Annotated in this window: 46 protein-coding genes and 2 pseudogenes (2 of these 48 cut by a window edge); 28 read left to right on the top strand and 20 right to left on the bottom strand. The window is 70.4% G+C overall.

The features are described from left to right. Positions 1-690, bottom strand: partial view of a TIGR03564 family F420-dependent LLM class oxidoreductase gene (locus MYF83_RS02255; RefSeq protein ID WP_248958445.1) — the 5' portion only. It extends 237 nt beyond the left edge of the window; the window shows 690 of its 927 coding nt (coding positions 1-690); its start codon is at positions 688-690; its stop codon lies beyond the left edge, outside the window. Between the two features lie 350 nt (positions 691-1,040). Here MYF83_RS02255 and catA point away from each other — a divergent pair. Continuing rightward, positions 1,041-1,694: pseudogene (catA, locus tag MYF83_RS02260) on the top strand (type A chloramphenicol O-acetyltransferase). Between the two features lie 491 nt (positions 1,695-2,185). Next, a pseudogene (locus MYF83_RS44120) lies at positions 2,186-2,365 on the top strand (hypothetical protein); the annotation flags it as partial. A 28-nt stretch (positions 2,366-2,393) separates the two neighbouring features. On the opposite strand, the gene MYF83_RS02265 reads toward MYF83_RS44120, so the two are convergent. Next, positions 2,394-3,359 (bottom strand): helix-turn-helix domain-containing protein, encoded by a 966-nt coding sequence (locus MYF83_RS02265; protein WP_248958446.1) that lies wholly within the window; start codon positions 3,357-3,359, stop codon positions 2,394-2,396. A 91-nt stretch (positions 3,360-3,450) separates the two neighbouring features. Here MYF83_RS02265 and MYF83_RS02270 point away from each other — a divergent pair, with 91 nt between their 5' ends. After that, positions 3,451-4,443 (top strand): saccharopine dehydrogenase NADP-binding domain-containing protein, encoded by a 993-nt coding sequence (locus tag MYF83_RS02270; protein ID WP_248958447.1) that lies wholly within the window; start codon positions 3,451-3,453, stop codon positions 4,441-4,443. Positions 4,444-4,924: 481 nt separating this feature from the next. Further along, positions 4,925-5,587, top strand: coding sequence for a recombinase family protein (locus MYF83_RS02275; RefSeq protein ID WP_248958448.1), 663 nt, complete (start codon positions 4,925-4,927; stop codon positions 5,585-5,587). 22 nt (positions 5,588-5,609) lie between these two features. Here the strand turns inward: MYF83_RS02275 and MYF83_RS02280 are convergent, their stop codons facing one another. The 5 genes from MYF83_RS02280 to MYF83_RS02300 form a co-directional block, all read right to left on the bottom strand. Further along, a complete protein-coding gene (locus MYF83_RS02280) occupies positions 5,610-6,881 on the bottom strand; it encodes a Tn3 family transposase (protein WP_248958700.1) in 1,272 nt (423 codons plus the stop codon). Beyond that, positions 6,763-7,725 (bottom strand): hypothetical protein, encoded by a 963-nt coding sequence (locus MYF83_RS02285; protein WP_248958449.1) that lies wholly within the window; start codon positions 7,723-7,725, stop codon positions 6,763-6,765. Before MYF83_RS02285 ends, MYF83_RS02280 begins: the two co-directional genes overlap by 119 nt. Then, positions 7,674-8,327, bottom strand: a complete 654-nt coding sequence (locus MYF83_RS02290; protein ID WP_248958450.1) for a DUF4158 domain-containing protein — start codon at positions 8,325-8,327, stop codon at positions 7,674-7,676. The genes MYF83_RS02285 and MYF83_RS02290 overlap by 52 nt, the downstream gene beginning before the upstream one ends. Before the next feature lie 492 nt (positions 8,328-8,819). Beyond that, positions 8,820-11,093, bottom strand: coding sequence for a polysaccharide lyase 8 family protein (locus MYF83_RS02295; protein ID WP_248958451.1), 2,274 nt, complete (start codon positions 11,091-11,093; stop codon positions 8,820-8,822). A 40-nt stretch (positions 11,094-11,133) separates the two neighbouring features. Continuing rightward, positions 11,134-11,574, bottom strand: a complete 441-nt coding sequence (locus tag MYF83_RS02300; protein ID WP_248958718.1) for a hypothetical protein — start codon at positions 11,572-11,574, stop codon at positions 11,134-11,136. A 263-nt stretch (positions 11,575-11,837) separates the two neighbouring features. Between MYF83_RS02300 and pdxR the strand changes: the two genes are divergently transcribed. The 6 genes from pdxR (at position 11,838) to MYF83_RS02330 (ending at position 18,417) form a co-directional block, all read left to right on the top strand. Then, positions 11,838-13,364, top strand: a complete 1,527-nt coding sequence (gene pdxR, locus MYF83_RS02305; RefSeq protein WP_248958452.1) for a MocR-like pyridoxine biosynthesis transcription factor PdxR — start codon at positions 11,838-11,840, stop codon at positions 13,362-13,364. 91 nt (positions 13,365-13,455) lie between these two features. Beyond that, positions 13,456-14,079: a TetR family transcriptional regulator gene (locus MYF83_RS02310; RefSeq protein WP_248958453.1), complete on the top strand. Its 624-nt coding sequence runs from the start codon at positions 13,456-13,458 to the stop codon at positions 14,077-14,079. Further along, positions 14,076-14,288, top strand: coding sequence for a ferredoxin (locus MYF83_RS02315; protein WP_248958454.1), 213 nt, complete (start codon positions 14,076-14,078; stop codon positions 14,286-14,288). Before MYF83_RS02310 ends, MYF83_RS02315 begins: the two co-directional genes overlap by 4 nt. Then, positions 14,278-15,555: a cytochrome P450 gene (locus tag MYF83_RS02320; RefSeq protein ID WP_248958455.1), complete on the top strand. Its 1,278-nt coding sequence runs from the start codon at positions 14,278-14,280 to the stop codon at positions 15,553-15,555. The genes MYF83_RS02315 and MYF83_RS02320 overlap by 11 nt, the downstream gene beginning before the upstream one ends. Positions 15,556-15,751: 196 nt before the next feature. Continuing rightward, positions 15,752-16,291, top strand: coding sequence for an EXLDI protein (locus tag MYF83_RS02325; RefSeq protein WP_248958456.1), 540 nt, complete (start codon positions 15,752-15,754; stop codon positions 16,289-16,291). 1,061 nt (positions 16,292-17,352) lie between these two features. Beyond that, the gene (locus MYF83_RS02330; RefSeq protein WP_248958701.1) at positions 17,353-18,417 is read left to right on the top strand and encodes a tyrosine-type recombinase/integrase; all 1,065 of its coding nucleotides are present in this window, start codon (positions 17,353-17,355) and stop codon (positions 18,415-18,417) included. Here the strand turns inward: MYF83_RS02330 and MYF83_RS02335 are convergent. Further along, complete coding sequence (locus tag MYF83_RS02335; protein WP_248958457.1) at positions 18,407-18,805, bottom strand: RidA family protein; 399 nt, start codon at positions 18,803-18,805, stop codon at positions 18,407-18,409. The two genes, MYF83_RS02330 and MYF83_RS02335, sit on opposite strands and share 11 nt — an antisense overlap. Positions 18,806-18,968: 163 nt before the next feature. Between MYF83_RS02335 and MYF83_RS02340 the strand changes: the two genes are divergently transcribed. Next, a complete protein-coding gene (locus tag MYF83_RS02340) occupies positions 18,969-19,985 on the top strand; it encodes a tyrosine-type recombinase/integrase (RefSeq protein WP_248958458.1) in 1,017 nt (338 codons plus the stop codon). A 237-nt stretch (positions 19,986-20,222) separates the two neighbouring features. After that, positions 20,223-20,828, top strand: coding sequence for a LysE family translocator (locus MYF83_RS02345; RefSeq protein ID WP_248958459.1), 606 nt, complete (start codon positions 20,223-20,225; stop codon positions 20,826-20,828). 423 nt (positions 20,829-21,251) lie between these two features. Here the strand turns inward: MYF83_RS02345 and MYF83_RS02350 are convergent, their stop codons facing one another. Next, complete coding sequence (locus tag MYF83_RS02350; protein ID WP_248958460.1) at positions 21,252-25,103, bottom strand: nSTAND1 domain-containing NTPase; 3,852 nt, start codon at positions 25,101-25,103, stop codon at positions 21,252-21,254. Positions 25,104-25,143: 40 nt separating this feature from the next. Between MYF83_RS02350 and MYF83_RS02355 the strand changes: the two genes are divergently transcribed. After that, complete coding sequence (locus MYF83_RS02355) at positions 25,144-29,337, top strand: NACHT and WD repeat domain-containing protein (RefSeq protein ID WP_248958461.1); 4,194 nt, start codon at positions 25,144-25,146, stop codon at positions 29,335-29,337. A 164-nt stretch (positions 29,338-29,501) separates the two neighbouring features. Here MYF83_RS02355 and MYF83_RS02360 read toward each other — a convergent pair whose 3' ends face one another. After that, positions 29,502-30,329: a tyrosine-type recombinase/integrase gene (locus tag MYF83_RS02360; RefSeq protein WP_248958462.1), complete on the bottom strand. Its 828-nt coding sequence runs from the start codon at positions 30,327-30,329 to the stop codon at positions 29,502-29,504. A gap of 75 nt (positions 30,330-30,404) precedes the next feature. Here MYF83_RS02360 and MYF83_RS02365 point away from each other — a divergent pair, with 75 nt between their 5' ends. Both MYF83_RS02365 and MYF83_RS02370 read left to right on the top strand, forming a co-directional pair. Continuing rightward, on the top strand, positions 30,405-30,581 hold the full coding sequence (locus tag MYF83_RS02365) for a hypothetical protein (RefSeq protein WP_248958463.1): 177 nt from the start codon (positions 30,405-30,407) through the stop codon (positions 30,579-30,581). Between the two features lie 317 nt (positions 30,582-30,898). Beyond that, positions 30,899-31,906, top strand: a complete 1,008-nt coding sequence (locus MYF83_RS02370; RefSeq protein ID WP_248958464.1) for an RNA polymerase subunit sigma-70 — start codon at positions 30,899-30,901, stop codon at positions 31,904-31,906. Positions 31,907-32,252: 346 nt separating this feature from the next. On the opposite strand, the gene MYF83_RS02375 is transcribed toward MYF83_RS02370, so the two are convergent. After that, the gene (locus MYF83_RS02375) at positions 32,253-32,816 is read right to left on the bottom strand and encodes a dihydrofolate reductase family protein (RefSeq protein ID WP_248958465.1); all 564 of its coding nucleotides are present in this window, start codon (positions 32,814-32,816) and stop codon (positions 32,253-32,255) included. 1,272 nt (positions 32,817-34,088) lie between these two features. Between MYF83_RS02375 and MYF83_RS02380 the strand changes: the two genes are divergently transcribed. Next, positions 34,089-34,331 (top strand): hypothetical protein, encoded by a 243-nt coding sequence (locus MYF83_RS02380; RefSeq protein WP_248958466.1) that lies wholly within the window; start codon positions 34,089-34,091, stop codon positions 34,329-34,331. Between the two features lie 71 nt (positions 34,332-34,402). On the opposite strand, the gene MYF83_RS02385 is transcribed toward MYF83_RS02380, so the two are convergent. Beyond that, entirely contained in the window at positions 34,403-34,684 is a 282-nt protein-coding gene (locus MYF83_RS02385) for a helix-turn-helix domain-containing protein (RefSeq protein ID WP_248958467.1), read from the bottom strand. A 55-nt stretch (positions 34,685-34,739) separates the two neighbouring features. Between MYF83_RS02385 and map the strand changes: the two genes are divergently transcribed. Next, positions 34,740-35,507: a type I methionyl aminopeptidase gene (gene map / locus MYF83_RS02390; RefSeq protein ID WP_248958468.1), complete on the top strand. Its 768-nt coding sequence runs from the start codon at positions 34,740-34,742 to the stop codon at positions 35,505-35,507. Positions 35,508-35,658: 151 nt separating this feature from the next. Beyond that, positions 35,659-36,636: an aldo/keto reductase gene (locus MYF83_RS02395; RefSeq protein ID WP_248958469.1), complete on the top strand. Its 978-nt coding sequence runs from the start codon at positions 35,659-35,661 to the stop codon at positions 36,634-36,636. A gap of 57 nt (positions 36,637-36,693) precedes the next feature. Here the strand turns inward: MYF83_RS02395 and MYF83_RS02400 are convergent, their stop codons facing one another. Together MYF83_RS02400 and MYF83_RS02405 are read right to left on the bottom strand one after the other, a co-directional pair. Beyond that, the gene (locus MYF83_RS02400) at positions 36,694-37,737 is read right to left on the bottom strand and encodes a DUF4037 domain-containing protein (protein WP_248958470.1); all 1,044 of its coding nucleotides are present in this window, start codon (positions 37,735-37,737) and stop codon (positions 36,694-36,696) included. A gap of 166 nt (positions 37,738-37,903) precedes the next feature. Then, positions 37,904-38,782 (bottom strand): alpha/beta fold hydrolase, encoded by an 879-nt coding sequence (locus tag MYF83_RS02405; RefSeq protein WP_248958471.1) that lies wholly within the window; start codon positions 38,780-38,782, stop codon positions 37,904-37,906. 114 nt (positions 38,783-38,896) lie between these two features. On the opposite strand from MYF83_RS02405, the gene MYF83_RS02410 reads away from it, so the two are divergent. Together MYF83_RS02410 and MYF83_RS02415 are read left to right on the top strand one after the other, a co-directional pair. After that, complete coding sequence (locus MYF83_RS02410; RefSeq protein ID WP_248958472.1) at positions 38,897-40,984, top strand: AfsR/SARP family transcriptional regulator; 2,088 nt, start codon at positions 38,897-38,899, stop codon at positions 40,982-40,984. Positions 40,985-41,965: 981 nt separating this feature from the next. Then, a complete protein-coding gene (locus MYF83_RS02415; protein ID WP_248958473.1) occupies positions 41,966-45,079 on the top strand; it encodes a Tn3 family transposase in 3,114 nt (1,037 codons plus the stop codon). Positions 45,080-45,310: 231 nt separating this feature from the next. Here MYF83_RS02415 and MYF83_RS02420 read toward each other — a convergent pair whose 3' ends face one another. From MYF83_RS02420 to MYF83_RS02430, 3 genes are all read right to left on the bottom strand, one after another. Next, complete coding sequence (locus MYF83_RS02420) at positions 45,311-47,134, bottom strand: FtsX-like permease family protein (protein ID WP_248958474.1); 1,824 nt, start codon at positions 47,132-47,134, stop codon at positions 45,311-45,313. 5 nt (positions 47,135-47,139) lie between these two features. After that, positions 47,140-47,886, bottom strand: a complete 747-nt coding sequence (locus MYF83_RS02425) for an ABC transporter ATP-binding protein (protein ID WP_372500082.1) — start codon at positions 47,884-47,886, stop codon at positions 47,140-47,142. Positions 47,887-48,074: 188 nt separating this feature from the next. Beyond that, the gene (locus tag MYF83_RS02430) at positions 48,075-49,265 is read right to left on the bottom strand and encodes a S41 family peptidase (protein ID WP_248958475.1); all 1,191 of its coding nucleotides are present in this window, start codon (positions 49,263-49,265) and stop codon (positions 48,075-48,077) included. Between MYF83_RS02430 and MYF83_RS02435 the strand changes: the two genes are divergently transcribed. The 6 genes from MYF83_RS02435 (at position 49,258) to MYF83_RS02460 (ending at position 53,713) form a co-directional block, all read left to right on the top strand. Further along, positions 49,258-49,449, top strand: a complete 192-nt coding sequence (locus MYF83_RS02435) for a hypothetical protein (protein WP_248958476.1) — start codon at positions 49,258-49,260, stop codon at positions 49,447-49,449. The genes MYF83_RS02430 and MYF83_RS02435 overlap by 8 nt on opposite strands. A gap of 68 nt (positions 49,450-49,517) precedes the next feature. Further along, complete coding sequence (locus tag MYF83_RS02440) at positions 49,518-50,171, top strand: response regulator transcription factor (protein WP_248958477.1); 654 nt, start codon at positions 49,518-49,520, stop codon at positions 50,169-50,171. Beyond that, the gene (locus tag MYF83_RS02445) at positions 50,168-51,253 is read left to right on the top strand and encodes a HAMP domain-containing sensor histidine kinase (protein WP_248958478.1); all 1,086 of its coding nucleotides are present in this window, start codon (positions 50,168-50,170) and stop codon (positions 51,251-51,253) included. Before MYF83_RS02440 ends, MYF83_RS02445 begins: the two co-directional genes overlap by 4 nt. A gap of 133 nt (positions 51,254-51,386) precedes the next feature. Then, positions 51,387-52,343: a tyrosine-type recombinase/integrase gene (locus MYF83_RS02450; RefSeq protein ID WP_248958479.1), complete on the top strand. Its 957-nt coding sequence runs from the start codon at positions 51,387-51,389 to the stop codon at positions 52,341-52,343. A 123-nt stretch (positions 52,344-52,466) separates the two neighbouring features. Next, a complete protein-coding gene (locus MYF83_RS02455; protein ID WP_248958703.1) occupies positions 52,467-52,964 on the top strand; it encodes an RNA polymerase sigma factor in 498 nt (165 codons plus the stop codon). Further along, positions 52,961-53,713 carry a hypothetical protein gene (locus tag MYF83_RS02460; RefSeq protein WP_248958480.1) on the top strand — a complete coding sequence of 251 codons (753 nt, stop codon included), beginning with the start codon at positions 52,961-52,963 and terminating at the stop codon, positions 53,711-53,713. Before MYF83_RS02455 ends, MYF83_RS02460 begins: the two co-directional genes overlap by 4 nt. 246 nt (positions 53,714-53,959) lie before the next feature. Here MYF83_RS02460 and MYF83_RS02465 read toward each other — a convergent pair whose 3' ends face one another. Further along, positions 53,960-54,724 (bottom strand): SDR family oxidoreductase, encoded by a 765-nt coding sequence (locus tag MYF83_RS02465; protein WP_248958481.1) that lies wholly within the window; start codon positions 54,722-54,724, stop codon positions 53,960-53,962. A 111-nt stretch (positions 54,725-54,835) separates the two neighbouring features. Between MYF83_RS02465 and MYF83_RS02470 the strand changes: the two genes are divergently transcribed. Beyond that, positions 54,836-55,684 carry a helix-turn-helix transcriptional regulator gene (locus MYF83_RS02470; RefSeq protein WP_248958482.1) on the top strand — a complete coding sequence of 283 codons (849 nt, stop codon included), beginning with the start codon at positions 54,836-54,838 and terminating at the stop codon, positions 55,682-55,684. Positions 55,685-55,699: 15 nt separating this feature from the next. Here MYF83_RS02470 and MYF83_RS02475 read toward each other — a convergent pair whose 3' ends face one another. Together MYF83_RS02475 and MYF83_RS02480 are read right to left on the bottom strand one after the other, a co-directional pair. Continuing rightward, entirely contained in the window at positions 55,700-56,068 is a 369-nt protein-coding gene (locus tag MYF83_RS02475) for a hypothetical protein (protein ID WP_248958483.1), read from the bottom strand. Between the two features lie 328 nt (positions 56,069-56,396). Beyond that, entirely contained in the window at positions 56,397-56,534 is a 138-nt protein-coding gene (locus tag MYF83_RS02480) for a hypothetical protein (protein WP_248958484.1), read from the bottom strand. Positions 56,535-56,697: 163 nt separating this feature from the next. On the opposite strand from MYF83_RS02480, the gene MYF83_RS02485 reads away from it, so the two are divergent. Further along, positions 56,698-57,671 carry the 5' portion of a sensor histidine kinase gene (locus MYF83_RS02485; protein WP_248958485.1) on the top strand. The gene runs 271 nt beyond the window's last position, so only the first 974 of its 1,245 coding nucleotides appear in the window; its start codon is at positions 56,698-56,700; its stop codon lies beyond the right edge, outside the window.

Below are 57,671 nucleotides of genomic sequence, written 5' to 3' on the forward strand. Positions count from 1 at the left end.
CTGGCGGGCCGCCTGTTCCCGCGCGGCCTCCACGTCGTCGGTGACGACCCCGGCGACGAGTGCGACGACGCGCGGAGCGGGCCGACCTGCCGCTTCGGCTGCTGACAGCAGCCGGGGTACCACGTGCTCCGCGAGCGCCTTCGGCCCGGCCAAAAATGGCAGTGTCCCGTCGGCCAGCTCGCCCGTGACGCGCAGCGCCTGCGGCCCCATGGCCGCCACCAGGACCGGCACGGCCGGGGCCGCGCCGGCAAGCCCGGCGGGCATCGGGCTCACCGCCGTGAGGGTCTCGCCGTGGAAGTCGACCGTCCCCTCGGCCAGCAGGGTCCGCAGCGCGGTGAGAAAGTCCCGCAGCCGGGCGATCGGCCGCTCGTGCGCGATACCGAACACCGGCTCGACGAACGCCTTGGCGCCGAGTCCCAGTCCGAGCGTGTATCGGCCGCGCGTGGCTGCCTGCGTCGTCTGCGCCTGCGCGCCGACCAGCAGCGGATGGCGTCCGAAGATAGGCACCGCGGAGGTTCCCACGTCCAGGCCCGGGACCTCCCGGCCGACGATCCCGGCCAGAGCGACGGAGTCGTAGTCGAACCGCTGTCCGAACCAGACCGAGTCGATTCCCGCCGACTTCACCGCCCGCGCCTGGTCCACAACGGCGTCGACGGCGTTCTCCGCGTCCGCCGGCGCTGATAGAGCCACACCTATGGTCATAATCCGACTAACCCGATCGGATAGCCATGAATTCCCGCACCGACGCCGCCAGTTGAGGTCTGAAGAACGGCCATCGCCCAGAGCGTGGCGAACCCCTTTTGAGTGAGAATGAGTTCTGACAGTGAATCGGCAGTCCGGGCGGGCTGTGCGGGCGGACCGTTTCCGATCTTGCTCCGGGAAAGGTCGTTTCTGACAGCAACCGGACAGCGGGGAGTGTCGCTCGCACCCAGGGCAAGCACAGATCAATTCCGGCTCTCTGGTCGAATCTGGCGGTCTCGACAACCGGTTCCGGGCCAAATGACGACAAATGGCATGATGACCGGATGGATGCTCCCACCTTGATCGACCTCGACACGTGGCCGCGCCGACAGCACTTCGAGCACTACCGTCGGCTCGTTCCGTGTACGTACTCGATGACGGTGGAGTTGGACCTCACCGCGTTCACTGCGGCACTGCGTCAGTCCCAGCGCAAGTCCTACATCGCGCAGGTCTGGGCACTCTCCACGGTCGTCAACCGTCACGATGAGTTCAAGATGTGCCTCACCGCGTCGGGCGAGCCTGCTGTCTGGCCTGTCGTGCACCCGGCCTTCACGGTATTCAACCCGGAACGCGAGACGTTCGCGTGCGTGTGGGCTCCCTACGATTCCGACTTCGGCGCGTTCCACGACGTCGCCGCCCCCCTGCTTGCGGAGCACAGTCGCGCCACCGACTTCTTCCCATAGGGGGAGCTGCCGACCAACGCGTTCGACGTGTCAAGCCTGCCATGGGCGTCCTTCACCGGGTTCAACCTCAACATCGGCAACGACTGGGACCACCTCGCGCCGATCTTCACGCTCGGCCGCTACACCGAGCGAGACGGCCGGGTCCTGCTCCCCCTGGCAGTACAGGTGCACCACGCCACCGCAGACGGGTTTCACTCGACACGGCTCGTCAACGAGGTGCAGGCTCTCTTTGCAGATCCGACCTGGCTGGAGGAGAGCCCGAAGGCCTGAGCAGAAGGCCTCGTCAGGCCTTCGCGCCGTCCTCGTCATTGAGCCCGGTCGTGACAGGGTCGCGTACAGGCGCAGGCCGCCATCGTCCAGGACCGAGGAGCGGATGCTGTAGCGGCCCAGCACGTTGAGGTTGGCGTGCTTCAGCGGGGAGAGCCGGGCGACATCCTCGTCCAGGATGTCCTGCTCGCGCTGGTCGGCGGACAGTGGCGGCGCCACCGGTCTGGGCGAGGCGTTCATGCAGGGGTCACCGTAGTCTTGGCCGAGAATTCAACGAACCCGTCCCCGACCTGCGATAACACGGCCTTTCAAGCTCGTTGAGAGTCGCGCTGGACGGCGAGCAGAGCGGGTTCTCACCGCCGAATCCGCCTGCCAGCGAAGCGTTCGGGCCGCCGAACACCCGGGATCGGGCCCGACGGCGAGGCCCGATGGAAGATCAGCTCGGCGCGCTCGGCCTGGCATTGAACGCGGTCATCTGGTGAAACAGCCTCTACACCGATGCCGCCGTCAGGCAACTGCGCGAGCAGGGCTTCCCGGTCACCCAGGAGATGTGCACGCGGCCATCACCGATCCGCTACGACCACATCAACTTCCTGGGCTGCTACGCCTTCAGCCGTGCCGATGTCACCTCGGGCTTGCGTCCCTACCACGGCGATGTCATCAAACACGCCTGATCGCACCTACCTACGGTTTCGGCGGGCTTCAAACGGCCCCGTTCGCGGCGGGGCTCGTGTTGGTTCTGGTGGAGAAGGTGCGCCGGTATGTCGCGGGTGAGGCGCCGACGATGCGGGCGAAGTGGGCCCTGAGGCTTGCGGGTGTGCCGAAGCCGCACGCGGTCGCGATCCCGGCGATCGGCTGGTCGGTCGTCTCGAGAAGGTGCTGGGCCCGGCGCACGCGTTGCCGCAGCAGCCACTGCAGTGGTGACAGGCCGAGCGTCTCGGTGAAACGCCGTTCGACGGTGCGAACGCTGACGTTGCTGCGGGCGGCGAGGTCGGCGGTGGTCAGGGGCCGGTGCAGATGTTGGACGGTCCACTCGAGCAGGAGCGGGAGCCAGCCGTCGCCGGAGGTCGGTGTGGCCGGTCGGATGTATTGGGCCTGTCCGCCGTCGCGGTGTGGTGGTGTGACGATGCGGCGGGCGACTTCAGCGGCGACGGCCGCTCCGTGGTCGAGACGGACCAGGTGCAGGCATGCGTCAATGCCGGCCACGGTGCCGGCGGAGGTGATGACGTTGCCGTCCTCGATGTAGAGCACCGTCGGGTCGACCGTCACGGCTGGGTAGCGGTGGGCGAGTTCGTCGGCGTGCAGCCAGTGCGTGGTGGCCCGGCGGCCGTCGAGGATGCCGGCGGCGGCGAGCACGAACGCTCCGGAACAGATCGACAGGATGCGGGTGCCGCGCCGGTACGCGGAGCGGACCACGTCGACCAGTTCTGGCGGCGGGGCCTCGTCCACGTCCAGGCAGGCGGGGATGACGAGGGTGTCAGCGCGCGGCAGATCACTGTTGGATGCCGTCTGGTGGAAGTGGAATCCGGGCAGCAGCGGTACGGGTCCGTCGCCGACGCCGACGATCGAGAACTCATACCAAGGGCTCACGACGTGGGAACGGTCGACGCCGAAGATCATGCACGGCACCGCCGCTTCAAAGATCGGCATGCCGGGCGTGAGTGCCATCACGACTCGATGTGCCCGCATGTCGCAAATCTAGCGCAGGCTGACGCTTGCGACACTGCCCTCCTCGTCCCTGGACCGTCATGATCAGCAGATGCCATCCCCCTCCGCGCCTACGGTTGCCGTGTACGGCGCCTACGGCCACACCGCGCAGTTCGTGGTCGCCGCACTGCGCCGGCGTGACGTCGCGCTCGTGTTGAGCGGCCGGGACGCCGGGCGCCTGCACGCACTGGCGGCCCACCATCCCGGTACGCGGGTGAGACCCGCCGCCCTGGACTCACCCGCCGATCTGGATCGGGCGTTGGACGGGGTGGTGGCCGTGGTGAATTGTGCCGGCCCGTTCGGCGATACCCCACCCGCCCTGGTCGACGCGGCACTGCGCGCGGGAGCGCACTACCTGGACGTCGCCGGCGAGACACTGGTGGCGTGGCGTATGTTCGACGGACCCGAGCCGCCGGCCGGTGTACTGGTCGCGCCCGCGCTCGGATTCTTCGGCGCGCTCGGCGATCTGCTGGCCACCGCCGCCTACGGATCGGGCCCGCCCGCCGGTGCTGTCACCGTGGCCGTCGCGCTGGACGGCTGGGTGCCGACCAGAGGATCGCGGCTGGCGGGCAAGCTACGCGCCGGTCGGCGGGTCGTGTTCACCGGCGGCCGGCTGCACCTCAGGTCCGGTGACACACCGCCGCCGACCGCGACCTGGACCTTCCCGCCTCCGTTCGGCGCCCAGGAGGCGGAGACCGAGTTCCCGACCGCCGACGTCGTGACCATCGCGCGCCACCTGCCCACTCAGGAGATTCCCACCTACCTGTACACGGCGCCGACCGCCACCGAGGACGACACGAACGCGCATCGCCGCTCCGAGCAACGGTTCGTGGTCGAGGTTGCCATCCACCGCGGTGGCCATGAACACCGGGTATCGGCGAGCGGCCGCGACATCTACGCGTTCAGCGCGGCGATGGCAGCCGAGGCGACCACCCGCGTGCTCCAAGGCAACGTAAAAGCAACAGGCCTGGTCACCGCCGGGCAGGCGTTCGCCGCGGCAGACTTCCTACGCACCCTCCCGCTGGACCACCTCAACCTGTCATAGCACCGGCCACGGCCGGCCCACATCAGTGGTGCGGGCGCCCCAGACGCCGACGACGGCCCCGAGCCATACGGTCAGAGCTGGTTCAGAGAAATCGCTTCGGTGCCCGGGGCTTGAGGAACATTGGAACCGAATCGTGCGCTAAGCCCTCTCAGAGCAGGTCAGCGCTGTACAGCTCCTCGCCGGACCCCTTGGAGAGCGACTAGTTGGGGCTTGAGCAGCAACCGCCCGGTGAGTGGCGTTAGTGAGCCGATGGGGCGCGTGTTACCGCCACTGGCCGGGTTGATGCGGGTCGCTGCCGATGGGGTGGTGTGTCGTTATTAGGTGATTTGCCGACACCCTGTCGCCCCGGCCCCGAACAGCCCGTAAAACCAGACACCGGGCGATGAAACACCGCTCCGGGCGCCTGATTGCGGCCTCGGATTGACGACAGGATTTCCCGACAGGTAGAAGAGGTTCCGACCCCTTCCTCGAGGAGCGTTCGGTGCAGATCGTCTACTCGCGCGTGTCCACCGCGACCCAGTCGCTGCTGCGCCAGCGGCACATCCTCACCGAAGCCGGCCTCCTCGTCCGGACCGAAGGCGTCGCCGAGGGGTTCCGCCCGGCCGAAGGAGTGCTGCTGTTCGAGGACCCGGCGACCACCTCCAAGATCCCCGCGCTGGAGCGGCCCGCCTTCGCCAAGGTCGCCATCGCCGCACACCCCGGCGACACCCTGACGGTCTCGGAGCTGTTCCGGCTGTGCCGCGACCTGATCGACATCCACGCCGTACGCGACTGGTGCCAAGCCCGTGGCGTCGCCTTGCGCGTGCTGTCGGGCCCGCTATCGAACTTCCACGATCTCGCGGCCAACGACGCCACGACAGCCCTGATCATCAACGTGATCACCTCCGTCGGGCAGTTCCAGCGCGACCTGCAAACCGAGCTGACCGCCGAAGGGATCGCCGCCGCCGAAGCCGAAGGCCGTTACCGCGGCCGGCCGCCCGCGCTGACCGATACCCAGATTGAGGAAGCGCGGTCGGCGTTCACCGACCAAGGCGCCTCGATCGCGGCGCTCGCGCGGGCGCACGGGGTGAGCCGGGCCGCGGTCCGGACCGCGTTGGCCGGTCTGCTGCCCAGCCAGTCGAGCCTGCCCTCCCGGTCAGGGTGACCCCCAAGGGGGGCGATATCGATCAGGCCGCCAGATCGAGGCCGAGGCGGCGGCCCATGTCGATGTCGATGATGCCGTAGAGGTTGGCGTTGGACCAGAACAACGGCGACAGGCCGCGCTTGTCGGCGTCGGTCATCTTCTTCTGCCAGACGGGATCCTTCAGGACGGACTGCACCAGCAGGGTGTTGATGAATACCAGCGCGGACTGCAGCAGGTGCAAGCTGAGCATGGAGACCTCCTGGTGCTCCTTGTCGCTGCCCGGCAGGGTGCCGGCGCTGCCGTAGAACAGGTCGGTGTTGGCCGAATTCCAGTTCTCTACGACCTGCAGGCCCTCGTGGATCTCCCGGCGCAGCCCCTCGGAGGCCACGTATTCGGCGACGAACACGCTCTTGATCGCCTTGCCGAGTTCCTCGATGGCCTTGTAGGTGGGGTGCTTAGGGCCGCCGCGAGTGAAGCGGCGCAGCACCTGCTCGGCCTCGGCCGCGCCCAACCGCAGCGCGGTGGCGTACTTGACCATCTGGTCGTACTGCTGGGCGATCCTCTTCATCCGCGGCAGCAGCTTGAACCCCAGCAGGTAGGAGAACGCGAACCCGACCAGGGACTGGCCGTGACTATCGGTGTACTGGCGGTCGATGGTCGCGTCGGTGCAGTGCCGCAACACGCCTTCCATCATCGCGGCGACCTCGGAGGCGTTGCAGGAGCGCAGCTGGGAGTAGACGCACACCGACTTGCGGTCGACCTGCCAGTAGATCATGACGCCGGGGCCGCCGTACCGGGCGTGGTACTCCGTCATCAAGTTCGACGACCACGACCCGAACTTCTTCGAATCCGACGCGCACGCCGTACCATTGCCCCACCACAGCGGGTCCCGCATCTTTAAGGTGGCGTTGACCAGGGTCGCGATCGCCGCTCGCAGGTTGTCGCGGTTGACGAACAAGTGCCTCGTGGCGCGCAGCGCGGCCTCGCTCTCGCCATGGCGGCCGCCGTCGGCGACCCGTTTGATCCCCACGTTCGTGCCCAGCGCGTACAGCACCAGCAGCAGGCGTTTACGGACCACCTCGCGCGGGGTCGCCTCCCTGGTCGCGACCGTGCTGAAGGCGTCGGTGAAGTCGGTGACGAAGTCCGACTCCTTCAAGAAGTCCAGCAGGTCGATGATCCCCCAGCGGGCGGCGACCTCAGTGTGCAGCGCCCGCAGGTTCTCCGGGACCTTCAGCTTGCCCAGGTCGGGGATGTGCCAGCGCGGCTCGCCGCGGTGGGTCTTCACCTTCGTGCCGCCGGACTTGTTCCTGGCCACCGCCTGGCCGCAGTCCGCCATCGAGGCGCGCATCGCCTCCTTCAGCGTGGCGATGAACACCGCGCTGTCCAGAGGCTGGCGCAGGTTCTCGTAGTGGACGTCCCGGTTGTCCTCGAAGTCGGTGGGCAGGTCCTCCTCGGGGTTGCGCCAGCGGCGGGCGCCGGCGACGTAGATCTCGCGGCGGCGCAAGCGCGTCCTTCAGTGACACGATCACGCACAGCTCGTAGGAGGCCCGCTCGATAACCCCGTTCTCGTCGACCACCGCTTCCAGCCACCCGTCCGGCACCACCCCCGCGATCGGGACGTTCTCCGAGGCGGCGTAGTGGCGGGTGGTGTTGGGGATGTCGGCGTAGCGCTGCAGCAGGTCCAGGGCATCCATCACCGGCCGGTAGGCGGTGTTGTTGCACTTGAACTCGATCGCGGCCAGCAGCTTGGGCAGCATCCGCCGGTAGTAGCTCGAATACGAGCTGGTCAGCACGGTCCGCACCCGGGCCTTGTAGGCCCTGGCGTCCGCCTTCGCCTCGGCCACCAGCGCCTTCAGCGTCGCCTCCCCGCCCGGCACCGCCGGGAAGACCACCTGCCGGACCGTGCCCTCCGGGGCCCGCAGCGAGGCCTCAGCGATCGAGAACAGCTTCTCGGTCTTGCGGTGCACCTTCTTGGCCTCGGCCTCGATCGCCTGCTCGACCTTCCGCTCCGCCCGCGTGTTGATCTTCGACACCAGGCCGATGAACAGATCGACCAGCGCGTCGGTGATCTCCGTCGTCCGCGACCACGCCAGCGCGGCCATCAAGGTCAGGCGGACCGGCGGCTGATTCGCCGCGAAGTCCGACGGATGCGAGGCCATCGCCCGCGCCCGCCAGGAGGCCACCAGCCGATCCGAGTACCCCCGAATAGGTCCGCCGACAGCCCGAGTGTCTTCGCCCGCCGGAGCTTGACGATCTCCTCCAGCAGCGTCTCCAGCCCCAGCCGCCCTGGATCGGACTTCAGCTCCAGCAGGAACCCGTCCTCACCCGTTGCCAGCTCCCACAACGACCGCGCCGAGTCTGCCGACAACCCGTTCAGCACATGCAGGCAGAACTCCCGCTCGAACCGTGCCCGGCCCGCGCCTACGATCCGCTCTACCCGGCCGGGCGGCTCGATCTTTAACGTCCGGCAGCGGGCCAGCAGCGCTGACCGTAACCCCTCATCCGTGAACACCATCGGACAGATTTTGTCGGCCAGCCACTCAGCCAGCACATCCTCATCCGCCCGAGTCGACTCCCGAAACCCCAAGGCTTCTCGCACCTGCGCCCGGTGGTACTCGATCGTCGACCCTGACCACCGGTACTCCCCGAACAACTCCGGTTCGACCTTCACCTGCCTGGCCACATAGTCGACAGCGGCCTTGGGTACCTCGCCCGCATGCCGCGGGAACCGGCCCTCCTGCTCGAAGAACTTCAGCAACAAGCTGAAGCCCCAGACGAGTCGCCCCCGTCTTGTTCCCCACCAGCTCCCAGTCGTCGTCCAGCAGCGTCCACGCCGCGATCAGCTCTTCCGGCTCCCACTCCCGACGCATTCGACCCCGCCTTCCACCCGACCGTCTCCGACACGAACACGATCAAGCAGAAGCCCGGACTTACCGGCCGCATTCACCCCTCCGTGACGATCACGAACCGCAATCGTGATCACTCACACAGCTACTTTGGGGCTGAGGTCATCTTCGGGAGCGGAGGGCCGATGAGGTGCGCGCCGCGATGAACAGCCGCTACTGACAGAGACCCGGCGCCCCGGCTCGAAGGGCCGGGCGCTCCTGGCGGGATCGCTACACCGACGACGACGCCGGGCCGGGGCTCTCCGCGCCGCCCGGAATGCCCGCCGCCCGAGCGGGGGAGTGGTCACCGCAGGGCCGCGGGACCTCGGCCAGATGGCGCGATCCAACATGCTCGACCGGCCGCGGGCTCAACCGGCCCGGCCGAGGCGTACGGTGACCGTCTGGGAGCCGCCGCCCTGGTCCGACAGCCGGCCGAAGGCAAGAGTGAGCCTCGCGCCGGTCGCGGCGCCCGCCAGGAGCCGATGCCCGCCCAGCAACCCGGCCACCGGCCGGTCCCAGGTGACGGTCAGCGCGTCCAGCTCGCGCCGGGGATCCGACACCGACACCGTGGCCGTGCCGTCGCCGATCTCCCGGACCAGCACCGCGCACGGGGCGGAGGCGGCCAGCCCGCCGGCGGCCCCCTCGTCCCAGAAATTGACGGCGGTGATGCCGAGCGAGGGGACCTGGACCCCCTGCAGCCGTCCGGTGTTGGCGACCACACGCGCCCAGCCGCGGTCGGCGGCACGGGCCCGGGTCTGCTCCAGGCTCGCACCCGGCAGCAGCAGGTACACATATCCGGCCGAACCGGGATCGACACCGTGGTCGAGCCAGAGCGTGACATAGCCGCGGGTCACCGGCTCGACCCCGCCGGATCGTTCCTCACGCGAGGTGCGCAGCCGCGGACGTCCGGGCAGCACGTACCCGCCGTGCCCGCGAAGGTACGCCCAGCCCGCCGTCTCGTCCACTGTGAGCGGCGCCCTGGTCCTGCGGTTGTCCACGATCGTCTCGACCGGCACGCCGTCCCGGCAGGTGATCCCGGCGCCCAGGCAGACGATCGCGTCATCCAGGAAGAACCACGACTTGAAGGCCTCCAGCGTGCTCTCCAGGCCGTACAGGTGCTGGCCGACCGTCGCGTACATCCCGTCGCCGGCGCCGCCCACCCACCGGCCCGGGGGACAGGTGTCGCCCCACGCCTCACCGGCGCCGTCGGCCAGCCGCACAGTGGAGACGGTCGTGCCCGGCAGCCGGTAAGGATCCACGGTGTGCCAGAAGGAGTCGGAGTACTGGTCGCCGTGGCCCTGACCCCACCAGTACAGCATCCCCGAGCCGGTGTGCCAGCCACGGAGGTTCTCGCCGTTGCCGTGCTCGTAATGGCCGATCCGGTGGGACGCCATGCTGAGCCCCGCGCACCAGGCGGCCCTGCGATGGACCGCGCGGGCGCTCATCGCCTGCAACCGGTGCCCGACCGGCTCACCCGCGGCGGGGATCGCCTCATCGCCCAGGACCCGCGCCAGGCGCGCGTGAAACGCCAGATCATCGCGCTCGGCGGCCTCCAGCATGGGCACGCAGGTGTCCCGCACCGCCCACCCCTTGACCATGGCCTGCCAGCGGGCCCGCTCGCCGGGCGAGGCGACCTCCCCCAGCAGCAGCACCGAGGAGGCGATCTCCCGCCCCCGCCGGTGGTCACCGTAAGGCTTCCTGCTCACCGCCCGGCCGCGCACCAGGTCCATGCAGAACCCGTCGTGAACGAACGGGGCGAACGACGTCTCCACCATGTCGAACAGGTGCTGCCCGGAGATCTCCCACGGCGAGCCGCGCAACACCGCCAACAGCGTCGCGACCCCCGACAGCAGCGACGCCCCGTACCCGCCCTGATAGGGGACGAAGGTGTGCTGGACGAACGAGCCGTCCCGGTAGAACCCGTCCCCCTCCAGCACGTAGGGGAAGACGGGGGAGAGCGCCGAGACCGCCAGCGCCGCCTTCGCCGGATCCGACCGCAGCATCGCGCGCAGCAGCATCACCATGCACAGATCCACGCGGTTGGCCCCGGTGCTGGTGCCGCTGTAGTCCGCAAGAAGGCTCTCGGGCACGAAATGGTCCACCGCGTCCCGCAGCGCCCTGCTCCGCCGCTCGCCCAGGCGCCGGCCGATCAGCACCGCCGCGTCCAAAAGCGCCTTGGGCACGCCGATCTGCCAGGGCCACCAGTTGCCCACCTGCTCGGCGCCCGCGGCGTACACCTGCCGCCGGTAGTGGTCGATGCCGGCTGCCACGGCCTCGCCCAGCCCCGCGTCCCCGGTCAGCCCGGTCCCCGGCAGGACGTACGCCCGCGCCATCGCCCGCAACCGCGCCGGGGTGGCGGCGAACGAGGGGAACGCCAGATCCGGCCACAGCGACGCGACACCCGGCGCCATGGCGTCCCGGTGTCCGGCCGCCGCCCTGCCCAGCTCCGCCAGCCGCGTCCGGTACGGCTCGGCCGCCGCGTCGAACCCCGACCCCGCCGACACCTGCCGCCACCGGCGGCGCAGCAGGGCGAGCGAACTGCCGGGCGTGTGCGCGGCCTGCGCCGGCACCAGCGCTCCAAGGACCCCCGCCGCGGCGACCGCGCCGAGCCGCAGGAACGACCGCCTGGGGTGCCGGCTCACAGGGGAGTCATCGCCGCCGGCATCGCCTCCACCCCGGCCCTCATGACCGGTCCTGCCGATCGGGCTCTCCCGCCAGCGCCCGGGCCGCGGCCACCTGCTCCTGGTCCAGGCCCTGGTATCCGCTGCGGCGGTACTGCTCGGCCTGGTCGTCGATCCACCGGCCGTGGGTCTCCCAGGCGGCCTGCTTGCTGATGCCGAGCGCCGCGCCGATCTGCGACCAGGAGGCGCCCGCCGAGCGGGCCGAACGCACCGCGAGCTGGCGCCCGTACCCGGCCTTGCGGGCGAGCACCTCACCGAGCGCCAGCATCTCCAGCGCCTCCTCCGGGGTCAGCGGCGGCGCGGGCGGACCGGCGTCGTCCTCCGGATAGCCGGGGGAGCCGAAGGCGGGGGAGGCCAGCGCGTCGCGGGTGCGCAGAGCGTCGTAGCGGGCGGCGGCGGTCAGCAGCGTGAAGCGGGCTTCCAGCCCATCAGGAGTCACCATGCCCGCAGCATCCCGTCAGATCCGCTTGACGTCAAGGCATCCTGACGCAATCCGCCTTGGGCGCAGAACACGCACCCGCGCCGGCCCCGCGTCACACCGGGAACACGAACCGCGGCGAGGACCGGCCCAGAACCACATCGACCGGCTTCACCGGCCAGGCCAAGGCCAGCTCGCCCGCGACCGCGGCCATCAGTGACCCGACGTCCTCCCGCTTCCCGCCTCTCCCGCATCGCCCACGCCCACTCTGCTGCCACAATGGTCCGATGAGTAGGGACAAAGCCGGGCCGGCCGACAAGTCCATAACCGCGGGCTCCGACTTCCTCCAGCTCGACACCGGCGACGCCCCACCCCGCGGACGCTCCGAATGGCTCGCCACGCAACTCCGCCTCGCCATCTCCGACGGCCGCCTGCCCCTCGGCAGCCGCCTGCCCGCCACACGCACCCTCGCCACCGACCTGCAGGTCTCCCGCGGCGTCGTCACCGCCGCATACCAGCGCCTCATCGACGACGGGCACATCGCCGGACGCGGCAGAGCCGGAACCATCGTCGTCGCCACCCCCCTCACCCCGCCCACACCCCAACCCCGGCCGGCCACCCCCACAGGCAAGAACACCACCGCCGACACCACCCTGTTCACCGCCCGGCCCGGCACCGACATCTTCGACTCCCTGCGCGCCGCCCCCGCCCGCATCGACCTGTCACCCGGCGTCCCCGACCTCGCCGCCTTCCCCCGCACCGCATGGCTGCGCGCCGAACGCTCCATACTCAGCGACCTGTCAGCGGCCCACCTCGGATACGGAGACCCACGCGGCACACCCGCCCTGCGCCTGGCCGTCGCCAACTGGCTCGCCCGCAACCGCGGCATCAGAGCCGACCCCCAGCAGATCCTCATCGTCGCCGGCGTCGCCCAGGCACTCGCACTCCTCGCCCAGATCCTGCGGCACGACGGCATCCACCAGGTCGCCGTCGAAGACCCCGGATCCCTCGGAGCCCGCCAGCAACTACGCAACTGGCACCTGGACACCCCGCCCATCCCCGTCGACCCCCAAGGACTACGCGTCGACGAACTACGCGCCTCAGGCGCCCCCGCCGTCCTGCTCACCCCCGCCCACCAGTTCCCCACCGGCGTCGTCCTCGGCGGCCGGCGACGACGCGAACTCATGCGATGGGCCGCCGACGGGGGACTGGTCATCGAAGACGACTACGACGCCGAACACCGCTACGACCGCCCCCCGGTCCCCGCCCTGCGCTCGATGCTCCCCGACCGCGTCTTCTACGCCGGCAGCGTCTCCAAACTCCTCGCCCCCGCCATCAGAGTCGGATGGCTCCTGCCACCCCCCGAACACCACGACGCCCTCGTCGCCGCCAAACGCAACGCCGACCTCGGCAACGCCGTACTACCGCAACTCGTCCTCGCCCACGTCATGGCATCGGGGGAGCTGGAACGCCAGCTGCGCTTCCTGCGCAGACGCCACCGCCGCCGCCGCGACGCCATGATCGACGCCATCACCACCCACCTCCCCGGCGCCATCGTCCACGGCGCCGCCGCAGGCCTGCACCTCATGATCACCTACCAGGCCCCGGTCGCCGACACCGACCTGGCCGCCGCCGCCCTCGCGCGCGGCGTCAAAGTCCAGCCGCTGTCCTGGCACACCCAGCACCCCGACCGGCCCGGACTCGTCCTCGGCTACGCCGCCAGCACCCCCACCGACATCACCGAAGGCATCGCCACCATCGCCGCCCTCCTGCGCCCCCACACCGGCACCCCCGCCCGCCACCGCACCACCTGACCGACTCCAGGCTTCAACGCCCCGCCGGCTCCGCCGCAGGAGGCACACCTGTGCTCTTGACGCATCAAATGAACAATCATTTAATTCACCCATGGGACGCATCGCGGGCGTCACCGCCGCCGAAACACGCGAACGGCTGCTGCGAGCGGCCGCCAAGGTCTTCGCCGAACGCGGATACGACGGCACCCGCGTAGCCGACATCGCCGCGGCCGCAGGAGTGAGCAACGGCGCGCTATATGCGCACTTCGACTCAAAGGCCGAACTGCTCGTGGCCGCGCTACGAGCACACGGACGCCAGCTGCTGGCCAACCTCTTCGCCGCCGACCCCGACCGGTCGATCACCGACCTGCTCCTGGTCATCGGCCGCTGGCTGCCGCGCCGCCGCGACGCCCCCGGCCACCTCATCGTCGAAGCGCTCGTCGCCGCCCGCCGCGACGAACACGTCGCCCGCCCGATGCGCGACTACGTCGGCGAGCGGGCCGACTGGATCGCCGAACTCGTACGCCTGGCCCAAGGCGGCGGCGAGCTGGACCCCGCACTGTCGCCGGACGCGCTGGCCCACCTCTGCCTGCTGCTGGCGATGGGCAGCGCCCTCATCACCCCCGACCTGCACACCGTCGACAACGAGGAATGGTCGGCGCTGCTCACCCGCCTCGTGCGCGCCCTCGCCCCCACCGACGACGACACCGCACACAGAGCGGAGCCCCCGCAGTGAACGTACGAATCGAATCCCAGCGCTGCCACGGACACGGCCGCTGCTACGACCTGGCCCCCGGCCTGTTCGCAGAGGACGACGAAGGATACGGGCAGGTCATCGCCGACGGCGTCGTACCACCGGGAAAGGAGCAGACGGCGCGCCTGACCATGGCCAACTGCCCCGAACGAGCGATCGACATCAGCGAGGAGGCGCGAGATGACCGTTGACGACCGCTTCAGCCAGGACATCCGGGAGACACGGACGGACCTGCCTCTCGGCACACGCAATGAGATCATCACCGGCCCGGTCTCAGACTGGGCGACCAACTTCTCCCACCTCGAACCCGAATGGGCGGCCGACCCGTACCCCATCCAGGACGACCTGCGACAGCGCTGCCCCATCGCGCACACCGACCGCTTCGGCGGCGGCTGGCTCCCGACGCGCTACGAGGACGTCGCGGCCATCGCCTACGACACCGAGCGCTTCTCCTCACGGTCGATCATCATGAGCAACTTCCGGCCGCCCCTCGAGGTGGCGCCGGTGGGCGGCACACCGCCGATCTCCTCCGACCCGCCGTTCCACCACGACGCGCGCAAGCTGCTGCTGCCGGCGTTCACCAAGGCCGCGGTCGCCAAGCGAGAGGCGGCGACCAGAGCGCTGTGCCACACGCTCATCGACGCGTTCGAGGACCAGCCCGTCGTCGACGCCGCCCGCGACTACGCCCAGTACATCCCGATGCGGGTCATCGCCGACATGCTCGGGTTCCCCCCGCAGGACGGCCCGCGGTTCCGTGAATTCATCGAAAACGCGCTCGAAGGCGTCAACCTGCCGCCGGAGGAGCGCATCGCACGGATGGGAAAGCTGTTCGACTACCTTCTCGCGCAGATCCGCGACCACCTCGACCACCCGCGTGAGGACCTCACCACCTACCTCATCAACGCCGAGCTGTACGGTCACAAGCTCGACCCCTCCCACGTGGCCGGCACGATGGCGCTGCTGCTCATCGCCGGCATCGACACCACCTGGAGCGCGATCGGCGCGTCCCTGTGGCATCTGGCCAAGACCCCGCACGACCGCGAGCGCCTGGTCGCCGAGCCCGAGCTGCTGCCGACCGCGATGGAGGAGTTCCTGCGGGCCTACGCACCCGTCACGATGGCCCGGCTGGTCAAGGAGGACATGCACTGGAACGGCGTCGAGATGAAGGCCGACGACTGGATCCTGCTGTCGTTCCCGGCGGCCAACCGCGACCCGCAGCAGTTCGACCGCGCGGACGAGGTCGTCATCGACCGCCAGGTCAACCGGCACGCCGCGTTCGGCCTGGGCATTCACCGCTGCGTCGGCTCGCACCTGGCACGCATGGAACTACGGGTCGCGCTCGACGTCTGGCTGGAGCGGATCCCGGACTTCAGCCTGGCCGACCCGGCGGCGGTGACCTGGGCCGCAGGCCAGGTCCGCGGCCCCCGCACACTCCCGCTGCGCATCGGCATCGGCTGACCTCGGTGGCCTGGGCGACGGCCCCGGAGCAGGCCTGGCGCTTCTCACACTCCGTCAGCACCCGGTAGGTAGACGCTCGCCCGGGGCCGGTCAACGGCAGGGTGTCCTCGGCGGGCGCGTTACGGATCGGATACGGCATTGCCACCCACCACACTCTATACGTAGCCTTATACGTATACGGGATGAGGGTGGGATCATGCCCAATAAAACGATCTACGTTTCCGATGAGGATCTGCCGTTGTTCCAGCGGGCGCAGGAGCTCGCCGGGGGCAAGCTGTCGACGGCGATCAGCGTGGCGCTACGCCGCTACGTCGAGACGGAGGAAGGCCGCCAGGAGGGCTACGACGAGATCATCGTCAAAGTGGGCCAGGGCACCGGCCGCAAGCAGCGCTTCTCCGGAGTTCTGCTCGCCGAGTGGGGACGCACCCAGGGCAGCCGAATGGAGATGTTCAAGGTGTACCGCTCACGCCAGGGCAAGTACGTCCTGCACGTGGACCGCTCACCTGACTGGACGGACGACTCCGGGGCCGACAACTGGCTCGAGGGACTCTTCTCCCGGGGCGCGTGGCGGAGCTATCTCGGCCTGGCCGACTCAAGCTGGGGCTTCGTCCAAGGCGAAGCCACCCTCGAAGTCGTGGACACCATCGAGGAACTGCGCGGCAAGGTCCCCGACGAGTTCTACGACCTGATCGCCGATCTGGGCCGGCATCCCGCCGTAGAGGACCTCGACATCTAACTTCAGCTTCAGCCATATCCGCCCCGATTTTCGGCCAGTACTACGACGACCCCCGTCGTCATCGCCCGGTGAACGTCCAGCAGCGGGGGAGGGGACCATGGCCGGCGCCGGCGCGTCGCCCGTCACCGGCTTCGGCCATGTGCCGGCCCTGCCTCCTGCGCGCCCTGTATCGCCACAGGAACCTGCTGGGGGAGCCACGAGGCGACATTCGACCGGGCGTGCCGCCCGTTATATGCCGATATATCCCATACCGTACAGAATTGAGCTTCTGTACGGTATGACATTGTTCGGGGCGAAGAGGGGCGCCATGGGGCACCGGTGGCCGCTCCGCCCGGGCACCGAGATGCCCGGACCCACGCACGCGCGTCACCGGCGCCGAACGGCCGCGATCCGCGTGTCCGCAGGCGGGTACGGCCGTGCGGCACGGTCGAGGTGGTACCCCACAAGATCGTTTTAGCCGTGTCGACACCAAGATCGCTCTGCGCCGGCACATCTCACGGTGTTGCGGTTGAGCCGCTTGGTCATCCGCTTGCCGCTGAGCGCCGCGTCATGCCGATCAGCATCGTCGCCGCGAGCCGCCGACGCACCTCGGCGTCCCGCGGCGCCGTCCCGCGGCGCCGTCCCGCGCGACCACCGGCCCACCTTGCCCGTCATGCGGCGGCCGGCGCGCTGTGCGGCCCGGTGGTCGCGCCGCGGTGAATGCGCACGCACGGCGGACGGCCATGACGGGCCTCTCGCCGGCCCCTCCACACCTGTTTCATGCATAATCGCACTTATGCATCAAACGTGAACGCGTCCCCCAGGGGCGCACATCTCCTACGGGTGCCCGCGATGTCCACCGCGTCACCGCGCGTCCCTTGTTCGGCGGATCCCGGACGCGCGCGGCGACCGGGACGGCCCGCCGGCCCTCGCGTCCGGCTCGGGTGTGCCGTCCGGCGTGTCTCCGGGCCCGGTCTCCCCGGTTTCATGCATAATCGCAAGGCACGTGCGCCGCTTTTGGGAGGTTGCTCCTTGCCGGAGAGGTGGAGGCCGTCTTGGGCGATCGTGAACCGCTGATCCTGATGCGCCTGCCGGAGGCCGCCGCCGAGTACGTCTCCTCCCTGCGCACCAAAAAGCTCTCCCCCCACACCATCGCCGGGTACGAGCGTGACCTGCACCTGGTGTCGCAGATCGCGGCCGGGCTGGCCGGTGTGCCGCAGGGCGACCTGGAGGTACGCGATCTGAGCGGCCGCCTGGTGCGCAACGCGTTCGCCGAGTTCGCCGAGCCGCGTTCGGCCGCCAGTGTCAACCGGGCGTGGAGCGCCTGGAACCAGTTCCTGACGTTCTGCGTGGCCGAGGGGATGCTGGAGGGCAACCCGATGGCGGCGGTCCCCCGGCCCAAGCAGCCGGCCAAGGCGCCCAAGCCGCTGCTCGGCGACGGGACGGCGTCGGTGACGCTTCTGGAGCAGGTCGCGGCCGGTGCTCGTAAGGCCCGTGACCCCTGGGTGGAGCGTGATCTGGTGGTGCTGGCACTCGCTCTGGTCACCGGGATGCGTTCGGCCGAGCTGCTCGGGCTGACGCTCGGCTCGATCGGGGGCGGGCCCGGCGACCGCAGGATCCAGGTCGTCGGCAAGGGCGGCAAGACGCGCTCTTTGCCGATCGAGCCGCCGATCGAGCACCTGATCGACGACTACCTGCGCAGCCGCCTGCGCAGGTTCGGGACGGCCACGCTCCCCCGGTCGGCCGCGTTGCTGGTCGACACCAGGAACGAGCCGCTGCGGCGCGGCGGGCTGCAGTACCTGGTGCGGCAGTGTTACCGGTACGCGGGGGTTCACGACCGGGTGCAGAAGGGCACGCTGGTGCACGCCTTGCGGCACGAGTTCGCCACCCGGCTGGCCGAGCGGGGTGCTTCGGCGCACGAGCTGATGGAGTTGCTCGGCCACTCCTCGATCGTGACGGGGCAGGCCTATGTGGCCTCGACCGCCCGGGAGGTACGCGCGGCGGCCCGCGGCAACCCGGCCTACGGCGTGCTGGACCGGCTGCGTTCCGACGGGTCGGAGGATCAGGTCCGCAGCCCTGCGGGGAGTTCCTCTGGGGGCGGGGATCCTGACGCCGGGGGCGCGGGCGGGGGCGGGATCAGGGGATGACGGCGGTGGCGGTTATCTCGACGAGCTGGCCGGAGTAGCCGAGGTGGGAGACGCCGAGCAGGGTGGAGGTGTGCGGGCCGTCGGAGAGCTCGCTGGCCTGTACCACCTCCCATACGCGGATGAGGTCGTGGTGTTCGGTGGCGGCGACGTAGACGGTGCTGGCGATGACGTGCCGCAGGTCGCTGCCGATGGCGCGCAGGGCCGTCTCGAGGTTGCCGAGCACCTGGCGGGTCTGGGCGGCGGGGTCTCCCGGGCCGACCAGGGTGCCGTCGGCGTCCATGGGTACCGCGCCGGCCATGAAGGCGAGCCTCTCCCCCGTCTCGACGACCGCGGCGTGGGCGTAGCCGGGGGGCGGGAGCAGGCCGGGCACGGTGCTGCGGTGGGCCATGGTGGGTCTCCTCAGGGCGGGTGAGCGCGGGCGGGGACATCATGGCGGGGCCGCCGGGCGGCTGTCATGTGGTTTTGCGGCCGTGGCCGCGGTGGGGGCGCGGAATTGTCGGTGGGAGCCGGTACGGTCGGCTGGTTCCCGGCCGGAAGGACTGAGCTGATCGATGCGGCCCGCCAAGCTGAAGCGACTCACCGTCGAGGAGTCCGTCGACCGTTATGTGGAGTTGGTGCGCGCCAAGACCGTGACCGGGGCGCTGTCCCCCGCGACGGCGGAGGTGTACGCGCGCGATGTCGCGACGTTCGCCGAGCTGGCGGGGGCCGGGCGGGTGCTGGACGACCTGACGGGTGAGGACGTCGACGCGGTGCTGCTGGCGTTCGCCCGTAAGCCCGACGGGCGGCGCTCCTCCCCCGGTGGCCGGTCGCAGAGTCCTTCGTCGCAGTCGCGGTTCCGGCGGTCGGTGTCGGCGTTCTTCAAGCACGCCACCTTGTCGGGGTGGGTGCAGATCGATCCGATGTCGGCGGCGACGGTGACGGCCAAAGAGAGGGGCGGGTTGCGTGCCGAGCGGCGGGCGCTGACCCGCGAGCAGGCGCAGGGGCTGGTCGGGGCGGCGCGGGCGCTGACGGTGTCCAAATCCGAGGGCGGGCGGCGTGATCAGCGTACCGAGGTGCGTGACGCGCTGATCGTGCTGCTGCTGTCGACGCTCGGGCCTAGGGTGTCGGAGCTGGTGCGGGCCAATGTCGAGGATTTCTACACCAATGACGGGGTGCGTTACTGGCGGATCTTCGGCAAGGGCGGCAAGACGCGTGATGTGCCGCTGCCGGGCGATGTCGCCGGGGTGCTGGACGCCTATCTGTCGGGTGGGCGTCCGGTCACGGCGGAGAAGGCGTTGCTGTTGTCGTGGCGGGGCAGGCGGCTGGCCCGGGGCGATGTGCAGGCGGTGATCGATCGTGTGCAGCGTCGGGTCGATCCGGCGCAGCGGCGGTCGGTGACTCCGCATGGGTTGCGGCATACGACGGCCACTCATCTGCTGGCCGACGCGGTGGACATGGACGCGGTGCGGCGGGTGCTGGGTCACAGTGATCTGGCGACGCTGGGCCGTTATCGCGACGAGCTGCCGGGTGAGCTCGAGGTGGCGATGCGCGCCCATCCGCTGCTGCGGGGGCAGGCGGCCGGCGAGTAGCCCTGGACGGCTCTGCGCGTGGTGGCGGCCCGGCGTGTGGTCGCGGGGTGGTTCTTCGTGTGAGCGGGCCGGTGGCCGGCGAGTCACCACCGCCCTGGTGGCTCGTTGTGCGGTGGTGGCCGGCGAATGGTGGCGGGTGGCTCTTCGTGCGGGGGCGGGTCGTGTCGGTGGCGGGTGGGGGTGGACGATAGGCGGGTGCTCTCGTCGATTGCGTCGTTCGCGATGGTTGCTGGGTTGATGACGATTGTGCCGGGGTTGGACACGGCGCTCGTGCTGCGTGCGGCGGTGTCGGGTGGCCGGCGGCATGCGGTGGCGACGGCGCTGGGGGTGAACACCGGGGTGCTGGTCTGGGGGGCCGGGGCGGCGGTGGGGGTCTCCGCGTTGCTGACGGCCTCACATGCGGCGTACACCCTGCTGCGCTACGCGGGTGCGGCGTACATGGTGGGGACGGGGGTCTTGATGGTGTGGCGGGCCCGGCGGGGCCGGGGCGGCTACGAGGACGGGGACGGACGGCAGGCGGGTGGTCCGGCGCGGGCGCAGGGCGGCGTGGGCCGGGCGTGGCTGCGAGGGGTGGTCACCAATCTGCTCAACCCGAAGATCGGGGTGTTCTATGTGGCGCTGCTGCCGCAGTTCATCCCGCAGGACGTCCCGCATCTCCCGGCGGGCCTGCTGCTGGCGCTGGTGCACAACCTCGAGGGCATGGTGTGGTTCGGGATGCTGATCGCCGGGACGGAGCTGGCGCGGGGCGTGCTCGGCAGGGCGGGGGTACGCCGGGCGATGGACCGGCTCACCGGGGCGGTACTGGTCGCCTTCGGCCTGCGCTTGGCGCTGGCCGCCGACTAGAGCCTGTTTTCCCGGACCGGGCTCCGAGCCGGACGGCCAAGACCTGGTGCGCTGTCATCGATTTTCACCGGAGTCGCCCTCCCGCTTTCCGGCCGCTGTGGCCCTGGGGTGATCGGCGTGTGCTCGGCGTGTGCTCGGCGCCGGTCGGCGACTCGTGTCCGTCGGCGACTTGTGTGCTGCTCCCTCGCTTTCGCCGGGTCGCTCCCCCGAGCGGGCGGGACGGCTTCAGCAGGCTCGGGCGGCACCGGGCGAGTGAGGAGCTCGCCTGACGCCCCCTCCCTGGGGTCGCCGTAGAACTGGCCGAAAATCGGGCGAATATGCGCTTTGAGCCATCACCGCCTACGCCCAGGCCGCCCCAGATCTACCGGGAGATCGGTGAGTGACCCGGCACGGCGAAGGCGGGGCGTTCTGCACCCGGCCTAGCTAGCACACGCGCCGATACGCCGTATCGGGCAGGTGCGTGGCCCACTCGGCCGCTGTCAGATCGCGGCCTGCCATGGCGCAGACCTCCCGGGCGAGGTCACCGGACAGATCGGGCAGCCTCCAGACGCTGGCGCTGAAGTCGGTCGCGCCCGTGACGAACGTCCGGCCGTCGCGACTGACCGCCAGATCGGTCAGCGCGGAGTTGTGCGCGGTCAGCGGGTCACCCAGGGGGCGCTGGGTAGCCACGTCCCACAACCTGGTGGCATTGCCGCCGATCGAGATCAGGGTGCCGCCATCGGGGGTGAAGGACAGGCCTGCGATCGAGTTCCGGGAGGACATCGGTACGCCATAGGGGGCACCGGTAGCCGAGTCCCAGAGCTGGATGCCGTCGTCCTCCGCGCTCGCCAGGAGCCGACCGTCAGGGCTGAAGGTCACGTGGTGGCCGACGGCGGGCAGGCCCTCCAGGAAGAAGGAAAGCGGCAAGGCCGTGCGGGTCGCCGTGTCCCATAGGCGCAGTCGGTCTCCACCGGTGGCCAGCAGACGGCTGTCGGGGCTGAAGGACAGGCCGCCGATGCGGTCCTTGGCCGGGAGCGGTCCGCCCAGACGCCGGCCGGTGCCCATGTCCCACAGCTGGGCCAGGCCGTTTTCGTCGGACGTCGCGAGCAGGTGGCCGTTGGGGCTGACGATCAGCGGGTCGGATGCGGAGAAGTCGCCCTCGAACCGCCGTACGGCCGCGTGGGTGACGATGTCCCACTGGACGGGGGCGTCTCCGGCGTCAGTCAGGAGCGCCTGGTCGGACAGGAAGGTGACCGCGGCGCGGCCTGCGAAGGCCGCGCCGCGCTGTTCGCCCGTGGTGGCGTCCCAGAGCAGGACTTGAGGGAAGTCCAGCGAATCCTCACTGGTGGCGATCGTGCTGCCGTCGGGGCTCAAGGCCACGGACGGGACGACGTCGGAGAGACCGACGGACAGGTCCGGCATGAGCCGGGCCATCGACCAGACTCGGACGTCTCCACTCGTGTCGGCGGTGGCCAGGGTCTGGCCGTCCGGGGCGAAGGCCAGCGTCGTGATGTCTCCCCCGCCGGGAGTCAGCAGCGTGAACGCGGAGGTCGCGAAGCGCGAGACGCGCAGGTCCAGCAGGCGCACCTGGTCCTCACCGCCGACGGCGAGGATGGTTCCGTCGGGCGAGAAAGCCATGGGCTTGGCGGCGTCCGGGTTGTTGATGTCCGGGTTCAGATCGACGGGGAAAGCGCCCATCTGGCCGACCGGGGAAACTGGGGTGCCGATGGACAGGACCTCGACGCGGTCGGCTTCGGCGGCCGCCAGCAGCCGTCCGTCTCTGCTGAACTCGACGGCCTCGATCGGGAGATCGCGGGTGATGCTGACCGGCTCGCCGCCGTTGGTCCACAGCCACGCCTCCGGTCCCTTTCGGTTGAACGCGGCGAAGTGGATTCCGGTGGGGTCGAGCTCACCGTACAGGTTGGTGGCTTTCAGACCGCCGGGGCCTCCGGGCAACCGGGTTCCGGCCGGGACGCGCCAGCTGTACCGCCTGGCGAGATGGTCCGACGCGGTCAGAACCGAGCCGCCGGAGTCGAAGGCCAGCCAGGTGGGGACGTCGATACCGGTCAGCCGGGGGGTGACGGGCCGGCCGGTGGCCAGGTCCCAGACCCGCAGGTCGGCCGGTTGGTCGTCGTCGGTGCGGACCGACAGCGCGAGTCTGGTGCCGTCCGGGGAGAAGGCCAGCAAGGTGCCCTCACCCAGCGGACCAGCCAGCGGCGGTCCCAGGATCTCCCCCGTGGGGAACCTACGGCGCTGGACGCGGCCCTTGTCGTCCCCGATGGCCAGGGTGCGGCCGTCGCGGGTGAAGGCCAGCGGGCTGCCCTGGCCAGGCAGTACGGTGAGCAGGGGGTTCATCAGCATGCTCTTGAGCGTGGCCGTCGCCTCGGGCGAGTCCGGCGCCTGGCGGTGGGCCGCCACCGCCAGCAGACGGGCCAGCGCGGGATTCCCAGGGAAGACGCCTTCCACCCGCTGGGCCAGATCCGCGACCTGGCGGTAGGAGTCGGTGGAGAAGAGCACGACGGACGCGGTCAGCACGGCCGCCGCCGCGACCGCTGCGGCGGCGAGCCACGGACGCCTGCGCGGCGGGACGGGAGCCAGGCGGACGATTCGCGGAGTGCGCCACTCACGCAGGCGTGGCCAGGTCTCGGGCAGGCTGTCGTGCGCCAGCTCCGGGTTGGCGCCGCCGCCCAGGACGACGACCGCGGCCTCGGCGTATGCCTCCAGCACCGCCTGCTCCCGCGGCGTGGCCGGGGTCAGGTCCTCGCGGGAGAACAGGGCCGCCGCGGCCTCCTGGGACTCTGGGTCGAGAGAGGTGTAGAGGGCTTCGGCCGCCGCGGCGATGAGGGCGGGGACTCCCCCGCTGCCGCCGTACGCTCGGATGTTCAGCCCTGCCTGCCAGGTGCTCAGCATCGCCCTGGACAGCCAGGCCGGTGCGAGGGGACCGTACCCGCCGCCCGAACGCAGGTCGCGCAGCACCAGGTCGGTCAGCCCGGGCTGAACCGTCGAGCCGTACGCCGCCGCGGGAGCGTGGATGGCGCGGGCCAGTTCCGACTCGGTCATCGGCGGAACTGCGAACTGTTCGGCCGTGTCCAGCCCGAGCCTGTCGAGGGCGTCCTGCCGGACGCAGACGATCACCATGGCCCGCTCGGACAGCGCGGTCAGCGCGGAGCAGTAGGCGTCGCGGAGCGGAGCCTCGGCGTCCAGGACTTGTTCGACCTGGTCGGCGACGAGCACCGGGGCGGTTCCCGGGGGGATCAGCAGTGGGGCGCCCTCCGGGTGGGCGGCCAGTTCGGCCCGTATCGTCACCGCGTCACGTTCCCCGTTCAGGCGGGCGATCGCGAGGGCCAGCTCGTCCAGCGGGGCGGCCGAGGCGGTGTGCCAGGAAGCGGATAGTGAGGGCAGAAGCCCGGCTCGCAGCAGCGAGGTCTTGCCCGACTTGGACGGACCGGTGACCACCAGGATCCCCTGGTCGCCGAGCCGTTCGGCAAGGGCGGCCACGACAGGTTCCCGGCCGTGGAAAAGCACTTCGTCGGCTTCGGTGAAAGTGCGTGGCCCCAGGTAAGGGGCCTGGCCGGCGCCGGTGACGGCACGCGGCTCTGGCTGCTCGGCCGCCATGCCGGCAACCAGGTCATGTACCTGTCCGAGAAGGCGTGCCTGCGTCCAGCGTTCGCTCTCGTCCCGCTCCAGCTCCCGCCGCTGATCGTCTTGGGCCTGGCGGAGGTGGGTGAGCTCCGCAGTGGCGCGCGCGCTTGCCTGGGTGAGCTCGGTCAGCAGGAAGCCGAACTCCGCGTGTTCGGTGCGGATCGTGTCGAAGGCCGCCAGGGTCTCCTCGGTGACGCGCGCCGACCCGGCCGCCACCAGCCCGGTGAGCGTCTCCTGAGCCAGGTCGAGTTGCCTCAGGACTGCGGCCAGTTCGGTGCTGACGTTCTCGCCCATCGCGGGACTACGCAGATCGCGCTCGATCGCCTGGGCCAGGGCGGCGGTCAGGGCCGGGCCGTCGAGACGGCGTTGCCGGCGCAGCCGGGCGGCGGTGCGCTCGGTGATCGCCGCCAGGTAGTTCCCGCCCATGCCCGCGAGCAGGCCGGTCGTGGCCTGGCCGACGGCCTCGGGCGTGTCGGAGAACACCAGCTCAGTGCATGCGGAGGCGGCCAGCAGAGCCAAGATGGTGTTCGGCGCCATCTGGGTGAGCCGCGTCCCGGCCGAGGTGATGTGGTGTGCGGCGGCCCTGCCCATGCGGCGGCGAAGCCGGTCCTCGTGCGCTGGCGCATTCCCGTCCTCGAACCGGTCCGAGCTCATGCGGTGATTGTGGCGAATATTCCCCGAGGAATAAATGACAATGTCGGCAATGAACATCAGCGGATCCGGCGACGACGGGCGCGAGCGCATGGGCCGCGCCGCAGCGCGCTGGGTCGTCTCGGCTGCTCGCGGGGGCGGGGAGAAGCTGCGGGCGATGACCCCCAACACCCTGCTCGCCCTGCTCGCCGCCGCCGCGTTCACCGACATCCTCACGCCGGGCGGCGCCTTGCTCCCGGCCGTCACCGGGCTGCTGAGCGGAATGGGCGGCAACTACCTGTCGGGGCTGCTGGAGCGTACGGCGGAACGCTTGCGCGCCCGGCCCGCGGAATCGCCGGACGCCGTCACCGCTGAACTGGCCGCCGAGTTGCTGGCGGCGCTCCAGGGCCAGGACGCCATCGCGCGCGAGGTCCGAGCCGAACTGGCCGAGATCATCGGGCGCGTCGACATGGTCGCGGCAGCGGTGGACGAGGCACTGCGCACACACTCCAAGGACGTCGTCGGCGCAGTCGTCGGCGCCTTCGCCGGGCTGGAACGGGAATTCCAGGAATTCGCCTTCCTGCTGGGTAGCATCCACCAGGAGTCACGGCGCATCGCCGCGGACATGGCGGCGATCAGGACCGAGCAGCATCAGAGCACCATCATGCTCCGCCACGAGCAGGACCAGCGCCGCCACCACTACGCCCTGCTCTCCGGCCTGTACGAGCTGGCCGCCGACCTGGAGCAGCGCACCAGAAAGGGCGGGCGGCTGGCCCTGCCCGCTCCCGAGACATCCCCGTACCGCGGGCTCTACCCCTTCGACGAGACGCACGCGGCCTACTTCCACGGCCGCGAGGCGTTGACCGGCGACCTGTGCGCGGCGGTCGCCGACCGGCTCGCGATCCCTTCACCGCTCATCGTCTCGGGGGCCTCGGGGGCGGGAAAGTCCTCCCTGCTGCGCGCGGGCCTGCTGCCGGCCCTGTCCCGGGGCACGCTGCCGGTGCCCGGCGCCGTGCACTGGCCGACCATGGTGCTCACGCCCACGGCGGAGCCGCTGCGCGAGCTGGCACTACGCCTGGCCGTGCTGCACTCTCCCGGTACGGCGCCGGCCGCGCACCGAGCCCTCATCGCCGACCCCGCCCAGGCTCCCCTCCTGGTACGGCAGGCCGTGGCGGGCCATGCAGAACGCCTTGGCATGGACGGGAACAAGCACCGGCTCGTCCTGGTCGCCGACCAGTTCGAGGAGGTGTTCACACTGGCCTCGGCGGATCAGCGAGCCGCGTACGTGACCGCCCTCGACGCCCTCGCCAACAGCGGTGAGGCCATAGTGGTCATCGGCGTACGCGGCGACATGTGGGCGAGATGCGCCGAACATCCGGAACTGGCGGCCGCTATCCAAGACGGCCAGTTCGTCGTTACCCCCATGACCGAGGCGGACCTGGCCGCCGCCATCACGGGCCCGGCCGCCGTGGCCGGCCTCAGCGTGGCGGATGGACTGGTGGAGGCGGTGCTGCGCGACCTCGGCGCCGGCCGGGTCACCATAGGCACGCCCGAGGAAGGCGTGTTGCCGCTGCTGTCCCAGGCCATGTTGCGCACCTGGGAAGCGCGGGAGGGCTCGGTCCTGACGGTGCGGGCGTACGAGAGCGCCGGCGGCGTGCGCGACGCCGTGCGGAGAAGCGCGGAGGAGGCCTACGACACGCTGAACGGGCAGCAGGCGCAGATGGTCCGGCCGCTCATGCGAGCGCTCACCCTGGTCACCATCGACGGCGAACTGGTGCGCAGGCCCACCGACCTCCTGACCATACGGAACGCGCTCGGCCCCGACACCGACGCGATCGTCTCGCCCTTCGTGGCCAGCCGCCTGATCGTACTGGAACACGACAGTGTCACGATCGCGCACGACACGCTGCTGCGGGCCTGGCCCCGCCTGCGCACCTGGAGCCAGGAGGATCAAGCCGACCGCGTGGCCCGCCTCCGGCTCACTGAGCACGCCCGCGAATGGGCCGCCGCCGGGCGTGACGCCGCCTTGTTGTATCGGAGCGGGCGACTGCAGGCGGCAAAGGAAATGGCGGTGAGCGATCCGCTGGAGCAGGAGTTCCTGCAAGCGGCGTACCGGCAGGAGCGCCGGGGTGTCCGGGTCCGCCGCACCGTCACCGCGGCGCTGGCGATCCTGCTCACCCTAACCACCGGGGCCGCCGTCGCGTTGGTCCAAGCCAACCAACGCACCGTGCGCCAGCGCGATCTGGCCGTCGCCCGGCAGCTCATCGCCGACAGCCAGGTCATGGGCGAACGCGACCCCGTGCTCGCCCGACTGCTCGCGCTGGCCGCCACCGAAATCTCCCCCGGCCTGCCGGAGGCCCGGGTCAACCTGCGCCAGGCCCAGGCGCGACCCGCCATCCGAGCGGCCCCTACGGCGGCGGGCAGCACGGTGGCGCTGGGCTTCGACGGAGGCACACCGATCGTGGCCGAGTCGGCGGGGCCGGGCGTGGTCGGTGTCCGGGAACTGCTCACCGGCCGGACGGTGCGCACGCTCCGGACCCCGCACGGCAGCGCACTGGACGCCATGGCGTTCAGCACGGACGGCAGGTACCTCGCCACCGGCGCCGAAGGGCAGGTGCTCGTCTGGGACCTCGGCACCGGCCGCCAGGTGTCCGAACTGGAGGCACTGCATTTCGTGATCAAGGCGCTGGCCTTCAGCCCCGAGGGGACCAAGGTCGCGATCAACGACGGCAGTGTCGGCATCTGGAACCGGACCGGCGGACGGCGCCTGATGCAGTTCTCCGACTTCGACGAGAAATCCCCGCAGTTCGTCCACCGCGACCCTGACCTGGCCACGCTCGACCTGCTCGCCTACCATCCGAGCGGACGCATGCTGGCCACCACCGCACAACACGCCTCCTTCATACAGGTGTGGAACGTCGGCGAGGACACCCCCACCGCCCGAAAGCTGCCCGTCGCCGGCGCCGGGGCGCTCGCGTTCAGCCCGGACGGCGATCTGCTGGCCATCGGGCTCTCCGATGGCGCAGTCCAGCTGCGGCGGGTCGCCACGGGCAAGGCCGAGGGCACGCCCCTGCGGGGACACACCGCAGCGGTCACGGCGCTGGCTTTCAGCTCCGACGGCCGTACGTTGGCCAGCACCTCACAGGACGGGACCGTACGCCTCTGGGAGACGAGCACGGGCACCCCGCTGATCAGCCAGCTCGCCGACCTGGCCGACCATGTGGCCTTCGACCCGCGAGGGAACATGCTGGCCGCAGCCGGTGACCGGACCCGCGCCTGGGACCTCCGGCTGCTGCGGGAGTCCGCCGCCGTGAAGCTGCCCCAGCAGGTCGACCGACTGGCCCCGGCCGCGGACGACACGTTGCTCGCGGGCCAGCGAGAGCGCGTAGGCATGTGGACGCCGGGCACCCCGTCCAGCGCGGTGACCTGGATCGACGGGACCACCTTCGCCGCCAGCGGGCACCTGGCCGCCGTCGGCGGCGACGAGCACAGCGAACTGTGGGACCTCGCCTCCCGCCCACCCCGCCGGGTCGGCACCTTCGCCCAGGCGGCGGACGCGATCGCCATCGGGCCGCCGGGGACATTCGTCGCCATCGCCGACCAGAACCACATCAGGCTGTGGGACCCCGCGACCGGCCGGCAACTGGGCGGCCCGTTGGAAGGACACCGGGACGCCGTCCGGGCCATGGCCTTCACCCGGGACGGGGCGTCGCTGGTGAGCTTGGCCTCCGACCAGACCCTGCGCGTCTGGGACACCGCCGCCCGCAGTGAGGCCGTACCCCCGGTCGCCGTCGGCGACTACCTCACCGGCGCCATGGCACTCGCCCCCGGCGGAGACGCCGTGATTGCGGTGAAAAACCTGGCCCGAACCTGGGATACGACCACCGGCCGGGCACGCGACGGCGCATTCACCGGACACACCGCCGCCATCTCAGCGCTCGCCGTCAGCCCCGACGGCGGCACCCTCGCCACGGCGAGCGGCGACGGCACCACCCGGCTGTGGGACATGGCCTCGCGGACCCAACTGGGAGCTTCCCTTGCCGGAACCGAGATCACCGCCCTCACCTTCACCGGGGACGGCGCCCGGCTGGCGGCGGGCAGCGCCGACGGCACCATCAAGACGTGGGACGTCTCGGGACTCACGGGCGACCCGGCGGCAGGCGTGTGCGCGGCGGCGGGGCGATCCTTGACCACCACCGAGTGGGACCGATACCTGCCGGACCTGCCCTATCGCGACCTCTGCGGCATCGGCGGATGACCCAAGCGTGATCCTTGCTCGAGGGTCAAGGGATCCCCGCCCGGTACCTGCCCAACATCGCCCCGCCTCGGGCGAGTCCCCTGCTAGGGGTCCCCGTAGTACTCGCCGAAAATCGGGCGGATATGGCGCTGACCAGCGATGATCCGACCGGGCAGGCGGCACGATCACCGGGTGGTCATGCGGTCTGCGAGTTCGTCGGCGCTGGGTGTCCAGGTACCGTGCTGGGCCTCGATGCCGTCGAGTCGGCGCTGGGTGCCTTCTTTGCTGGGCTTGAGGTAGCGCTGGAGGGTGCGGCGGTCTTCGTGGCCGGAGAGGTTCATCAGGTCGGCTTCGGTGGCGCCGTCCTCGCCGGCGTGGGTGAGTCGGGAGTGGCGCAGGTCGTGCAGATTCCAGCCGTCGGTGGCGGCGCCGAGGTGGCGTTCGGCGGTGCGGTAGGTCATGCGCCGGCGGCGGCCGGCCGGGTCGACGTCACGTACGGGCGCGGTGCCGTCGTCAGGGGCGATGCGCGCGGACAGGAAGATCGGCCCGCGGGTGCGGCGGCCGAGGAGCTGGCCGAGCATCCGGGCGGTGCGGATGTCGTAGAGCAGCTCGTCGGTTTTGCCGCCTTTGCGGATGGTGCGTGCGCGGCGGTTGGCGCGGTCGAGGTCTTCGACGTTCAGGCGCAGGACTTCCTCGGCGCGGGCGGCGGTGGAGTAGAGCATCGCCCACAGCGTCCGGTCTTCCAGCGGGCGGCGTTTGTCGGCGATGAGCCGGTCGATCCGCTCGCGACTGCGGACGCGGGTGTCGTCCGGCCTGGGCTGGTGCTCTCGGTCCAGGCCGTGCAGTACCGCGGCCGGGTCGCCGATCCAGCCTTGGTCGTGGAAGTAGGCCAGGGCGGAGGCGACGGCAGCCCGCTTGGCGTTGAACGTCGACGGCGCCGCGCCGCCCCACGCGCCGCGGATGTTGGTGTGCAGCTGGTCTCGGCCGACGCTGGCGAGCTCGCCGAGGTGCACGATCCCGGTGAACGCGGTCCGAAGACGAGGACGACCGGGGCACGGACCTGCGGCTCCGTCGCCATCGCGATCGGCATGCTCACCGGCGCAGTTGTCGTCGGCGTCAACGGACAGCTGTGGCTGGCAGCGCTCCTCACCGGCCCCAGCCTCATCGCGCTGGCGAAGATCTTTGTTCTCCGCCGGTCGGATGCCACCGACATGAAGCAACTCCAAGCTCAGCGCGACGCTGTGACCGCGCCACCGCTGGTCTGAACCGTCGGTTAGGCGTCCTGTCCGACCTCAGCGAGGCCGCGCGGGTGCCTGACCTCGCCGAGGCGGCGTCTGGTTTGTCATCGCGGTCGGAGGCGCGCCGATGCGGCCCCTAAGTAGCAGGCGCCGAGAAACAACGCTTAGCCGTGCTGGCCCCACCTCGACATCGAGGGTGTGCCCGACCCGGAACACGTTCCCTGGATCGACCCCGACCCATCCGGCCTGGCGAACGGCCCGGTGTCAGCGGCTTCACCGATCAGAAATCCTCCGCCACGTCGTCAGTTCTGTTAGCCCTCGCACCGGTGGAAGGATTGATGACCATGACCGACACCAGACCGCTGGGCGCCGACGAGGCCACGTTCCTCGCGGCGGTCCGCTCAGGCGACACGGCGCGGTTCGCACTCATCACGGAGCGCCACCGGCGTGAGCTGCAGGTGCACTGCTACCGGATGCTCGCGAACTACGAGGATGCCCAGGACCTGACGCAGGAGACGTTCCTGCGAGCGTGGAACAAGCGGGAGTCGTTCAAGGGCCACGCGGCCCTGCGGACCTGGCTGTACCGAATCGCGACGAACGCCTGCCTCGACTTCCTGGAGAAGCGCAACGACCGCACACCCGTACCGTCCGAGCTGCCGGACCCCGGCTCCGAGGTGCTGTACCTGCAGCCCTACCCCGACCGGATGCTCCCCGAGGACCCGCAGGAATCGGTGGTGGCGCGGGAGACGATCGAGCTGGCGTTCATCGTCGCCGTCCAGCACCTGCCGCCGCGGCAGCGGGCGGTGTTCATCCTGCGCGACGTCCTCGGCTGGCCGGCGTCGAAGGCCGCCGACGCCCTCGAGCTGACCGTCGCATCGGTGACCAGCGCACTGCAGCGGGCGCGTGTGACGATGCGCGAGCAGCTGCCCGACCGCCGCCTCGACTGGCGGAGCCCCGCCACCCACGAGCTGTCGAATGACGAGCGGGGCGTGGTGAAGTCGTATATCGACGCCCATGAGCGCAACGACCTGGACGGGCTGATGTCCCTGCTGCGCGACGACCTGCGCTTCGCGATGCTGCCCGAGCCGGGAACCTCGGTCATCACGGCCAAGGACGCGGTGGACGGCTGGGTCTCCGGTGGGCTCTTCCAGCGCGGCCACGACGACTGGCGCTGTATCACCACGACGGTCAACCGCATGCCTGCCGCCGCGCTGTACCTCCGCACCCCCGACGACCCGGAGTACCGGCTATTTACCATCGCGGTCCTGCACATCGTCGACGGGAAGGTCGCCGAGCTCACCGGATTCGACGCCACCGACAAACCATGGCTGGGCCTGCCCCCGACACTGTAATCAGAGGAGTCCCCATCGTCGACGAGTCCGGCGCACGGGCCGCCGTCACCGAAGTCACCGCGGAATGAGCACCCCGACCAGCTGAACACCAACGCGACAACGCGAACACCACCGCCCCGCCGGCGTTGCCGGCGGGGCATCTTCATGCCCGAAGAACATCGTCACAATCAACGATGCCGTTGCCCTCATCTCCAGCAAGTCGGTCAACAGCTCACTCGGAACGCAAGGAAGGGCCCGGGGAAGGTTCCCTCATAGCCGAGGGTCACGGTGAGCACGCCAGGAAGGATTTCGACCTGGCCTCACGAGCCCAGGATCTGGCCTCACGAGCCGAGCATCTGGCCCGTGCTCATCGCCTCGTCTCGTATCGGGTCAGCACCACGCCGCCGGGAAACGTCCGCGTCTCCACCAGGTTCAGGTTCACCCAGCTGTCCAGGGCCGTGAAGAACGGCGTGCCGCCGCCCACCAGGACCGGGTGGGTGACCAGCACGTACTCGTCGATCAGCCCGGCCCGCATGGCCGCCCCGGCGAGCGTGGCGCCGCCGATGTCCATCGGGCCGCCGTCCTCGGCCTTGAGCCGGGTGATCTCGGCGACCGCGTCGCCGGTGACCAGGCGGGTGTTCCAGTCGACCGTGCTGGTCGTCGAAGAGAACACCACCTTCGGCATGTCCCGCCAGCGGCGGGCGTACTCGATCTCCGCCGGGGTAGCGCCGGGCTGCTGGTCGGCGGTCGGCCAGTGGGAGCTCATCGTCTCCCACAGTTTGCGCCCGTACAGCGCCAGGCCGGTCGCCCCCACCCGGTCGGACCACCACTGGAACAGCTCGTCGCTCGGTACGCTCCAGCCGAGGTCGTCGCCGGGCGCGGCGATGTAGCCGTCCAGGCTCAGGCTCATGCCGAAGATCAGTTTCCGCATCGTGCCAGCCTCTCGTGAGTCGATCTCACACGTACAGACGGGCACGGCGCGGAAACCTAATCGGTGCGCGATCTGCGTCCGCAGGTAGTCCTCGCGTTCCGGACTCGGCACGGCGTACTCGGCTGGGCTCGAGCACTACCCACCCGGATCTCGACTTCACCCTCGTACGGGCAGCGGCGCACCCATGGCCAGCTCTCCCCGACCGCTGCTGCCGTCTGCCCGGACGGGAAGGCCTTCCACGGCCACCTGCAACAGAGGCTGTCCACTTTCGCAGAGGCGTTGCGGTAGCGCTCGACGCGCTCGCTGCGCGAGCAGGAGTGTGAGCGATCTGGGTCCCCGAACGCCTGATCACACAGCTATAGCGCCAGCCAGGCCCCCTCACCGCGCTGGAGATCGCCAACCAGTTCCCGACGCTGGGCATCTCGCTCGGCAACCAGCGGCCGCACGTGCCCGGCAAGATCCGCGAGTACCTACCTCTAGGCCGGGTCGGCGAGGTATCGGGCGGCGTAGATGGTGCGCCGCAATGCCCCGTACTCCTTGAGCGCTGCGGCGAGCGCGTTCTGCGCTCGTCGGCGGCCGCAGCCAGCGCGCGGTCGGGGTCGGCGGGTTTGCCGACCAGCTGGCAGAACTCCGCGCGCTGGTCGACCCACTTGTCCGGTGTGAGCAGGTAGGCGGCCGGGTCGGAGTAACGACGCGAGCCCGGCACGAACACGTCCCCGCTGCGCAGCCCATCGCGCAGCGCCAGCAGGGTGCACAGCTCCCAGTAGTGCCGGTAGGCGCTGGTGTTGCCAGACTTCGCCGCGGTCTCGAGGTAGCCGCGCCACCGCGCGGGCACGAACCCGTCCGGGGCATCGGCTGGGACCCGGCGAGCGCCGGTGGCGTTGAGCTCGCGCAGGTTCTCCAACGCCTCCAGCAACCCGGCCGAGGCGGTGCCACCGGCGAACCGCACCGCCGCAAGTACCTGCGGCATCTGCGTCGCCAAGAACGACCTCCCGCCAGACCCACAGATTCCCAGCTCAGAAGCCTACCCAGCCATATCCGCCCGATTTTCGGCGAGTACTACGGGGACCCCTCCCTGCAGGGAGGGACGGTGTCACTCTTGCAGAGCACTTTCGCGGTGGACGCCGGCCCGGCATGCGCAGGCCTCGAGTACGACATCGATGGAGGACGGATATGTCGGTTCTTGGCACCCCCTGTCGCCGTCGCCGTGGCGCGGGTGATGCAGGGCCTCACCACGGTCGCCTTGGGCGCGGTCACCGGCGCAAGGGGGTCGTGTTCCCGGAGTTTCCCGGGGACACGCAGGGCATCACGATCCCGACGTCGATCGCGCCGGCACGGGCGGTCGTCTACCGTCCCGCCGGCCAGGACCCGAGCCCGCCGGTGCACGTCAACTTCCACGGCGGCGGATTCGTCATGCGGGGGGTGCAGCTCGACGACCCGCTGTGCCAGTATCTCGGCGCCGTGCCGGCCAAGGACAAGCGCTCGGTCCAGTCATCGGAGCCGGTCGCTGACTGACGCAAGCGCCGTCCGTCGCGCGGCGAACGTGGTGTTGGCGCTCACCTAGCGACCTCACGGCACGGCGGGGGTCAGCCGGCGAGTCTGCCGGGGGGCCGGGCTGGGGTGGCGTGCTCGGCGCAGGTGGCCGCCAGGGCGTCCAGGGAGATGCCGAGGGCCTTGGCCAGGGCGGAGACGGTGAAGAAGGCGGGCGTCGGGATCCTGCCGGTCTCGATCTTCCGCAGCGTTTCGGCGGAGATCCCGGCCGCGATGGCGACCTCGGCCATGGGCCGCTCGCCGCGTGCCTGGCGGAGCAGGGAGCCGAGCTGCTCGCCGCGCCGGCGTTCGGGTCCGGTCAAGGGGATGCGCACCATGCCGTCCATAGTACCGTGATAATAATACCGGTATAGTTATTGGAGGTCATGGGCGATGGTGGAGATCAAGACCGATGGAGAGCTGCAGGCGATGCGCGAGGCCGGGCGGGTGGTGGCCCGCGCGCTGGCCGCGGTCCGCGAGCAGGCCGTCGCTGGGGCGCGCCTGACCGATCTGGACGAGACGGCCCGCACGGTCATCCACGAGGCCGGCGCCACTCCGCCGTTCCTCAACTACAAGCCCCCCTTCGCGCCCACGCCCTTCCCCGCCTCCATCTGCGTGTCGGTGAACCACGTGGTCGTGCACGGCATCCCCGGCACCTACCGGCTACGCGACGGCGACCTGGTCAGCGTCGACTGCGGCGCCCATCTGGACGGCTGGACCGGCGACGCCGCGGACAGCTTCACCGTCGGCCGTGCCCGGCCGCAGGACACCACGCTGATCGAGGCCGCGCGGCGGGCCCTGCGGGCGGCGATCGCCGCGGCCGTCCCCGGCGGGCACATCGGCGACATCGGGCACGCGATCGGCGCGATCGGCCGGGCCGGGGCGTGCGGCATCCCCACCGACTTCGGCGGGCACGGCATCGGGCGGCGGATGCACGAGGACCCGCACGTCCCCAACCGGGGCAGGCCCGGGCGCGGCATGCGGCTGCGGCACGGCCTGGTGCTGGCGATCGAGCCGATGTTCATGGCCGGCGGCGACGACCGCTATCGCGTCGCGGCCGACGGGTGGGCGCTGCACACCTTCGACGGCAGCCGCGCGGCCCATGTCGAGCACACCGTGGCGGTCACCGAGGACGGCCCTCGCGTCCTGACCGTGCCCTGACCCCCAACCGGCACCAGCCGTCCGATGGGCAGCGACTCCCCCGGCGTCTCGTCCCGCATGCGCTCCAGCATGGACTCTCCCCCGGCGGGAGGGTCCACCCGGGGTTCACCTGCGTGCGGGGCGACGCCCGGCGGGCCGTACGATCGGGCATGTGGAAAAGCGTGAGTTGGGCAGAACGGGCAGGCAGGTCGGGGTGGTCGGCCTCGGGGCGTGGCAGCTGGGCGCCGACTGGGGCGAGGTCGGCGAGGACGAGGCGCTGGCGACGCTGCACGCCGCCGTCGACGCCGGGGTGAGCTTCATCGACACCGCCGACGTGTACGGGGACGGCCGCAGCGAGCAGATCGTCGGCCGGCTGCTGAAGGAGCGGCCCGGGCTGACGGTGGCCACCAAGATGGGCCGCCGGGTGCCGCAGGAGCCCACCGCCTACACCCTGGACAACTTCCGGGCCTGGAACGACCGGTCACGGCGCAACCTCGGCGTCGACACCCTGGACCTGGTGCAGCTGCACTGCCCGCCGACCGCCGTCTACAGCGACGCGGCCGTCTACGACGCCCTGGACACCCTGGTGGAGGAGGGCAGGATCGCCGCCTACGGGGTCAGCGTCGAGACCTGCGAGGAGGCGCTCACCGCGATCGCGCGGCCGGGCGTCGCCACGGTGCAGATCATCCTGAACGCCTTCCGGCTCAAGCCGCTGGAGCGGGTCCTTCCCGCGGCGGCCGAGGCCGGGGTCGGGATCATCGCGCGGGTGCCGCTGGCCAGCGGGCTGCTGTCGGGCCGCTACGACGAGCACACCAGCTTCGCCTCCGACGACCACCGCGCCTTCAACCGGCACGGCGAGGCGTTCGACGTGGGTGAGACCTTCTCGGGCGTGGACTACACCACCGGTCTGGCGGCGGTGGAACGGCTCAAGCCGCTGGTCCCCGAAGGCATGACGACCGCCCAGTTCGCGCTGCGCTGGATCATCGACCAGCCCGGGGTCAGCGTGGTCATCCCCGGCGCCCGTAACAAGCGGCAGGCCGCAGACAACGCAGCCGCCGCGCAGCTGCCGCCGCTGCCGGAGGCGACCCACGCGGCGGTCACCGGCGTGTACGACGAGCTGATCCGCCCGCTGGTCCATCACCGCTGGTAACCCTCCCCGCCCGCTCGCCTTTGCCCGCCCTTGCGCGCCCGCTCGGCCTGCAGGCCGTCATGCCGGGGCGCGCAAGGCGCGGGTGACGGCCAGCGAGCGGTCGTGGTCGCCGAGCACCGTGACGCTGTCACAGAACTGGTCCACCGAACCCGCCGGTGACAGGCCCCGCACGCCCGGGCCGACCGTGCCCAGCAACGCGTCGGCGAAACGGCCGCCGCCGATGACCCGGAACGGCCGGTCGAAGTACCCGCGCACCGAGGGCTCCAGCGGCTCGGTGAGCCCCAGCCGGTTGTGCAACCCGGCGACCCGCTCGTAGGCCCGGCACAGGTGCTCCTCGCGTTCACGCCACCCGCGCGCCGCCAGTGCCGCGGCGAACGTCTCCCCCAGCTCCGCCGACCCGCCGAGCCGGGCGAAGGCGCTGCCCAGCCATTTGGCGTACGGCGGATAGCGGCGCCGCATGAGCAGGCACAGACGCATCAACTCCTCGACCAGGCGTGCCGTGACCAGCAGGGATCCCAGATCGTCACCCACCTCGCCGCAACGCCCCGGGAAGCTCTCCAGCTCGGCGACGCGCCGCCACTGGCAGGCCAGGATGTGGCGCCACACCTGGTCGGGATACCAGCGCAGGTTGGCCCTGGCCGCGGCGAGATCCCCCAGCCCGTCGTGGAACACCTCGCCGCTGGTCATCTCCGCAAGGCGCTGCCAGGACACTCCGAGCCAGTCGGCCGTGGTGATCTCGCCTCGCGGGTCGAACCCGAGCCGTGACCTGGCCCACTCCCCGAACCCGGTGACGACCACGCCATGGCGGACCCGGTTGCGGTCGGACCCGAAAGCGGTCGGATATCCCCCGAACCGTTCGGGCAGGGCGTCCTGCAGCCGGGCCGACAGCGGCTCGGCCTGCCCGGGTTCGACGAAGACCAGGACCCGCGGCCCCCAGTCGTGGTCGGCCGAGCGTTCGGTGTCGAAGGCCAGCACCTCCGACCCGGGGCCGATCAGGGCGGCGCCGTGCGGCACCTCGCCGATGAGCGGGCGCACCACCTCCGCGTAGAACGCGCGCGATAACTGAAGGCCCGGAACGAAACCGGGTGCGAAATCGGACATCACTTGACCACTGTGCCTCGCGGACCGGCCCGCTTCACCTGGTTTTCCCCGAGGGCCGTCCCAGGCGGTGCGGCCCCCGTCCCTGGCAGGCCACCGCTCAGCCGCGAACACCCGCCACGGCGCGCGCATGCGGCGAGGAGACACCGCATGGCACCGTATCGGCCGGTCAGCGGGACAGCAGGTCCCGAAGGGCCTTGGTGATGTCGGCGGGGGCCTCTTCGGCCATGAAGTGACCACAACTGACGGGGATGTGCCGCAGGTCAGGCGCCCAGGCGCTCCACAGCGCCGCCGCGTCGAAGCCCAGCGCGGCGCCCCAGTCCTGCTGCAGCACGGTGACCGGCATCCGCAGCCGGTTACCGGCGTCCCGGTCGGCCTGGTCGTGCTCCACGTCGATGCCGGCCGACGCGCGGTAGTCGGCCACGATCGAGGGCACCGCATCGCGGCAGGCGTCCAGGTAGGCGGCGCGGACCTCGGCGGGGATCGCCTGCGGATCGCTGGCCCAGATGTCGAGGAAGTGACCGAAGAACGCGTCCGCGCCGGCGGCGATCATCTGCTCGGGCAGGCCCGGAGGCTGGGCCATCAGATACAGGTGGAAACCGACGGCGGCGCTGGTGCCGTGCATCACCTCCCACATGTCCAGGGTCGGCAGCACGTCCAGCGAGGCCAGGTGCGTGATCTTCTCAGGGTGGTCCAGCGCGGCGCGGACGGCGACCAGGGCGCCACGGTCGTGCCCGGCCAGCGCGAAGCGCTCATGCCCCAACCGCCGGGCCAAGGCCACGATGTCGGCGGCCATGGTGCGCTTGGCGTAGGTGGCGGCGCCGGTTTCCGCGGGTTTGTCGCTGGCGCCGTAGCCGCGCAGGTCAGGGCAGATCACGGTGTGGTCGGCCGCCAGATCGGCGGCCACGTGCCGCCACATCAGATGGGTCTGCGGGAAGCCGTGCAGCAGCACGATCGGGGTGCCCGCCCCCGCGACGGCCGCGTTCAATGACACGCCGTCGGCGACAGGGACCCGCTGGTAGTCGAATCCGGCGATGACAGGCGCCATGATTCCGCCCTTTCGGTAGATGACTGGATGCCTCCAGCCTGCCGGGCGCGAATGAGCATCCGGTCAGCGCGCTACCGTGACCAGGGGCGATGCGCCGGAAAGGACGGTCAAGGGGTGCAGGTCGTGTTCGGGGTGCTGGGACCGGTGACGGCCTGGGACGCCACCGGGGAGTCGATCGCCCTGAAAGGGCCGCGGCACCGCGCGGTACTGGCCCGGCTGATCATCGCCCGCCGCCGCGTCGTCCCGGTCAACGTCCTGGTCGAAGACCTCTGGGCCGATCCGCCCCCCGGAGCGGTGAGCGCGGTGCGCACCTTCGTGGCCGCGCTGCGCCGCGCGCTGGAACCCCGGCGCCCACCCCGCACCCCCGCCCGGCTGCTGGTCACCGAAGGACCGGGGTACGCGCTGCGCGCGGAGATTGGCGCGGTGGACGCCTGGCGGTTCGAACAGGCGGTGGCCGCCGCCGCGACACTGCCCCCCGAGGACGGCCTCGCACGGCTCGGCGAGGCGCTGGGGTGGTGGCGCGGGCCCGCCTACGCCGAGTTCGCCGACCAGCCCTGGGCCCGCACCGAGCGCTCCCGCCTGGCCGAACTGCGGCTGCACGCCGTCGAACGCCACGCCGAGACCCGGCTGGCCCTCGGCCTGGCCGCCGAGGCCGTGCCGGACCTGGACGCGCACGCCGCCGGACACCCCTGGCGCGAGGACGCCTGGCGGCTGCTGGCGCTCGCCCTGTACCGCACCGGCCGCCAGGGCGACGCCCTCGCCGTCCTGCGCCGGGCGCGCACACTCCTGGTCGAGCAGCTGGGAGTGGATCCGGGCCCGCGGCTTCGCCGCCTGGAGACCGACATCCTCCACCACGCCGACCACCTCGACCTCGCGCCCGGGCCGGGCGGGGCGGCGGCCCGGGTTTGGGCGCAGACCGCCGCCGTCTACGACCGCACCGTGACCTCCGGCGCCCGGGCCCGGCTGGAGTCCACCGTGGGCCTGCTGCGCAACCTCGCGGTCACCGGCGGCACCGGCCTGGAAGCCGCCCGCCGGCACCGCCTGGCGGCCGTCACCGCGGCCGAAGAGCTGGGCGACCCGGAACTGACCGCCCGCGTGATCGGCGCCTACGACGTCCCGGCGATCTGGACCCGCTCCGACGACCCCCAGCAGGCCGCACAGGTGGTCGCGGCGGCCGAACGCACCCTGTCCCGCCTCCCGCCCGGCGGACACGAGGCGGCGCGGGCCCGCCTGCTGGCCACCATCGCCCTGGAGTCGCGCGGCACCCGTTCGGCACGCGGGCCGCAGGCCGCAGCCCAGGCCGAGGAGCTCGCCCGCCGCCTCGACGATCCCGCGCTGCTGGCGTTCGCCCTCAACGGCGTGTTCATGCAGACCTTCCACCGCGCCGGCCTGGCCCCGCACCGGGACCGGATCGGCGCCGAGCTGGTCGCCCTGTCCGCCCGGCACGGCCTGGTGACCTCCGAAGTACTCGGGCACCTCATCCGCCTCCAGGCCCGCAGCGCGCTCGCCGACTTCCCCGGCGCCGACCGGCACGCGGCCGCCGCGGACCGGCTCGCCGAGCGCCACGAGCTGCCACTGGTCGGCGTGTTCACCCAGTGGTACCGAGCCCTGCGGCTCGCCGCCTCCGAGCAGACACCCCCGTCCGGGCAGACAGCCTCGACCAGGCGGACAGCCCCGTCCGGGCGGACGCCCCCGGCCACGCAGGCGTCCCTGGCCCAGGTCGAGGCGGCCTACCGGGACGCCGCCGCGCGGCTGGACGGCGCCGGGATGCCCGGCGTGGAGCACGGCCTGCTGCCGCTCGCGCTGCTGTGCCTGCGCGTGCGGCACGCCCTGCCCGCCCCCACCGGCGAGCACACCGACTGGGGTCCCTACCGGCCATGGGCACTCCCCCTGGTGCTCCTGGCCCGCCACCGCCCCGCCGAGGCCGCCACGGCGCTGCGCGAGGTCCCCGACCCGCCCCGCGACCTGCTGTACGAGGCCCTGTGGTGCCTCACCGCCCGGGCGGCGATCGCCACCGGCGACAGGCAGATGATGGAACGCGCGCACAGCGAGCTCACCCCCGCGGCGGCGGAGCTGGCCGGAGCGGGCAGCGGCCTGCTCACCCTTGGCCCGGTCTCCCGGCACCTGGACGACCTCGCCACCGCCCTCACCCACCACGACCCCACCCTCCGCCGCACCGAGCCCGCCGACCCGAGCCGTTGAGACGCAGCCGCTCCGATCTCGGCCCCCGCCCGCACCGGACACCACCAGCCAGCCTCCATACGACTCAAATCGCACCCCCTGACCTGCGACGACACCAAGCGGCTGATCGGACCGGCAAGAACAAGACTGTTGTCCCAGCGTCTTGTGCCGCACTCTGGGTGGCCCGGCACCGCGAACCAGAAGGCAGAACCAGTGACATCTCCCGGCCACGGTCCCCGCGAGGAGATCAGGCGTGAGCAGGAGCACCTCTCCCTGCTGTACGACCGGCTCGACACCCTCCGGCGGCAGACGACAGACGGCCGAGCGGCTCGCCGCCGTACTGCGCTAAACCGGAGGCACCCCGCAGGGAGTTCGACCGAACTCAGCACCGCGCCGGTCATAACCCACAGGATCGGATCGAACGTCCGACGGGCAGTGCCGGACATGGCCACGCCGCATGTGCCGGCCTATGCGGCAACGGGCTTGAGGTGCTTCCTCTAAGTGTTGTTGTTGTTTTTTGTGGATGCGGTTTTCCGCCCCGACCAGGCGGCTTTACAAAGTAAGTTTCATTCGGATGCCTGGGCACGCTGCCGCTCGCAAGAGATGCATCATGCCGAGACGTTCGGACACGCCGATCGCCGCCGGCTTGCCCAAGTCCACCATCAGGCCGTGCTCGGCGTCGAGCACGGGTTGCGCACCGCCTCTGCGCCTCCTGGATCGGGGCCCCCTGCCGCCGACGGCCGTGGTGGCGATAGAGCGTCCGCGAGATAGCGGTGAACCGCATGATGGGCCTGTGACCTGAAAGATTCACGGCCGTGCGGACATGTGGTGTTACCACTGACAACGTCCCGAGGAGGACGAACCCCCATTGGATGAGGACGAGTTCGCCGCCGTCTACGCGAAGAAGGGGGGCGGCCGGAATACGCCGGAAAGGGGCCGCGGGCTGAGGGCTGATCGTTAGGGTGGGCGGCGTCTTGTTGGCGGCGTCTGCGGGGGTTGGCTGTGACCCCGGTCGATCGGACGGCGTATCCACGGTTTGGCCGTGTGGTGTCGGGGCGGGAGCTGGCTGAGGCGTTCACGCCGACGGATGCCGAGGTGGAGTGGGCGCAGGGCAAGACGCAGGATCAGCAGCATCTGCTGGCCCTGGTGGTGTGGTTGAAGTCCTACCAGCGGCTGGGGTACTTCCCGAAGGTCGAGGATGTGCCACTGGTGGTGGTGCGGCATGTGAGGGGCGTTCTGGGACTCGGCGAGGACGTAGCGCTGGAGCGTGCGGCGGTTCGGTCGGCCAAGCGGCATCGGGAGTTCATCCGCAAGCGGATGAAGGTCGTCTATGACGGGGCCGGGGTCCGGAAGGTCTCCGAGGAGGCGATTCGTAGGGCGGTCCTGACTAAGGACAATCCTGCGGATTTGATCAACGTGGCGTTGGAGGAGTTGGTTCGGGCGCGCTGTGAGCTGCCGGGGTACACCACGCTGGATGCGATGGCCGCGACGATCCGCACCGAGGTCAATAGCGGCTTCTACCAGAGCGTCGCTGGGCGGCTCGATGCTGTGGCCAAGGCCAGGCTGGCGCGGATGCTGGTGGTGGATCCGATCAGTCGGCGCAGCGAGTTCGACCGTTTGAAGGATGTGGCGCAGGCCGCGTCGCTGGGCAAGTTCAAGCAGCGCCTGGAGCTGCTGGAGGGTATCGACGCGATCAGGCCGACCGAGGTGTGGCTGAATGGCGTGCCACCGGGGAAGATCGCTCATTTCGCTGGGGAGGCGCGGGTCACCGACGTTGCCGACATGAAGAAGATCACCACCGAGGACAAGCGGATGACGCTGATTGTCTGCTTTGTGCACGCAGTCCGTACCGGTGTCCGCGATGACGTGGTGACGATGTTCTGCAAGCGGATGGCCGCGATCCACAAGAAGGGGCGCGAGCGCCTAGAGGCCCTGCGGGAGGCGCATCGGGCCGAATCGGAGCGGCTGTTGGGCGTCTTCGGCGACGTGCTGTCTGTGGTTGTCGAGGCTACCGCCCCTGAGGAGGAGGCGTCGGCCGAGAGCAACGGTGATGCCTCGGTCGAGGGCCGAGCGCCGGACACGCGTGAAGTGGCGGAGCGGGCCGGCCGGTTGGTGCTGAAGACACTGGAGAAGGCAGGCGGGGTGGAGGTGCTGGCTGCGGCCCATGAGGCTGTGTCGGCCCATCACGGCAACAATTACCTGCCGCTGCTGGAGCAGTACTACGGATCCCACCGTGCGGCGCTGTTCACACTGGTGAACGCGATCACGCTGGAGTCCACCAGCGCGGACCGCAGCGTTGTTGACGCGGTGGAGTTCCTGCGGGCGCTGCGTGGCGCGAAGGCCGCGTTCGTGCCGGAGCGGCTGACGGTCGAGCGGGTGGGCGCGGACGGGCAACCGGTCACGGTGACGCTGTCGATCGACATCGACGGCTTCGCCTCGGCGATGTGGAAGAAGATCCTCCGGGACAAGCAAAGGCCGGGGATGCTGGTGCGCCGCCACGTGGAGATTTGCGTGTTCTCGTACCTGGCGGCGGAGTTGCGGTCCGGGGACATCGCGGTGGCGGGGTCGGAGTCCTACGCCAACCTGCACGAGCAACTGATGTCCTGGCAGGAGTGCGAGCCGCTGGTGGCCCGGTTCTGTGAGCAGGCCGGGATCCCGTCCGAGCCGTCGCAGCTGACCGCCTTCTTCCAGGACAAGCTCGCCGCCCTCGCTCTGAGCGTCGATGCCGGGTATCCCTCCAACATCGACCTGGTGCTGGAGGGTGGACGTCCGGTGCTCAAGCGTCGCAAGGGCGCCGAGCGTCGGCCGGAGGCGCTCGAGTTGGAGGCCGCGCTCCATGACCGGCTGCCGCAGCGGGCGCTGCTGGACATCCTCACTCGCACCGCCTATCTGCTGGGCTGGCACCATCACTTCGGCCCGGCCTCCGGCTCGGATCCGAAGATCAAAGAGGCCTTGGCCCGCTACGTGCTGACGGTGTTCGCGCATGGCACGCTACTCGGCCCGTCCCAGGTCGCGGCACACATGCGCGGCAAGATCAGCGTGCACGAGCTCTCGCTGGCAGGCAACAAGCACGCCACCGCCAGCAAGATTGAGAAAGCGTCGGCGACGGTCGTCAACGCGTTCAACAAGCTGGACGTGGCCGGCGTGTGGGGCGACGGGAAGACCGTCGCCGCGGACGGCTCCCAGATCGACACGTGGGAGAACAACCTGCTGGCGGAGACGTCGATCCGGTACGGGGGCTATGGAGGCATCGCCTACCGGCATGTCTCCAACACCTACGTCGCCCTGTTCAGCCACTTCATCCCGTGCGGGGTGTGGGAGGCGGTCTACATCATCGAGGGGCTGCTGAAGAACACCTCCGACGTCCAGCCCGATACCATCCACGCGGACACCCAAGGCCAGTCGCTGCCGGTCTTCGGCCTGGCCGCGCTCCTGGGATTCGACTTGCTCCCCCGCATCCGCAACTGGCACGACCTGATCTTCTACCGGCCCGCCCTCGACAGGCACTACCAACACATCGATTCCCTATTCGGGGACGAGGCGGTCGACTGGGGCCTGATCGAGGCCCATTGGACGGACCTGCTGCGCACCGCGATCTCCATCCGGGAGAACAGGATGTCCTCGGTCACGCTGCTGCGCCGGCTGGGCCACCACTCCCGCAAGAACCGCCTGTACCGGGCATTCAGGGAGCTCGGCCGGGCGATCCGCACCATTACGCTGCTGCGCTATCTGTCCGAGCCGCAGCTGCGGGAGCAGATCACCCGGGTCACCAACCGGAACGAGGCCTTCCACGGTTTCGCCGACTGGCTCATGTTCGGCGGCAAGCTCATCGGCCACAACGACCCCGACTACCAGGAGAAGGTCATCAAGTTCAACGAGTTGCTCGCCAACTGCGTCATGTACTCAACAGCCCTGGACATCACCGACTCCGCCAACGAGATCGCCGCCGAGGGCCAGCCTGTCGACCTGGACGACCTGGCGACCGTTTCCCCCTACATCACCCACACCGTCCGCCGGTTCGGGAACTGGACTCTCAACCTCACCCCGCCGGACGGCACGCCCAACACCCGGTTGGATCTGGAGCCACGAGTGTTGTTCGCCGCGGCTCTGGCCTGATCCCCCTCATGAGATGCCGAAAGTGACCGGTGGGGACGAGGACCTCCAGCGGGTGGTGCGCTTCTTGGTCGCTGCACACCACGCCAGGAGGTCCGCACTCCTTTCGAGATCCTCGACGGGCAGGTCGCGAATCCCGTCCTTGCGTCCCCAACGTCCGTGGTCAGTACGCCGATGTGAGCGGCGCAAGGAACGGATCTATGCGGCATCACCAGGCTTGCCGTGGTGGTCGGCTTAGAGAGTCGCCGTCACGGGACGGCGGCCGCCAAGGTGGGCGGGAACGGAGGTGAGCGCCGCCACCACGAGCACGGTTGCCAGCACCAGGGCGATCAGCTGCCAGGGTGCGGGAAGCGTGGCCTTGTCGCTGTCGCCGCCGGTGATCGTGTTGATGGAGGCGAACAGCAGGAAGCCTCCCGGGAAGACACCCATGACGGCGCCGAGGAGCGCGGGCAGCACCTGCGCGGTCGCCAGGGCGACGGTCACTTCCCGCGGGGTGGCGCCGAGGGCGCGTGCCAGCGCCGACGCATGCCGGTTGTCGAGCACCGTCGCCCAGGTGATGACGATGGCGTTGACCGCCGCCAGGGTGAGCAGGATGACCGTCCAGACCAGGAGCACGTGCCGCAGCACCGCCACCTGGGCTTCGGTGTATGCGCCGGTGCCTGGCTGGTCGGTGAGGAAGGCGTTGAGCACCAGCAGGACGTAGATGCCGCTGACCGTGACCGCGATGCTGACCACGCCCAGCACCACCCGTCGCGGCCGGCGGGCGGTGACCCGCAGAGCGAGCAGCAGCGGGACGGGCAGTCGCGCCGAGAGAGTGATCAGCCAACCGGTGCGGCGAGGTGGGCGTGCCGCGTCGGCCAGCGCGCTGACGGTGCTGGACTGGGCCGCGCGCACGGCCGGAACAGTGGTCGCCACCACCGCGACGCCGAGTGCCACGGCAGTCACCAGACCGATCGTGGACCAGGTCAACGACGCCGTCCCCGCGCCGCCGACGAGGCCCGCGCTCGACTCGGTGAGTAACGGAGCGGTCAGCGCTCCGATCATCAGCCCGGCCGCGGCCGCGACGACGGCCACCAGGAGGTACTCCGCGAGTAGCACGGCAGCGACCAGACCCGGTGTGCCGCCGACTGCTTTCAGCAACCCGATACGCTTGGTCTGATCGGCCATCCGCCCGCCGACCAGCACCGAAAGACTGGCCACAGCGAGCAGGCCGAGCAGCCAGGCGCCGATCAGCAGCAGGATCTGGGAGTCCCGGGCCAGGTCGGTGGCGTCAGCGAGAATGCTCTCCCAGGTCTGCATCGGCATAGCGCCGCCATGATCGCCACCGGTCCGGTCGACGAATGCCTGCGCTTTGTCCGGCTCGGCCAGCTTCAGGTTCATCACATAGGACAGGGAGCTTCGGTCCGAGGCGAGGCTCCGCACATCCGCCTGGGTGAGCCAGACCAGCCCGGGATTGTGCAGCAACCCCGCCGGCAGATCCCGGTCGTCGGGGATGGCGCCGTTGATACAGCCGGCGGAGACGATGCAGGACGCCCCGGGATAGGGCGGCATGGCGGCGGTGACCGCGACGCCGACGACCTTGAACGACCTACCGCCCAGGGCGACCGAGTCACCGACGCCCACATCGAGCGAGTCGGCGAAGGCGGCCTCGAGCACCACGCCGCCGTCGCTGACCCAACTGCCCTGCGTCACCTCGGGCTGATCGACCGCCGCGACAGTGGCGTCGCGCCCCATGGCCTGGACATCCGACGTCCGGCCGGACGCCTCGAGCTTTCCTGCGATGACGGGGTACGGTCCGCTGTGCTCGGTGACGCCGGAGGCGGTGGCCAATTTCCCAAGCTCAGTGAGGCCGGCGAGGTTGGCGTTGGCGACCACGTCGGGTCCCTTGGTCGCCGCCCGGGTGCTCTGGTACGGGTCGCCGGCCGCGTCGCGTAGGACGAGCCCGAGCGTCAGCGTCGTGGTGGCGGCCAGGATGGCGATCAGCAGAAGCGCGGCCTCGGTACGGCGACGCCGGAGGTCTCGCAGGGCGAGACGGATCACGAGAAGAATGCGGCCCATTGCGGTCAATCCTCCAGCCCGACGAGCGCGCCGAGCTGCCCGGTGGTGCCGCCGGTCAGCCAGGTCTCGTCCACGAACGCGCCGTCGCGCATCGAGAACTTCCGGTCCGCGGTGGCCGCGATCCGCGCGTCGTGGGTGACGATGACCAGCGTCTGACCGGATTCGTGCAGGTCCTTGAAGAGCTGGAGGACGTCCAAGGTGGCGGCGCTGTCCAGGTTTCCGGTCGGTTCGTCAGCGAGGACCACCAGCGGCTCGTTGCTCAGCGCCCGGGCGACCGCGACCCGCTGCCGCTGACCGCCCGACAGCGCGGAGGGCAGGAAGCGCTCCCGGCCGGCGAGCCCGAGCTGATCCAGCAGCTCCTCCGCGCGCCGCCGTGCGACCCGCGGTGAGCGTCCGGCCAGCAGCGCCGCCAGCTCGACGTTCTCGACGGCGGTGAGCTCCTCCATCAGGTGGAAGGACTGGAAGACGTAGCTGACCTCGGTACGCCGCATCCGGGCTAGCGCCTTCTCGCTGATGTTGTCGATGCGCCGGCCGTTCAGCGACACCTCGCCGGCCGAGGGCCGATCCAGCCCGCCGAGCAGGTGCAGCAGCGTGGACTTACCGCAGCCGCTGGGCCCCATGATCGCCACCGTCTCTCCCGCGCTGACGTCGAGATCGACGCCGTCGACGGCGCGCACCAATCCTTCCCCTTTGCCATGCTCCTTCCGCAGCCCGCGGGCGCTCAGTACGGGCGTGCCGGCGGCATTGCTCACGATCCACTCCTTCCGATAGGTCCGGTTCTGCTTACGGGTCTTGAGCCGGCGCAGGTCCGCCTCAAACGGGAGCACGATGCGCTCCGCCAACAGCGCTGCGGTCGAGCGGGTCCGGCTCGGCCATGGCGGGGCGCTGGGTGTCGGCGACGGTGAGAGGGGCGGCCGGCCCAGCCGCTGCGGCAAGCGCGTCAAAGAAGCGCCAGCGCCTTGGCCACACCCGGGTCGCGCCCGGTGGCCAGGTCGAGGGCGGTCATGGGGGCGTAGTGGTCGACCGGCACGCCGATCGTGTCGATGATTTCGCGGGCGGGCCCGAGGTGCCGGACCTTGGGCAGGAGCACGGCGCTGCCGTCGTCGAGGAGGTATGCCTCGCTGGGGCCAGAGACGGCCCCAGCGGTGCGGGTCCCGATGAGGGTGCCCAGGCCGTTGTCCTTGACCGCCGCGCTGAAGTCCTCGCAGGCCGAGGCGCATCCGCGGTCAGTGAGCACGATCAGGCGCGAGCCAAGCAGCGGGACGCTGTCGTCGGTCCGGTTGGGCACACAGTCGCCCTTGAGCGGGCAGAAGTAGCTGGTGACCTTGCCGTGCGCGAATGCGCCGAGCAGCCGGGTCACCTCGCGAGGTGACCCGCCGCCGTTGCCGCGCAGATCGAGGACCACGACCTCCGGTTTGTCCCGCAGCTTGACGATGACCTGGTCGGCGGCGCCTTGGTAGAATCCGGGCAGTTGGACGTAGGTGACGCCGTCGGCGAGTTTCTTTGACGTCACCGCCGGGGGCTGCCGCGTGATGGGGCCCTCTTTGAGCTCGACGGTGCGGGTCCGTCCTGTTGTGGGGCGCTTGAGCGTGAGCCGTACGGTGCCGGGGGCGGTGATGGCCTGGACGAGGCTCTGGTTCACGGTGTCGCCGATGAACGCCGGCACGCCGTTGGCCTTGACCACAATGTCCCCTGGCCTGATGTCGGCCTTGGCGGCGGGGCTGCCGGGCAGGACCCGGGTGATGAACAGCGGCGGCCGGGCCGCGGGGTCGAGCTGCGGGCCGTACTCGGCCGACACGCCCGCGATGCCCGTCCCGATCGGCTCGCCCTGCGACGGGTCCGGCCGGACCCAGCGGGCGTGGTTGTCGTGGAGCCCAGCCACCATGCCGGTGATCGCGGCGCGCAGCGCGGCGGGGTCGCCGTCACCGAGGACCTTCGCGAAGGCGGACCAGTCGGTGTCGCGGTTCCCGGTCAGGGCGGGCAACCTAAGGTCGGCCCGGTCGGCGCCGCGCCGCATCAGGTTCTGGGTATAGGCGGCGAAGGCGCTCTTCAGCAATTCCTTCGGATCCATGACCGGGCCGCTGTAGTAGTTGTCCAGCACGCAGAAGTACGCCTGCCGGAGCGTGTTCACCGATGTCGGCGGTGCCGATTCCGGCGGTGGCGCCGTGCTGGTGGTGCAGCCCCCGCCTCGGGTGGCCGATGGGGACGCCGGCTGGGACGTCGTGGCCGATGCTGACGCGGATGCGGACATGGAGCAAGCCGCCACCAGGACGGCTGCGCAGAGGGCTCTGATCATGGCCGCCAGCGTGGCCTGAAGCGGGTTACACAGTCGTGAACGGATCCGTTAACGCCATTGCAACCCCGGTTCGAGTATGAATGTCGGGTGCGCATTCTGGTGGCCGAAGACGAACGCGACCTGGCCGATCTCGTGGCGGTGGGATTGCGCCGCCATGCCATGGCCGTCGACGTGGTGTATGACGGGGCCGCCGCGGTGGAACGGTTGGCGGTGCACGACTACGACGTTCTCGTGCTGGATCGGGACTTGCCCGAGATGCACGGCGACCTCGTGTGTCGTGAGCTGGTGGCACGCGGGAGCCGTACGCGGATCTTGATGATGACGGCGGCGGCGTCGGTGCCGGAGCGAGTGGCGGGTCTGGGGATGGGAGCCGACGACTACCTGCCCAAACCGTTCGACTATGCCGAGCTGGTCGCGCGAGTGCAGGCGCTGGGACGGCGTAGCCAGTCGGCGGTACCGCCGGTACTGACGCGGCACGGGATCGTGCTCGACAGGCACCGGCTGCAAGCCTCGCGGGACGGGCGGCACCTGCACCTGTCCCTCAAGGAGTTCGCCGTCCTTGAGGTGCTGATGAGGGCGGACGGCGCGGTCGTGAGCTCCGAACGGCTGCTTGAAGAGGCATGGGACGAGAACGCCGATCCGTTTACGACGGTGGTGCGGGTCCTGATCAGCCGCCTACGGGCCAAGTTGGGCGACCCGCCGTGCATTCAGACCGTTCCCGGTGCGGGATACCTGCTGTGACGAGGATCCGGGTCCGGCTCACCCTGATCTACTCCGGACTGTTCCTGCTGACCTCGGTCGTGTTGCTGGTCACGGTCAACCTCCTGCTGCGCCAGGCGCTGAAGACGCGGGTCGCCCGGCTACCCGAGGGAGCGGTGGCACCGAGTGATCGGCCGCTGCGGCCGCAGCTACCCGAGCTGGTGAACGACGTGATCGGCTACCAGTGGGAGATGACCACCTTCACGGTGGGGATCTTGACGCTGGTCTCGTTGGCCGTCGGATGGCTGGTCGCCGGGCGGATCCTGCGGCCCATCCACCGGATCACCGCCACCGCGCAGCGACTTTCCCTATCGACCCTGCACGAGCGGATCGCGCTCACCGGGCCGAAGGACGAGCTGAAGGAACTGGCCGACACCTTCGACGCGATGCTCGATCGGCTCGAACGCTCCGTCGAGGGGCAACGGCGGTTCATCGCCAACGCCTCCCACGAGTTGCGGACCCCGCTGGCCGTCCAGCGGGCGGCGATCGAAATCGGGCTCCCCGAGGACGGCGGCGAGATCCGCGGCACGCTCCTGCGCCACAACCGCCGGGCGGAGAACCTCATCGACGCCCTGCTGGTCCTGGCCCAGGCGGAAAACGGTCTGGACAACAGGAGCCCGGTGGCCCTGGACCAGGTGGTACGGCTCGTCCTGGCGGAAACAGGTTCGGACGGCGTCACCGTGACAGGGCGGGCAGAGCCGTTCGTCGTCGATGGGGACCCTGTCCTGCTGAACCGGCTCGTCATCAACCTCCTCGACAACGCGGTCCGCTACAACCATCCCGGCGGAACCGTTGATGTAACGCTCTCCCGTGGAGTGTTGACGGTCCGTAACACCGGCCCGCACGTTCCCCAGGAACGTTTCGGCGATCTCTTCGAGCCCTTCCGTCGGCTGCATACGACCCCTGGACAAGGCGCCGGGCTCGGATTGTCGATCGTTGCGGCGATCGCGAAGGCTCACGGGGCCGACGTGCGAGCGAACCCCAATCCGGGTGGCGGGCTGGAGCTCGTCGTGGTTTTCGCGGGATCCGAGGACGCATCCCCCGCAGGAGGAACAGCGGAGTGATGCATGTGACACAAAATGTGAATTATCTGTCACACCGGCGGCCGATGCGCCACCTCCGCCCTGCTCGGCGCCCGCCGCCGCGCAGGCGACTCGGCTACATTATGTGTCACATCGCCTTTCGGGAGGCGGCTTCGTGTCCATCGTGGCGTTCCCCAGCCAGCCCGACCCTGCGACCGCCAGCATGACGGTCACGGCCGCGGTCGAGCGTTTCCTCGACTCCCTCGCTGCGGCCACCACCCGCGCCGGCTACGCCGATACCCTCACCCGGCTGACCGCGGCCACCGGCCCGCACCATCCGGTCGCCGCCCTGCAGCCTGAGCACTACGCCGCGGTGATGGACCACTGGAACGCCGCGGCCGCCGCGACCTGGAACCGGCACCTATCCGCGCTGACCTCGTTCACCGCCTGGGCCCAGCGCCAGGAACTGCTGGCCACCAACCCGGCCCGGCGGCTGGAACGCCGCAAGACAGCACACCGAGGCGACCGCTCCATCCCGCGCACCCGGCTGGAGACACTCTTCACCGACCCCGTGCACGCCCTGCGGGAAAAAGTCCTCTGGAGGCTGCTGTACGACACGGCCGTCCGCGCCGAGGAAATCCTCACCCTCAACGTCGAAGACCTCGACCTGGAGTTCCGCCGTGCCCGCGTCGTCTCCAAGGGCGGCGCCATCGAGTACGTGCACTGGGCCACCCCCACGGCCCGGATCCTGCCCCGCCTGCTGACCGGCCGCACCCGCGGGCCAGTGTTCCTGGCCGACCGGCGCGCCCCCACCTCCGGCCGACGCGCGCCCGCAGCCGCCGACATCTGCCCCGTCACCGGGCGAGGCCGACTGTCATACCCGCGCGCCGAGTGCCTGTTCAAAACCGCCTCCGCAAAGCTCGACCCGCACCGGCAAGGGTGGACCTTGCACCAGCTCCGCCATTCGGCGCTCCAGCATCTCGCCCAAGCCGGCCGAACAGCGCCCGAACTGCAGGCCAAAAGCCGCCACCAGCACCTGGCCAGCCTCGGCCGCTACGTGCGACTCGGCGAAGAGACCTCCGCGCGCATCACCGCTGAAGCCGACCCCGCCCAACGTCGCCGCGCCCGCTGACCCCTCAACCACCCACCTACAGGGGATGGTCGCGTCTAGCGCCGAACCCGCTGAGCTGCGACTACAGCAAGCCCGCGGCCCCTTTCTGGCGTATTCCGGCCGCCCCCCAAGAACTACCAACCCCTGTTCGGCTACGCCCTGCGACGCTGTCACTCCCCCGACGACGCCGCCGATGTGGTGGCCGAAACGTTCACCATCGCCTGGCGCCGGGCCGGCGACCTGCCGCCCGGTGACGAGGCCCGCCTCTGGCTGTACGGGGTGGCGCGCCGGGTGCTGGCCAACCACCTCCGCGGCGAGCGGCGGCACTTGCTCAAGACGGCGATGCTGCGCGACGAACTGGCCACCGCGCCCGCCGCCCTCCCAGCCCCGCTGGAGGGCACGGCCGTCGCCCAGGTGTTCCGGGACCTGCCGGACGTCGATCGGGAACTGCTCGCCCTGGTCGCCTGGGAGGGCCTGGGCAACGCGGAGATCGCCAAGGTCCTCGGCTGCTCGCGCAACGCGGTGAGCATCCGGCTGCACCGCGCCCGCAAACGCTTCGCCCGCGCGCTGCGGGCCGCCGGTATCGACCAGGCGCAGGCCGTCCGCACCGCGCACTACAAACTTGAAGGGAGCCGACTGTGACCACGTCCAGAATCGATGAGCTGGTGGCGGGCCTGACCGGCGTGCACGACGACCAGCTCGCCGGGCCGTCCACGCCGGGCGCCCGCCGGCTGCTGACCGCCATCACGGCGGAGGAACCGGCCACGGCCGTAACTGTCCGGCGGCGCCGCCGGTACGGGCGGTTCGCGGTCGGCGTGGTCGTGGCGACCGGCGTGGCCGCCACCGCTGTAGTCGCGCTGAGCGCCGGCGGGCCTGGCCCCATCCGCGGCTACGCCAACGCCGCCGTGGACATCCAGCGCACCGACGGCACCTACAAGGTCCATGTCAAGAACGCCTACGCCGACCAGCGCCAGTTCCACGAGGCGTTCGCCAAGTTCGGCCTGGATATGACGCTGTCGATCGTTCCGGTCTCCCCGGGCTACGAACGTAAGATCATCGGCGGTATCTCCGACGGCACCGGCACGATCGGCACTGTGCTGGACTGCCCGCCCGGCCAGGGGACCGCATGCCCGCTGACTGTCACGCTCAGCGGTATAACGGGGCGGCAGGGTGCGACAAAGATCATGATCGGCCGGCTCGCCCGTCCCGGCGAGCCCTACTGGAACGCGCGCCCCGGCGCGGGTGACAGCCCGGCGAGCCTGCGGCTGAGCGGCGGCACCGTCGCCGAGGCCCTGGCCAAGCTGCACGAGCGGAACATGTCCGCCGTCTACGTGATCGGGGAGTTCCACCAGGACGGCTCGGGCAGCGCCTACAACCCACCGCCCACCTGACGGCCCCAAGACGGCCGGCGCGTCACGGGGGCGTGGATGCACAGTTCCAACTCGGTCACCCTGCTGGTCGCCCCGGCCAAGGACGACCCCGACCCCGACGACTTCCCCCGCTGACCAGGGCTGGCCGGGCCGGGAGGCGCCCTTCGAGGAACTCGGCCGTGTGATCCGCACCGTCTTCATCTGCGACTACCTGGCCAAGGGGCGGCGACGCGGCGTTGATCCTGCGCGCCATCCAGCTGGGCCAGGCTATTTCGCGTGCGGGTCGGATCCATTGAGCGTCTCCACGACCTGGTCGTAGTCGCCGCGAGCCTCGCCGTAGCGGAGGAATTTCACGCGCTCGACCTGGATCTCCTTCGCGTCGGGCTGCGACTCGAGCAGCGCGACGACCTCCGTCACGAACTCATCGAGCGGCATCGCGAACTCGCTGTCCTCCTGGCCGGGCAGCAGCGAGGTGCGGACGGCCGGCGGCTCGAGCTCGACGATCTTCACGTTCGTGTCGGCGAGTTGCAGCCTGATCGACTCGCTGAGCATATGGATCGCGGCCTTCGACGCGTTGTAGCTCGGCGTGACCTTCAGGGGCGTGAACGCGAGGCCCGAGGAGACGGTGACGATCGTGGCGTCCGGCTGCGCCTGCAGGTGCTGGATGAACGCGGCGATGAGGCGGATCGGGCCGAGCACGTTGGTCGTCACGACCGACTCGGCCGAGGCGAGGAACGATTCGGGCTTGCGCCAGTCCTCGATGCGCATGATGCCGGCCATCGTGACCAGGACGTTGAGGTGCGGGTGCTTGGCCAGGACCTCCTTGGCGGCGGAGTCGATGCTCGCGGCATCGGAGGTGTCGATCAGCACAGTGTCGATACCCGGGTGGTCTGCGGCGATCCGCTCGAGCAGTTCGGCGCGCCGGCCGCCGACGATGACGGTGTTCCCCTTGGCCTGCAGCGCAACCGCGAGGGCGAGGCCGATACCGCTCGTGGATCCTGGGATGAAGACGGTGTTTCCGGAGATGTTCATGCTCGAAGTCTTCTCTGCCGGCCGCGGCTGGTGCAGAGACCGGTTATCGGGGGATCAGCGATCCCTGGTTCACGGTCGTCGGTCCTCGGGCACGGGGCGGATACTGAACGCATGGACCGCGCAGCACTCGCCGACTTCCTGCGCCGCCGCCGTGAGGCGCTGCGGCCGGAGGACGTCGGGCTTCCCTCGGGCGCGCGCCGCCGCGCCCCGGGCCTCAGGCGCGAGGAGGTCGCAGCCCTCGCCTCGATGTCGGCCGACTACTACACGCGGCTCGAACAGCAGCGCGGCCCGCAGCCCAGCGAGCAGATGCTCGCCTCGCTCGCCCGGGCGCTGCGGCTGACGGGCGACGAGCGCGACTACCTGTTCCAGATGGCGGGGCACAACGCCCCGGCGTCCGTGTCCGCTGCGACGCATGTCGCTCCCGCGCTGCTGCGCGTGCTGGACCGCCTCAGCGACACCCCGGCGCTCATCCTGTCCAACTTGGGCGAGACGCTCGTGCAGAACCGGATGGCTGACGCCCTGTTCGGCGAGAAGTCGGGCTACACGGGCCTCGCTCGAAGCGAGATCTACCGGTGGTTCACCGATCCCTCCGAGCGGCTGCGCTACCCCGCGGACGACCGCGACCGGCAGAGCCGCGCCCTGGTGGCGAACCTGCGCGCCGCGTACGGAACGATGGGCCGGCAGTCGCGGGCCGGCGAGTTCGTGCGGGCACTGGGGAAGGCGAGCGCGGAGTTCGCCGAGCTGTGGGACCGGCACGAGGTCGCCAGGCGCTTCGAGGACCACAAGACGCTCATCCATCCCCAGCTCGGCCCGATCGAGCTCGACTGTCAGGCGCTGTTCACCGAGGATCAGTCCCAGGCGCTGCTCGTGCTCACCGCCGCCCCTCGCAGCGAGGACTACGAGAAGTTGCAGTTGCTCGCGGTGCTGGGGCATGAGCGCTTCCCCGCCGACACCTCCTGACCCGCCCATCACGGCCTAACCGGAGCAGAGCCGGGCGCGCAGGGTCTCGCCGACCCACCGCTCCCAGCGCTCACGCGGCCAGCCCCGCTCGCGCGCGAACAGCAGGTACAGCTCGGGGCTGAGCAGGCCGTACAGCTCGGGGCTGAGCAGGCCGTACAGCTCGGGGCTGAGCAGGCCGTACAGCTCGGGGCTGAGCAGGCCGTACAGCTCGGGGCTGAGCAGGCCGTACAACAGGTCGGCGGCCTTCTCCACCGACACCTCCGCCCGCGCGCCCGGCTTGCCGGCAAGCGCCTTGGCCGCCCTCTGCTGGACGACGTATCGCGGATCGACGCTTTGTGGCCACAGGCCGGCGACCTCGGGGTCGCTCGCGACCACCCCGTCCAAGACCCTGCGATCGGTCTGGGACCGACATAACACGACCCGACGCGAACATCCCGCCACGGCCTGAACCTGCACGTCGCCGACCTGGACGCACTTTCAGGCTCGCCGATCCTGGATGTCAAGCCGTACCTGGTCCGAACTCATGAGCCACTATTACTGAAGCCACATCGGCCACCACCTGCGCCCGCGCCGCATGTGGTGACCGATGTGGCGATTAGCTCGGGCTCTTTCCGCTGGTTGTTGGTGTTTTTGTTGGGCTGGGTTTTACCTCAACCAACCGGCTTTACAAAGTAAGTTTCATTCGCCTATATGGGGACACGCGGCGATCCGCTTACTTGCAGATCTTCGTGTCCGGGGTGCAGGACTTGACCTCGGGGTAGCGCGGCGACGGCTTGTCCAGCAGGGGTTGCGGCCTGGCACGCAGGTGCAGGTCGAAGAAGGCTCGGACGTAGGTTCGGGTGATCTCCATGGAGCGGGTTTCACGGAATCGATCGTCACGCGGCCTCCGGCGGCGGATGACAGCGTCTACGCAGTTCTGCGTAGACGCCTCGTGCCTAGGTACGCTCGTCGTGGTAGGAGGTCGCGCGTCTGGGCGGAGCGTTTCCCCGCGCGAGAAACCGTAAGATCGCGGCATGAGACACCGCGCCGCGTCGTTGCGCCTGCCTGTGCTGGCGCAGGACGTGTTGCTCGCGCTCTTCATCACCGTGATGCAGGTTCAGGGCACGGTATTCCGCAATGCCGGTGAGGTGGCATCGCGGCCCCTCACCGACCTCGGATACCTGGGATATGTCCTGCTGATCGTGAGTGGCGTGGTCGTTGCCGTCCGCCGCCGGTGGCCGGTGCCGGTGTTCCTCATCGCCGCGCTCGCCAGCTTGGTGTACTTCAGCTTCGACTTCCCGGACGGGCCCGGCTGGCTCGCGCTCTTCGTCGCCCTGTACACCCTCGCTGCGTACGGTGACGGGCGCCGGTCGCTGGTGGCAGCCGGCGTGGGTACCACGGTGCTCGCCATCGGCTGGCTGGTCGCCGCGGCCGACATCGAGCCACGCGCCGCCATCGGCTGGGTGTTCTTCCGGATCGGCGCGCTGGTCATGAGCGCGGCCCTTGGCGAGTCCGTCCGGTCTCGACGGGTCATCGCGGCCGAAGCTCAGGAGCGCGCTGAGTTGGCTGAACGGACTCGCGAGGAGGAAGCGCGGGCACGGGTCGACGCCGAACGGCTCCGGATCGCGCGCGAGGTCCACGACACCGTCGCTCACGCCATAGCGATCATCAACGTCCAGTCCGGTGTCACCGCGCATGTGCTCGACAAGAGGCCGGAAGTGGCGCGCGAGGCGCTGCGAGCCATCGAGCAGACCAGTTCGCGGGCGCTGCGGGAGATGCGGGCCATCCTCGGGGTACTCCGTGACGACGACAACGGGCGCGTGCCGTACCCCGGGCTGGGGCAGATCGACGAACTGACCGCCAAGGCGCGCGAGGCCGGACTCGACATCAAGCTTGAGGAGACCTCGCCCGCGGCGCCGTTGCCAAGCGCGGTGGAAAGTGCCGCCTACCGAATCGTTCAGGAATCGATCACCAATGTGATCCGCCACGTCGGCCCGACTCGGGTGAC

Source organism: Sphaerisporangium perillae (assembly GCF_023276435.1).
In the GTDB taxonomy this organism is placed as follows: Bacteria; Actinomycetota; Actinomycetes; order Streptosporangiales; family Streptosporangiaceae; genus Sphaerisporangium; species Sphaerisporangium perillae.

Bases quoted from the DNA above. Each gene is read 5' to 3' on its own strand.
- MYF83_RS02340 (WP_248958458.1), top strand. From the start codon at position 18,969: ATGCGGCCCGCCAAGCTGAAGCGACTCACCGTCGAGGAGTCCGTCGAC.
- pdxR (WP_248958452.1), top strand. From the start codon at position 11,838: ATGAGTAGGGACAAAGCCGGGCCGGCCGACAAGTCCATAACCGCGGGC.
- MYF83_RS02370 (WP_248958464.1), top strand. From the start codon at position 30,899: ATGACCGACACCAGACCGCTGGGCGCCGACGAGGCCACGTTCCTCGCG.
- MYF83_RS02350 (WP_248958460.1), bottom strand. From the start codon at position 25,103: ATGAGCTCGGACCGGTTCGAGGACGGGAATGCGCCAGCGCACGAGGAC.
- MYF83_RS02385 (WP_248958467.1), bottom strand. From the start codon at position 34,684: ATGGTGCGCATCCCCTTGACCGGACCCGAACGCCGGCGCGGCGAGCAG.
- MYF83_RS02310 (WP_248958453.1), top strand. From the start codon at position 13,456: ATGGGACGCATCGCGGGCGTCACCGCCGCCGAAACACGCGAACGGCTG.
- MYF83_RS02285 (WP_248958449.1), bottom strand. From the start codon at position 7,725: ATGGCCTCGCATCCGTCGGACTTCGCGGCGAATCAGCCGCCGGTCCGC.
- MYF83_RS02265 (WP_248958446.1), bottom strand. From the start codon at position 3,359: ATGGCACTCACGCCCGGCATGCCGATCTTTGAAGCGGCGGTGCCGTGC.
- MYF83_RS02375 (WP_248958465.1), bottom strand. From the start codon at position 32,816: ATGCGGAAACTGATCTTCGGCATGAGCCTGAGCCTGGACGGCTACATC.
- MYF83_RS02325 (WP_248958456.1), top strand. From the start codon at position 15,752: ATGCCCAATAAAACGATCTACGTTTCCGATGAGGATCTGCCGTTGTTC.
- MYF83_RS02300 (WP_248958718.1), bottom strand. From the start codon at position 11,574: ATGGTGACTCCTGATGGGCTGGAAGCCCGCTTCACGCTGCTGACCGCC.
- MYF83_RS02480 (WP_248958484.1), bottom strand. From the start codon at position 56,534: ATGGAGATCACCCGAACCTACGTCCGAGCCTTCTTCGACCTGCACCTG.
- MYF83_RS02420 (WP_248958474.1), bottom strand. From the start codon at position 47,134: ATGGGCCGCATTCTTCTCGTGATCCGTCTCGCCCTGCGAGACCTCCGG.
- MYF83_RS02330 (WP_248958701.1), top strand. From the start codon at position 17,353: ATGCGCCTGCCGGAGGCCGCCGCCGAGTACGTCTCCTCCCTGCGCACC.
- MYF83_RS02470 (WP_248958482.1), top strand. From the start codon at position 54,836: ATGGACCGCGCAGCACTCGCCGACTTCCTGCGCCGCCGCCGTGAGGCG.
- MYF83_RS02270 (WP_248958447.1), top strand. From the start codon at position 3,451: ATGCCATCCCCCTCCGCGCCTACGGTTGCCGTGTACGGCGCCTACGGC.
- MYF83_RS02465 (WP_248958481.1), bottom strand. From the start codon at position 54,724: ATGAACATCTCCGGAAACACCGTCTTCATCCCAGGATCCACGAGCGGT.
- map (WP_248958468.1), top strand. From the start codon at position 34,740: ATGGTGGAGATCAAGACCGATGGAGAGCTGCAGGCGATGCGCGAGGCC.
- MYF83_RS02355 (WP_248958461.1), top strand. From the start codon at position 25,144: ATGTCGGCAATGAACATCAGCGGATCCGGCGACGACGGGCGCGAGCGC.
- MYF83_RS02405 (WP_248958471.1), bottom strand. From the start codon at position 38,782: ATGGCGCCTGTCATCGCCGGATTCGACTACCAGCGGGTCCCTGTCGCC.
- MYF83_RS02345 (WP_248958459.1), top strand. From the start codon at position 20,223: ATGACGATTGTGCCGGGGTTGGACACGGCGCTCGTGCTGCGTGCGGCG.
- MYF83_RS02320 (WP_248958455.1), top strand. From the start codon at position 14,278: ATGACCGTTGACGACCGCTTCAGCCAGGACATCCGGGAGACACGGACG.
- MYF83_RS02335 (WP_248958457.1), bottom strand. From the start codon at position 18,805: ATGGCCCACCGCAGCACCGTGCCCGGCCTGCTCCCGCCCCCCGGCTAC.
- MYF83_RS02400 (WP_248958470.1), bottom strand. From the start codon at position 37,737: ATGTCCGATTTCGCACCCGGTTTCGTTCCGGGCCTTCAGTTATCGCGC.
- MYF83_RS02365 (WP_248958463.1), top strand. From the start codon at position 30,405: ATGCTCACCGGCGCAGTTGTCGTCGGCGTCAACGGACAGCTGTGGCTG.